Source organism: Methylobacterium sp. AC690, assembly GCF_979256535.1.
In genome coordinates this window covers 1-57,043 of sequence record NZ_CEEDOX010000021.1, presented here as the reverse complement: position 1 = coordinate 57,043, position 57,043 = coordinate 1, and the positions used below count along the sequence as shown (strand labels likewise).

Sequence of the window (57,043 nt, the reverse complement as noted above, 5' to 3'; positions counted from 1 at the left end):
CAGCGCCCCGGCGGCGACGTCCACCGGAAAGTGCGCGCCGCGCAGGACCTGGACCGCCACGACCCCGAGGGCCGCCGCCGTCGCCACGCCCCGGATCTCGGGATAGGCCCGGCCCGCCGCCGTCGCCACCGCGACGCTCAGGGCCGAGTGACCCGAGGGAAACGACTGCCAGGGCCCGACATTCGGCCCGAACCAGCCCTTCTCGTAGAGGCCCTCATCCATCAGCACGTTGGGCCGGGTCCGGTGCACGACGCGCTTCACCGTGGTCTTGGTGACCGCCGCCAGCATGCCGGAGACGAGCATGTGCCGGCCGGCCTCGGCCAGACGGGGGTCCCGCCTCAGCACGCCGAGGGCGAGGGTTCCGCCGGAGAGCGCGAGCAGCCACTTCCAGCCGCCCGCCTCGCTGGCCGCCGCCAGGGCCCGCACCCGGCGGGTGTCCTTGGCGCGCGCGAGCGAAACGCCGAGACGGATGTCCGCCGCTTCGAGGCGCCGCCCCATCCCGACCGATCCATCCGTCATCCGTTCGTCCGCCATCCCCGAGAAGCACGGCCGTAAACGCGGTCCCCGGCGGATCGTTCGCGGCACTGCCGACGATCGCGGCCGCCGGCGGTCCGTGTCCGTGCAGGAGCCGATGGGCTGGTTCGCCCTGGCAGGCCTGGACGATCCATCAAACATCAAGACTTCGGCCTGAGCCGGCTTCGGTCCCGAAGATAACGCCACGTCGTCACGACGAATCTGCAGGATTCGGTGGCTGCCGGCCATGATCCCGTCACCTTCGCGTCGGATGGCGAGGCATCACGTGACAAGCGCTTGCCGTCCTGCGGACGAGGGCGGATCGCCACGGGGCGAGCGCATGAGGGTTGTTGGAAGCATGACGAATCGATCCACCATCGCGGGCGCCGCGCGCCGGCTGGCGCCCCTGGCTGGGCTCGTTGCCGCCGTTCTGCCGGGCCTCGCCCTGGCTGCCGCCCCCAACGACGCCAGCGGCACCTGGCTCACCGAGGACGGGCGCGCCCGTATCCGCACCGAGCGGTGCGGACCGCAGAACTCCAACCTGTGCGGCTACGTCGTCTGGCTGAAGGTGCCCCTGAACGACCAGGGCCAGCCCCGCATCGACTTCAAGAATCCCGATCCGAAGAAGCAGGCCCGTCCCTCCCTGGGGCTTCAGCTGATCATGGGCCTGAAGCCGCAGCCGGACGGCCATTACGGCGGCAAGATCTACAACGCCGACGAGGGCAAGTTCTACGACGTGACGATGTGGTCCGACCAGCCGACGGAACTGTCGGTGCGCGGCTGCCTCCTCGGCTTCCTCTGCGGCTCGCAGACCTGGAACCGGGTCAACGACGTGGTGCCGGGCCAGCTCACCGGCCCGACCAACGGCCCGGGCGGCCCTCGCGCCGATGCGGAATGGGCTCCCAAGGCAGCGCCGACCGCCGGAGCGGGTGCGTCTGCCGCGACCGGTACGGCCAAGACGTCCGCGCCCAAGCCGGCGCCCAAGCCGGGTGCCGCTCCGGCGGCGGCACCTGCCGAGTAGTCCAGCGCCGCATCGCGCCAGGAGTCATCGAACGCCGCCGTCCCGCCTCGGGCCGGCGGCGTTTCGCGTATCCGGGGGCCTCAATCCACCAGGGCGGCGTAGGTCAGCACGCGCAACTCGCGCCGCAGCGGCAGGGCCGAGGAAGGGATCAGCTGCGTCAGCAGCACCACCGCGAGATCCTCGGCCGGGTCGACCCAGAAGGCGGTGCTGGCAAGCCCGCCCCATGCCACCTCGCCCGGGGTACCGACGATCTGGGCGCGCGCTGGATCGAGCATCACCGAGAAGCCGAGGCCGAAGCCGATCCCCGTGTAGGCGGTCTCGGAGAAGCGCGGCTGGCCCATCGACGCCAGGTCCCCGTCGAGGTGATTCATCAGCATGAGGTCGACGGTCTTGCGCCCGAGAAGCCGCGTCCCCTCGAGTTCGCCACGCCCGAGGAGGAAGCGGCAGAAGCGCATGTAGTCAGACGCGGTCGAGACGAGCCCGCCGCCGCCCGAGGCCACCGCCGGCGGGCGGGCGAAGCGACTGCCGACCGCATCGTCGTAGAGCTTCAGCGTCCGGTCCCGGAACAGGCTGTAATTGGCGGCCAGACGCGGCAGCTTGTCGGCCGGCACGGAAAAGTCCGTGTCGATCATGCCGAGGGGGCCGAGCACCCGCTGCCGCAGGAAATCGGCGAAGTCCCGGCCGGAGACGACGGCCACGAGGTGTCCGAGGACATCCGTGGCCACCGAATAGTTCCACTCGGCGCCCGGCTGGGCGAGGAGCGGCTGCCGGGCCAGCCGGCCCACCACCTCGGCGAGGCTCGCCTCCTGGGTCTCGCCGAAATCGACGCCGTTCTGGCGATACAGGGCATCCACGAGGGTCGCCTCCATGAAGCCGTAGGTCAGGCCGGAGGTGTGGGTCAGGAGGTCGCGGATCGTGATGAGGCGACGGGCCGGCTCGCTGTCGAATTTCGCCCGATTGCCGCCGGTCAGAACCCGCAGATCGGAAAATTCCGGCAGGAACCGGGTGATCGGGTCGTCGAGTTGGAAGCGGCCCTCCTCATAGAGCATCATCACCGCCACCGAGGTCAGCGGCTTCGTCATCGAGTAGATGCGCGCGATGGTGAAGGGGGCGAAGGGCACGTCACGCGCGATGTCGGCGCGGCCATGGGCCCGGAAGAAGGCCGTCCGGCCACCGCGGGCCAGCATCACCGACAGGCCCGCAACCTTGCCGTCATCGACGAGACGGCGCATCCAGCCGTCGATCCGCTCGAGGCGGTCCGGGCAGAGCCCCAGGGCCCGCGGCTCGCTTGCGATCTCACCGTGCATCACACCTGCTCCGTCCCTGGCTGCGTCCCCTGCCGACCGGACTTGGCATACCGGCGTGGCCGAGCGGCGCAAACCCCGGCGTGCGCCAGCACGCAGACGCGATCCACCGCATAACCCCATCCCGCTTTACAGGCTTCCTGGCGCCCCCAGGCCGGCGGGTCGCGGCTCCCGAAGCCGCCACGCGCCTGAACGGCAAGCTTTGCGCACGGACCATGCTCCGGTCCATGGAACAGCCATGATCCACCTGATCTTCAGTCTGCCCTGCCTCTACGTCGTTGCCCGGGGCGTCTGGCCGCTCCCCTGGCCACTCCCGCTCAAGCTCGGTCTCGCCGCGATCCTGCTGATCGCCTCACAGTACCACCTGTGGAGCCGCCTCTCCTCGGGATCCGTGTTCTCCCCCGAATTCCCGCGGCCGGTCGTCATGCTGTTCAGCGGGGCATTCGGCGCGATCATCCTGCTGGCCCTGCTGCTGTTCGCGTTCGATGCTGCGGCCCTGGTCTCCCTGGCCCTGCCCGGCGGTGGTTGGGAAGTTCCCACCGCGTGGCGCATCGGAGCCGCCCTGGCGGTCGCGCTGCTGGCGGGGGTCGCGGTGCAGCAGGCCGTGCGCGTGCCGCCCCTGAAGGACGTCGCCGTCAAGGTCAGGGACCTGCCGCCGGGCTTCGAGGGATACACCATCCTCCATCTCACCGACCTGCACATCAGCCGCCTGTTTCCCGCGAGCTGGGCACAGGCGGTCGTCACGCGCGCCAACGAACTCGATACGGACGTGATCCTGGTCACGGGAGATTTCATCGACGGTTCGTTCGCGGCCCGGCAAGCCGACGTGGAGCCGCTGCGCCACCTGACGGCGCGAGACGGCGTCTGGGCCATCCCCGGCAACCACGAGTACTTCTTCGACGTCGAGACCTGGATGCGCCACTTTGCCGGCATGGGAATGCACATCCTCGCCAATGCCCATGCGGTCGTGACCCGCGGCGGTGACGCGCTGGTGCTGGCGGGGGTCACCGATCGCTCGGCGCCCGCCATCGGCCATCCAGGGCCCGACTTGGATGCCGCCCTGGCCGGTGCGCCCGCGAATACGCCGATCGTGCTCCTCGATCACCAGCCGGCGAATGCCCCTCGGGCCGCCGCACGCGGCGTGGCGCTGCAGCTCTCCGGCCACACCCACGGTGGCATGATCGTCGGGCTGGACCGGCTCGTGGCGCGCGGCAACAACGGATTCGTCTCCGGTGCCTACCGGGTGGGTGGCATGACCCTCTACGTCAACAACGGAACGGGCCTGTGGGCCGGCTTCGCGCTCCGCCTCGGCCGCCCCTCCGAGCTGACTCGCATCTCCCTGCGTCGTACCTCCTGAGGGAAAGGGCGCTCATGCCAGGCGTCCCCGACGCAGTCCGGCGAGGCCTGGATGGGCGGCGCTCCCATTCAGCCCAACCCGCGCTTCACCACCCCATGGTGCCGGGGCCGCCCTTGAACGGGCCGACGATGCCGGGTGTGATCCAGCCGCCGTAGAAGCCGCCGGGCTGCGGCGTCACAAGCGCGTCCCCGACGAAGCAGGCCTCCATTAGACCGGCATAGAAGGCGATGTAGCCCGTGATCGCGGTGAAGTCCGGCGTGGGGTCGGGGTACGCCCAGGCCGCGCCCTCGGCGCGGAACCCGCTCGCCGCGACGTCGTACAGGACGGCGCGCCCCTTCCACTCGCAGATGCCGGCCCGGCGGGCGGGCCCGAGCACCCCGGCCACCACATCGCCGGGCGGAAAGTAGTAAGTCGGTGGATGGCTGGTCTCCAGCACCCGGTATCCGGCACCGGTCTCGGCGATGGCCCGGCCGGCGAGTACAACCCGCAGCCGCTCGGGGACCCTCTCCAGGCGGGGCGGGCGTGGGTAGTCCCAGACGCTCTGCTCGTTCGCGCCGGGCGGGATCGGGGTGGGCCACATGCGAGCGGGACCTTGCCTCACAGGGATCGGACGATCGAACAGATAGGGCAGGGTGTTGCGCCCGACCTGTTTTCCGACCTCCCGATTTCCCGATCCCGCGTTTTCCCCTGGCGCAGGGCATGCTAGCGCAGGCCCGGATCAGACGAAGGGACAACCTGCGTGACCGACCCAACCGCCTTCGCCCTCTATCTCGACTTCGACGGCACCCTGGTGGAGATCGCGCCGAAGCCCGACCAGGTCCGGGTCGATCCCGCCCTCGCTCCGGCCCTGGAGAAGCTGCGCACTCGGCTCGGAGGCGCCCTCGCCATCGTCACGGGCCGGCCCATCCGGGTGATCGACGATTTCCTGGTCCCCGCCCGCTTCGATGTCGCTGGCCTGCACGGGGTCGAGCGGCGCGTCGACGGCGTCGTCTCGGGCGGCTCCGCCGAGGATCACCCTGCGCTGCGCGCCCAGGTACCGGCCCTGCATGCGGCCGTAACCGACCTCGAACACGTGCTCATCGAGGACAAGGGCGCCTCCGTGGCGGTGCATTGGCGCCTCGCCACCCCGAGCGATGCCGCCGCGGCGGAAGAGGCCGTGAAGGCGGCCGCCGTCGCCCTCGGATCCGCCTATCGGCTCCAGCTCGGCAAGGCGGTGGGCGAGATCGTGCCCGCCTCCGCCACCAAGGGCCACGCCATCCGGGCGCTTGCCGAGAACCCGCCCTATGCCGACCGCCGGGCAATCTTTCTCGGAGACGACCTCACCGATGAGAAGGCCTTCGCGGTGATCAACGAGACCGGCGGCGTCAGCGTCCGGATCGGCGGGGCCGAGACGATCGCCTCCCGCCGCCTCATCGACCCCGAGGATGTGCGCCGCCTGCTTTATGCCTGGGCCGAAGGAGCACCGATCGACCCCGACGCCCTGCCGGCCGCCTGAGCGGCGTTTCACGACCGATCCCTCAATCCCCGTTCCCCGGGGGACAGACGGAAGCGACGCACATGTTCGAATTTCCCGTCCTCGTCGGCGACATCGGTGGCACCAACGCCCGCTTCGCCCTGGTCCCCGAGGTGGGGGCAAAGCCGGTCCTCCTCTCCCACGAGGAGACGGCGGGACACCCCGATCCCAGTGCCGCCATCCGCGCCTCCCTGGCCAAGGGGAGCGGCGCCGCACCGCGCTCGGCCATCCTGGCTGTGGCGGCCCGGGTCGACGGGCCGGCAGTGCAACTCACCAATGCCCATTGGGTGATTGAGGGCGCCCGGATCGGGCAGGATTTCGGCCTGTCGCGCTCGGTGGTGGTCAACGACTACGTGCCCGTGGCGGCCGGTGCTGCCGGGATCAGCCCCTCCGAGCTGACGCCCATCGGCCCGGACCGCGAGGAGGGCCGGGCCGGCGATCAGGGTGCGCGCCTCGTCCTCGGGCCCGGCACCGGGTTCGGTGCGGCAGCCCTTTTGCCGGTGGGTCGGCGTCTGGTCATCGTCTCGACCGAGAGCGGCCACGTGGATTTCGGGCCGAGTTCGCCGGCCGAGCTCGCCCTGTGGCCGCATCTCGAACGGGTCGAGGGCCGCATCACCGTCGAGGCCCTCCTGTCCGGCCCCGGCCTGACCCGGCTCCATGCGGGCCTGCACCGGCTGCGCACCGGTGCGGACGGCCCGCGCCTCGACCCGGCTGCAGTCACGGAGGCTGGGCTTAACGGCGCCGACCCGGACGCGGCGGCGGCCCTCAACCTATTTTCCAAGTTCCTGGGCCGCGTCTGTGGTGATCTCGCGCTCACCTTCCTGGCCACCGGAGGCGTCTATATCGGCGGCGGCATCGCGCCCCGCATCATCGACGTGCTCCGGCGCGGCGCCTTCCGTGCCGCCTTCGAGTACAAGCCCCCCTTCGTGGCGCAGATGGAGGCGATTCCGACGAGCGTCATCGCCGTGCACGATCCCGCGCTGACGGGCCTCGCCGCCCTCGCGAGCCAGCCAGACCGGTTCGACTATCACGGCCAGGTATGGCAGGCGCCCTGACCGATAGCGCAGCCATGCGCACGGGCCGGTGGCGGCTCGCTCGAATGGCCGCGGGCCTTGCCGCCGTGATCGTCACCCTGTTCGGACTCATCGTCCTCGCCGCACTGCTGACGGCGCAGCGGGGCAACCCGGACCTTTATCCGCCAGCGGACGCGGACAGCATCGAGATCGCGCTGGTGTCGCACGGCTGGCATTCCGGCCTCGTGCTACCGCGGGCCGCCCTGACGGGAGGGGGGAGCGGGCCGGCCCTCGCCAGCATCGCCACGCGGTTCCGCGCCTATCCGCAGATCGAGTTCGGTTGGGGCGAGGCTCGCTTCTACCGGGCGACGCCCACTCTGGCCCAGTTCGACCTCGGCCTCGCCCTGGCGGCCCTGTTTACGCCGGGCGGACGGGAGGGGGTGGTCCAGGTGGTCGGACTCGAGCGGCCGGTGCGTGACAGCTTTCCCTTTTCGGACCTCGTGCGGCTGCGGGTCTCGAAACCCGGTCTGTCGCGCCTTCTCGCCCGTCTGGAATGGAGTTTCCGCGTCATCGACGGACAGCCCGTGGCAGGTGGTCCGGGGCTCTACGGGCCGAGCCTGTTCTACGACGGGACGGGGCGCTTCTCCTACGCCAACGTCTGCAACCACTGGGCGGCACGCCTGTTGCACGCCGCGGGCCTCCCCATCACCCCCGTCCTTGATACCCACCCGTTTGGGCTTCTCCTCGATCTACGCTGGCGGTCCGGACTTACCCCCCAGCCGATCGCTGCGAACCTGTCCAAACCGTAATCTTCACGCCACGCCCGGGTCAGGCTGCGCTCTCTACAAACCGGATCACGGCCTGCCGATGGCGGCCACCCGATCCGGAGACCCCTATGACCGCTCAGCCCAACCGTCTGCGCCGTAACGCTCTCGCCTCCGTCGCCGTGGCTGCCCTCGTGGCGACCGGCGCGGCTGGCGTTGGGCTGACCCAGCCGGCCACCCCGGCCTACGCCCAATCCCTTTCCAAGAACCCGATCGAGACCCCTGACCATCCGCCGGGCTCCTTCGCCAGCGTCGTCGACAAGGTGAAGCCGGGCGTCGTCGCCGTGAAGGTGAAGCTCGACGACAGTGCAGATGCCGACGACGAGGACGGCCCTGGCCAGGGCCAGGGACAGCAGGTCCCGCCGCAGCTGCGTGAGTTCTTCAAGCGCTTCGGCCAGGGCGGACCGGGTCAGGGGGGGCCTGGCCAGGGCTTCGGCATGCCCAAGCGCCAGGGACAACGCGGCGCCATGGGTTCGGGCTTCATCATCTCGGCGGATGGCTACGTTGTCACCAACAACCATGTGGTCGACAAGGCCAAGTCGGTGCAGGTGACCCTGGACGACAACCGCACCCTTGATGCGAAGGTGATCGGCAAGGATCCTAAGACCGACCTCGCCCTGCTCAAGATCACTGAGGGCGGCACCTTCCCCTACGTCTCCCTCAGCAAGTCAGCGCCCCGCGTCGGTGACTGGGTGGTGGCCATCGGCAACCCGTTCGGCCTCGGCGGCACGGTGACGGCGGGCATCGTCTCGGCCCGCGGACGCGATATCGGTGCCGGCCCCTACGATGACTTCTTGCAGATCGATGCGCCGATCAACAAGGGTAATTCCGGCGGCCCGACCTTCAACGTCGGCGGTGAGGTGGTTGGCGTGAACACCGCTATCGCATCGCCCTCCGGCGGCAGCGTCGGCTTGGCCTTCGCCATCCCGGCCGAGACCGTCCAGGCGGTGGTCGACCAGCTCCGAGCCGACGGCAAGGTGGCACGCGGCTACCTCGGCGTGCAGGTCCAACCGGTGACGAAGGACATCGCCGACGGACTCGGCCTCGACAAGGCCAAGGGCGCCCTGGTGGATCATGCCGAGGCGGGGACCCCGGCCGCGAAAGCCGGCCTGAAGTCCGGCGATGTGATCGAATCGGTCAACGGGACTCCGATCAACGATGCCAAGGAGCTGTCCCGGAAGATCGCCGGCATTAAGCCGGGGGCCAAGGTCGAGCTGACCTACCTGCGCGGCGGCAAGTCCGACACCGCGACGGTGGAACTCGGCGTCCTGCCCAACGATACCAAGGTGGCAGGCAACGATCGCGGCTCCTCGACCAACGGCCAGCCCCGCCTGGGCTTGAGCTTGGCTCCCGCATCCGAGGTCGGTGCCGGCTCCGAGGGCGTCGCCGTGATGGAGGTCGATCCCGACGGTCCGGCCGCGGCCAAGGGCATCGAGCAGGGCGACATCATCTTGGATGTGGCAGGCTCCAGCGTCTCGCAGCCTTCGGAGGTGGCCGAGCGCGTCCGCTCCGCCGAGACGAGCGGTCGCAAGGCGGTGCTGATGCGGGTCAAGAACGCCAAGGGTATCACGCGCTTCGTCGCGGTGGCCCTGAACAAGGCGGGCTGATCCGGAACGGGCGGCTCGCCGCTCGGAGCGCTCCAGCAAGGCGCCGAAGCGCCGGTCCTCCACGAGGGCCGGCGCTCTCGTGTTTCCGACGTACGCCCCCCGATTCCGAGGGCTGCGTCCATTTCCAGGCCCGGCAGAAGAGGCGGACGCACATGGCCGCGTCGCTTGGCATGCCACGCAACCCTGGGGCCGCGAGCCCCGCGCGCGCGCGGGGTGACGCAGGCGGCGCAAGGCGTCATGGTGCGCGCGCTTCTTGAACGCCCGCGCGGCCATACCCGGACTTGAGCCTATCATGACGACGATCGCCGACCGCAGCACGGCTGACCTCGCGGACCTGCACGTGCAGGCTCGCAGCGCCTATGACGCCTTCAAGGCCCGCGGCCTCAAGCTCGACATGACGCGCGGCAAGCCGGCCCCCGAGCAGCTCGATCTCTCCAATGGCATGCTCGCGTTGCCGGGCAACGGCGACTACACGACCGCGGCGAAAGAGGATGCGCGCAATTACGGTGGTCAGCAGGGCCTGCCCGAGCTGCGGGCCTTGTTCTCTCACCTCATCGCTGCGCCGGCCGATCAGATCGTGGTCGGCGGCAATTCCAGCTTGGCCCTGATGCACGACACCATCGTGTGGGCTCTCCTGAAGGGCGTGCCCGGCTCCGAGCAGCCATGGTCGCAGGGCGAGACCCCGATCTTCCTTTGCCCGGTGCCGGGCTACGACCGCCACTTCGCTCTCTGCGAGGAGTTCGGGATCCGCATGATCCCGGTGCCGATGACGGGGCAGGGGCCCGACATGGATGTGGTCGAGACGCTGGTCGCCGACCCAGCCGTGAAAGGGATGTGGTGCGTACCGAAATACGCCAACCCGTCCGGCGAGATCTTCTCCGACGAGACCGTTCGGCGCCTCGCCACGATGAAGACCGGCGCTCACGATTTTCGCCTGTTCTGGGACAACGCCTACGCGGTGCACCACCTCACCACCGATCGCCACCCGGTGCGCGATATTCTCGCCGCCTGCGCCGAGGCTGGCCATCCGGACCGGCCCTTCCTCTATGCCTCGACCTCGAAGATCACCCTGGCGGGTGCCGGTCTCGCAGTCTTTGCCGGCTCGCCCGAGAACACGCGCTGGTTCCTGGCTCGCGCCGCCAAGCAGACCATCGGTCCCGACAAGCTGAACCAGCTCCGTCACGTGCGCTTCCTGCGCGACGCCGCTGGTCTCCAAGCGCATATGGACGCCCACCGCGCCCTCATCGCGCCGAAATTCGCGGCCGTGCAGGAGGCTTTGGACCGGCATTTGGCCGGCACCGGGGCCGCTCGTTGGACCCGGCCCGAGGGCGGCTACTTCATCACCGTCGAAGCCCGCGAAGGCACCGCGACCGAGGTGGTTCGGCTCGCCAAGGAGGCTGGCATTGCCCTGACCCCAGCCGGAGCGACGTCGCCCTATGGCCGCGACCCGAAGGACAGCGTCCTGCGCCTTGCGCCAACCTTTCCCAGCCTCGGCGACGTGACGATGGCGGCGGAGGGCATCGCTCTCTGCATCCTTCTTGCATCGCTGGAGGCCGAGCACAGGGCCCGCGCGCGCTCAGCGGCCTGAATCCTCTGTCGCAATCCGGAAACGTGCGCGCCGGATGATGCGGCGCATATCCGGGAGGCAACGCGATGGCAGCCCTGAGGACGGCGACTTCGAGAATGCTGCAGCGCGCCGGCGCATCTGTTTGGTCCGGTCTGACGCTCTGTATGCTCATGACCGAGGCAGCACCGGCCCAGGCGCGCACCGCCTGGGCATCCGGCACCTTAGTCTATGCCGATCTCTGTACCCTGCCGGAGACCGGAGCGCGTAGCGGCCAGCGCATCACCCTGCGACGCTCACCGAACGGGGACGGGCTGACCTACGAGGGGGCCGAGCAGCGCGGCCCCCGCACCGCCGCCGACATCACCCTCGACAACGCCACTCATACGATCCACTTCGCGGTGGAGACCGAGGCCGGGCCGCTTCACTTCGAGGGCGTCGCTGGCGCAGATGCCCTCACCGGCACCTTCGAGGACGAGGCCGGCGCACATCCGGTGTCCTTGCCGCGGGTCTTGCGCTCGCATGCTCATGAGGCCTGCCACGGCGACACCACGGGTTCGCTGACTCCGCGGCGGTAAGTGGTGGGCGTCGTCCGTCCCCCGCGCTAGATCGGACCGATGATGCTCTTCCCTCGGCTCGCCGCGATTCTGCTCGTCCCGACGCTGTACGCTGCGACTCCTGCAGCAGCGGCGGATGGCTGCGACGCCCTCTCCGCGCGGATGATCCGCGCCACCGGGGCATCCCTGGCCGGTCGCGACGGGACACGCGCCGTCTTCCGCTCGTCCGATGCGGAGCGGATGAGCCTCGATTGCCGGGCGCGCCGGATGGTCTTCTCTGCCCTGGAGCGGGAGCCGGCTCGGCGGTACTACGCGCTGATCGGCCTCGCCGCCGGTGCGCTCACCGGCGCGAAGCCCGAGACTATCGAGACCCTCGCCCTTCGCCTGCACCAGAGCGCCCTGGGCACGGGACGCCCGCAGGAGGGCATTGCCGGACGCGCAGCGCTCCGTTGCGAGACGGCACCCGATACCGACCCGTTCGCATCTCCACGGACCCGCTGCGTGCTGATCCCCAGCATCCGGGCCGCGCTTCGCCGACGTGCCGGTCTTCCCGTGGGGACGCGGGCGGGCTAGACCGGCGGCATGCCTGAGATCGCTTCGTCCGAGTCCGTGACCTCCACTGCTCCCATCGTGACGGCCGGTTCGGTCGCCTTCGCGAACCACCTGCCCTTCGCGCTGATCGCCGGCCCGTGCCAGCTCGAGAGTCGCGACCATGCCATTGAGATCGCCGATGCCCTGAAGGCGATGACCGACCGCCTCGAGATCGGTCTCGTGTTCAAGGCCTCGTTCGACAAGGCCAACCGGACCTCCGGCACCACCTCGCGCGGCCTCGGTCTCGCCGAGGCCCTGCCGATCTTCGCTGAGATTAAGGAGCGCTTCGGCCTGCCTGTCCTGACCGACGTGCACGAGTCCGCGCAATGCGCGGCTGCGGCCGAGGTCGTCGACGTGCTCCAGATCCCGGCCTTCCTCTGCCGGCAGACCGACCTCCTCCTCGCGGCGGCCGCCACTGGTCGGGTGGTGAATGTGAAGAAGGGTCAATTCCTTGCACCCTGGGACATGGCTCACGTTGCTGCGAAGGTGACCAGGGCAGGTAATCCCAACGTGCTCGTGACCGAGCGCGGCGCCTCGTTCGGCTACAACACCCTCGTTTCCGACATGCGCAGCCTGCCGATCATGGCGCAGGTCACGCACGGCGCTCCGGTGGTGTTCGATGCAACCCACTCCGTACAGCAACCGGGCGGGCAGGGCGCCACCTCCGGCGGCCAGCGAGAATTCGTTGCCGTGCTTGCCCGCGCGGCCGTAGCGGTTGGCGTCGCCGGCCTGTTCATCGAGACGCATCCGGATCCGGACCAGGCCCCCTCCGATGGACCGAACATGGTGCCCCTGAGGGCGATGCCGGCCCTGCTCGCCGAGTTACAGGCCTTCGATCGCCTCGCCAAAGCGCGGACAGCTGGGCAGAAAGCCTGAGACCGGTCAAAGCATCGATTCAAACCGAGCCAGTCTCAGCAAGGGCTCTTTAGCGCTGGACGGCTGGAGCGATTCACCAAGGTTGATGAACCAAGCCGCGCGTCCCCCCGTCCGAGAATGTTGATGGGAACGATCAGAACATCCTGACGTTGGATTATCCAATTCGTTCTCGAACGCTGAAGGATACCATGCGCAAGCTTGCTCTGATCTCTGCCTTGACCCTCTCCCTTGGCGGTCTTGCCGCGGCAACCTCCGCCGAGGCTGGCCCGCGTGGCTATGGTTACGGTCATGGGGGCTACGGCCATGGCCATGCCTACGGCCATCGCGGATACGGCCGCGGCTACGCGTATGGTGGCCGTCGTCGTGGGATCGGGACCGGCGCTGCCGTCGGCCTCGGCATTGCGGGTCTTGCTGCTGGCGCGATCGCTGCTGGGGCCGCCCGTGACGCCTATTCTCGTGACGGTTATGGCCGTCCCGCCTATGGCTACGGCGCCCCCGCTTACGGTTATGGCTACTGAGCCGTTTCTCATCTAGCGCAGAAGACACTGTGCGAAGGCGATCCGGGGCATCCAACGAGAGTTGGCTGCCCCGTTTGCGTTTGGACCCTGCGCCTGCCCCTCGAACCGCTCTGCGTTACCCGCTCGCGGCCGTATCGATTCTTGCAGCTCGTCCCACAAGCTTCGCAGAGGGGTTCACATCGATCCCCACACCTGCGGGGAATACGGAATGGCCAACCTGACAGACATCAGTGCGAGACAGCGCGACGAAGTCACGTACCTGTCCGGCCTGGATGAGGATGGCCGGATCGCTCAGGATTCTTGGTTCACTTGGAACTACGGGGATTTCAGCAAGACACAAACTTGGATGAACAAGTTCTATAACGACGGCGAGGGCGTTCCTCGCGCATCCACAAGCGAAGCTGGTACACCTGGCGGAACAGTCACCTACTCTTTCAGTGCGGGCCTGTCGGCCGAGGGCCAAGCTGCTTATACTTCTGCTCTGACGCTGTGGTCCGATATCGCAGACATCACGTTTCAGTACATTCCAACGCCCGAGTCAGCAAATGCTGTGCTGGGCAATCAGACCGAGGGGGCCGGCGTTACCTTCTTCCCGAACAACGGCCGCCAGCCGATCGGGGGTGCAGACATCCCTTCGCAGACCTCGCCCAATGCCGCGGGAGGTCAAGCCCAAATCAACATTTCCGGGCTTGCGGACTTACCACCCGGAGACAACTTTCGCCTCGAGAACTCTAACGTCATGGGAACGGCAGCCCATGAGACGGGCCATCTTATAGGCCTTGGACACTCCGGACCGTACAACGGCGATACGGTGGAGGGGGTGCGAGGCCCGTATGATCAGAACCTCTGGACCTTGATGTCCTATTACGGAAACAGCGACCCGGCCTCGCCCTTCACCTCGGAGGGCCCCGTCGTGGCGGACTGGCAGGGAGGATGGGCTCAGACACCCATGCCCATCGACATCCTGGCCATCCAGCGCTTCTACGGCGAATCGAAGACCTCCACCTTCGCTGGCGGTCAGACCTACGGCTTCAACACGAACATCACGGGCGCATCGCGGGATTACTTCGATTTTACCAAAAATAGCACGCCCTTCGTTACCCTCTACAATCGCGGAGTCGGCAACACGCTCGATGTCTCCGGCTTCAGCACGGGCGCCCGAATCAACCTGAACCCAGGTACCTTCAGTACCGCCAGCGCTAACAACGCCGTCACGAACAACATCGGCATCTCTTTCGGCACGCAGATCGACAAGGCCATTACTGGCGCCGGCAACGACGTGATCATCGGCAACGGCAACAGCAACGTGGTCGACGGCGGCGGCGGCTATAACACCTTCATCGTCACGGGATCGAGCACGAACTTCACGATCGACAAGACGAGCACGGTCACCACCGTGACCGACAAGACCACGGGCGCCGCCGATACCCTGACAAACATCGATAGGATCCAGTTCGCCGCGCCGGTCTGCTTCACCACGGGAACACGCATTGCGGTGGTTCGAGATGGCATCGCCGGCGACGTCGCTATCCAGAATCTGCGCGTGGGGGATGTGGCCGTGACCGCGACGGGCGGACACCGCACGATCGGCTGGATCGGCCGGCGCGAGGTCCGGCCCGACGCCTATCCCGTGCCTGCGACGCAGTGGCCGGTGCGTATCCTGGCGGGCGCCTTCGGCACCGATGCCCGCGGCCAGGCCGTCCCGGTACGGAATCTCCGCCTGTCGCCCGGACACCCGGTCCTGGTTGGCGCCGATGCGCAGAACGCGGGCGGGGTGCTGGTGCCCATCATGAACCTCATCGACGGCATCGCCATCTGTCGAGAAGCCGTGGACCAGGTGACTTACTGGCACGTGGAACTCGACCAGCATGACATCCTCTTGGCGGAAGGCCTGCCGGCCGAATCGTACTTCGAAAGCGGCGCGCGCGCCTGGTTCGGCGGCGACGCCATGCAGGGCTGGGGGAGGGACGTCGATGGGATCGCCAGTCCACGGCCCGGCCGCTGCCGCCCGGTGGCGTTCGACGGTCCGATTGTCGAGACCGCGCGCGGCCGGATCGAGAGCGGCTTACGCCTGCGTCTGGCCACACAGGCAGCTTGGCCCAGCATCGAGACGCAGATGATGGCGGCGGCCTGAGCCGAGGCCGCGCTCAAGGGGAGCGGATCTCAGCGAGCCCGGTAGGGTGGCACGCCGGGATCCGGAAGCCACACGGATTTCGGCGGCTCGCCCGTCTGCCAGAACACGTCGATGGGAATGCCTCCGCGTGGGTACCAGAAGCCGCCGATGCGCAGGTAACGGGGCACCAGCAACTCGGTGAGGCGCAGGCCGATACCCACCGTGCAATCCTCATGGAAAGCTCCATGATTGCGGAAGGCCGTGAGATAGAGCTTGAGCGACTTCGATTCGACGAGCCACTGATCCGGCACGTAGTCGATCACCAGGATCGCGAAATCCGGCTGGCCGGTGACTGGGCAGAGTGAGGTGAATTCCGGCACGGTGAAGCGGGCAAGATAGTCGGTGCCCGGATGGGGGTTCGGCACCCGGTCCAGGCGGGCTTCGTCCGGGCTGCCCGGCAGGGGGGTCATCTGTCCAAGTTGCAGGCTCTCGGCGCCTGAAGGCGGTAGCGTCATGGGCAAAATCTTCCGAAGACGGGGAGCGAACCGCGTCGCAGGCATCAGGCTTTATGACGAAATCCAACCATTTCGCCAGCCATGTGCCCCCGGCGAGTGGCAGGCGCGGAGTCCGCGTGCCATATGGGGGGTATGAGCGACGATAACACGGCTACCTACCCCTACACCCTGGAGATCCAGCCGCCCAAGGCGCCGGGCAGTCCATACCAGTGGGCGATTCGCCGGAAGGGAAAGCTGATTCAGCGTTCCGACCGCAATCATCCCACTGAGGCCAAGGCGCGCGAGAACGGGATGGCCCAGATTGAACTGCTGCTGTCGGGCGCTGGAGACCGCTGACGCGATCCGGCCTGGACTAGGTTCAGAGAATCTGTCGGCCTGAAGGCGACCGGTTACTGAGGGCGCTTGCCGGACGCGAGGCGTTGGCGGATAAGCCTCGGCGGGATCACCCCATCCCCGAGGTGGCTTCATGGCTGCCTCCAGGAGGGACCCGGCCTCACACGATTGAGGCCTCGACAAGCCGAAACGTCCGGAAGGCGCCTGCATGACCGCGATCACCAACATCGCCGCCCGTGAGATCCTCGACAGCCGAGGCAACCCGACCATCGAGGTCGACGTGCTGCTCGAGGACGGCTCCTTCGGCCGCGCAGCCGTACCCTCGGGCGCGTCCACCGGTGCGCACGAGGCGATGGAGCTGCGCGACGGCGACAAGGGTCGCTACGGCGGCAAGGGCGTGCGCAAGGCGGTCAATGCCGTGCAATCCGACATCCTCGACGCCATCGGCGGCATGGATGCCGAGGATCAGATCGCCATTGACGAGGCGATGATCGAGCTCGACGGCACCCCGAACAAGAGCCGCCTCGGCGCTAACGCGATTCTTGGCGTCTCGCTCGCGGTCGCCAAGGCCGCTGCCGAGACCGCCGGCCTGCCGCTCTATCGCTACATCGGCGGAACGCAGGGCCGGGTACTCCCCGTGCCGATGATGAACATCATCAACGGCGGGGCGCATGCCGACAACCCGATCGATTTCCAGGAATTCATGATCATGCCGGTGGGCGCGTCCTCGCTTGCCGAGGCCGTGCGCATGGGCGCCGAGGTGTTCCACACCCTGAAGGGCGCCCTGAAGAAGGCCGGCCACAACACCAACGTCGGCGACGAGGGCGGCTTTGCCCCGAACCTGCCCTCAGCCGAGGCCGCCCTCGACTTCGTGATGCAATCGATCCAGGCCGCTGGCTTCAAGCCCGGCACCGACATGGTCCTGGCCCTGGACTGCGCCGCCACGGAGTTCTTCAAGGACGGCGCCTACCATTATGAGGGTGAGGGTCAGACCCGCGATATCGAGGCGCAGGTCGCCTACCTCGCTGGCCTCGTCGATGCCTACCCGATCCTGTCGATCGAGGACGGCATGTCCGAGGACGACTGGGAGGGCTGGAAGCTGCTCACCGACCGGGTCGGCGATCGCTGCCAGTTGGTGGGTGACGACCTGTTCGTGACCAACGTGACGCGCCTGTCGCGGGGCATCGCCGAGCAGACCGGCAATTCGATCCTCGTAAAGGTCAACCAGATCGGGTCGCTGACTGAGACGCTGGCGGCCGTCGATATGGCCCAGCGCGCCGGCTACACCGCCGTGATGTCGCACCGTTCCGGCGAGACCGAGGATTCGACCATCGCCGACCTCGCGGTCGCGACAAACTGCGGACAGATCAAGACCGGCTCGCTCGCCCGCTCGGATCGGTTGGCCAAGTACAACCAGCTGATCCGCATCGAGGAGGGCCTCGGCTCGCAGGCGCTCTATGCTGGCCGCAACGCCCTGAAGGCGCTCGCACGCCGCTGAAGCCTGGCAAGCGCGCCTTTAAGCGCCTCTGAGTGACTCCGACACGGCCGCGAAGCGATTCGCGGCCGTGTTTCGTTACGGGTGCGCCCTATGTCTTGTCTATGTCGACTTTCCAGACCGCGCGCGCCGCGCTGACCGTCTATTACGACGGCGCCTGTCCTCTCTGTGCCGCGGAGATCCGGCTGTACCGGCGCTCCGAGGGGGCCGAGCGCATCGCTTGGGTCAATGTGGGGCCCGAAGGCCCTGCGGAGCTCGGACCGGGCCTCACGCGGGGTGCGGCCCGGGCGCGCTTCCACGTCCGGCGCCCCGATGGCACCCTGGTCTCAGGGGCCGCCGGATTCGCTGCGCTCTGGGCCGTCCTGCCGCGCTGGCGCCTCCTCGCGCGGCTCGCTCGCCTGCCGGGCGTACTCGGCCTCGGCGAAGTCGCCTACCGCCTCTTCCTGCCATTGCGGCCCTGGATCGCCCGGCGCGTTCGGAGCGGTGGACCACGCTGCGACAAGGCTTGCGGATAGGGCACGCGCGGGCGCAGGAGCAGGGACGGAGCTCACTCCTTCGAGGCGGCGCATGCTCAATCCCATCCAGGCTTTCTGGCTTCGGCCGCGCCTCCTCGTCAGCGTCGGGCTCACCCTGGTGCTCGCCCTCATCCTGCCCTTCGCCGACCTGTCGGTCCGGCTTCTCATCGGTTGGTGCCTCGGGGTTCTCGTCTATTGCGGGCTCATCGTCGGCAAGGCCGTGCGTCAGTCGCAGGATTCCCTTCGCGCCGAGGCCTCGCGCCTCGATGACAGTGCCTTCACCGTCACGCTCTTCGCGATCCTGGCGGCGGCGGCAAGCTTCGGTGCCGTAGCCATGCTGGTTCTCGGAGGAAACGGCAGCGAAGCCTATCGCCTGACCCACCTTGCCCTCGCGGCCGCCACGATGATCTGTGCCTGGCTCTTCGTGCAGGTCGTGTTCACGGTGCATTACGCGCACCTCTACTACGGCGCCGATACCGACACCTCCCGCGGTGGACTCGACTTCAACGGCGACGAGAACCCGGATTTCTGGGACTTCTTCTACTTCTCCGCCACCATCGGGGCGACGTCCCAGACCTCGGACACCGACATCACCAGCAAGGCGATGCGCCGCATCGCGACGGTGCAGACAATCTACGCCTACTTCTTCAACACCAGCGTCCTGGCACTTGCGATCAACATGGCGGCGGGCGTCGCCCAGCATTGAGCGCGCCGGCGGCGACGAAACATCAGGGCGCGGCCTCCAGGGCTTCCCGGGCGTCCGCATGATCGTCCACCGTAGCCTCCGGTGCCTCCTGCAGGTGCGGAGCCCGATCGCTGCGGCACAGGCTGATGAGGATCGGGAAATGGTCGGATTGAATATGGCTCAGGCGCTCGATCCGGCCGAGCAGGAAGTCGTCGCTGAAGAAGATGTGATCCAGAGGCCAGCGCAGCAGCGGCCATTTCGCGTTGAAGGTCGGATAGAGACCGCGTCCGATACGCGGATCGAGGAGTCCGCTGATCCGCTGGAAGAGGTCGTTGGTCTTGGACCAGGCGACGTCGTTGAGATCGCCCGCCACCACCGCGGGACGCCCCTCCGCCTTCACCTCGCGGGCCACCAGGACGAGCTCGGCATCGCGCGCGGCGCTGCTCTGGCCGGGGTGGGGCGGGCGCGGATGCACGCCGAAGAACGTGAAGGTCTCGCCGGTGCGCAGGGTCACGCCCGTGCGGACGGAGGGGACGTCGTCCTCCAGGAGGAAGCGCACCTGCGGCTCGGTCAGGGGGAGCTTCGAATAGAACATCAGCCCGTAGGTGTTGGCCTGAGGCTGGGCCAGCACATGGGGATAACGGGCCCTGAGGGGCTCGAGCGCCTGCGCCCAGGCCAGATCTGTCTCGACCAGCAGCAGCAGGTCGGGATCCTGCGCGGCGATGAGATCGAGGATCGGCGCGTAGGCACGATTGGACTCGAGCACGTTGGCGATCATGATCGATACGCCGGACGTGGAGCGGCAGGCGCCGTTCTCCGCGGCCACGGCCTGCGGCGAGACCAGACGCGTGAACGGGTAGATGCAGAACAGCTGGTAGGCTAGGGCTGCCACGAGGCCCGCGGCGAGCGTCAGCCCCGCGGCATCGCGGGCGACGAGCAGCAGGCTCAGGATCACCGGCACGATCAGGGCCGCAATCTGCAGTCGCGGGAAATCGAAGGTGCGGATGAAGCCGGAATTGCTGGGAACGAACGGCAGCAGCGTCGCTGCCACCAGAAGCACGCCGAAGGCCTTCAGGCCGAGTGCCATCCATGTCCCCGCCACACTTCACCTCTCGCGCCGTCGCCGGCACGTCGTGGCCAAGCGTTGCGGAACGTCCCAGGTCCGGAATGGTGCCAGCATGACCCGCCGGGAGGCTGGACATGGAGCCTGACGCAGAGGCGACCGCCGCAGCGCGCGCGCGGGTCGACGTGCTCCTCGCCCGCCTCGACTCCGCAGCCTTCACGGGCTTTTTCGATGGTGAAGCCCGCGACCTCGGCGGCCTGCCCCTGGGGCGGGACGCCCTGGCGGCCCGGCTCGGCGAGGCCCTGGAACCACCGGCTTGGTGGGACCCGAAGCAGGCGGGTTTTGCCCTCGCGGGAGCGGACCTCACCGACGCGCACCTGGAGGACACGGATCTCACCGGCGCCAACCTTGCGGGAGCCAATCTCGCCGGAGCCCTCGGACGCTCCGCGCGCTTCGCCGGTGCCACGGTGGAGGAAGCGAACTTCGCCGGCGCCGATCTCAGCGGTGCCCGCTTCACGGGCATTGCCGGCGGCGAGGCCAACTTCGACGACGCCATGTTGGAGGATGCCCATTTCGGGGGGGCTGCGATGCGCTTCGCCAAGCTCCGCCGGGCTCTTCTCGACGGCGCCAATTTCGATGGTGCAGACCTCTGGGGCGCCGACTTCACCGATGCGGATGCCGACTACACGCATTTCCGCGGCGCTCGCCTGGACGAGGTCAAGCTCGTGGGCGTCAACCTCACCTACGCGGATTTCGAGGGCGCCAGCCTGAAGAAGACCCAGCTGAGCGGGTCACGCCTGCGAGGCGCCAATCTCACCGGGGTAAAGCTCGATGGAGCTGATCTGTCCGGGGCTGACCTGTCCGAGACCAGCCTGGTGCGGCTCAATCTTTCCACCTGCGACTTGCGCCATGCGCGCTTCGCCGGAGCTTGGCTCAACGGCACCCGGATGCGGGTGGACCAACTCGGCGGCGCGGTGGGCGAGGAGATCGCCCGGGACTACGTCGCCGCGCAGGCGAGCTACCTCGCCCTGGAACAGAACTTCAAGAGCATCGGCAGCCAGGATGCGGCGAGCTGGGCCTATAAGCGCGGCCGCCGGATGGGCCGGTTCCACGCGGGGGCCCAGGCCCGGGCGGCCTGGGAGAAACGCGTGGGGCCGGACCTTGCCCGCCACGGCTATCAATGGGTTGCGGATCGCTTCGTGGAGTGGCTCTGCGACTATGGCGAGAGCCTGTCGCGCATCGCCCGCGCCTTCGTCATTCTGATCTTCGTCTTCGCGGTTCTCTATGGCTTGACCGGCGGCCTGATCCCGGAAGGGGGCGACGGACGGGCGACCTACAACCCCCTCGATCTGGTGAGCTACAGCGCCCTCAACATGATGACCGCCAATCCTCCCGAGATCGGCGTGAAGCCGGTCGGCCGCGTCACCAATCTCTTGGTGGGCATCGAAGGCGCGGCCGGCATCATCCTGATGGGCCTGTTCGGCTTCGTTCTCGGCAATCGGCTGCGGCGCTGATCGACCAACCCCGATCGACCGTTCTCCCGCCATGACCTCGCTCGCCGCACGCCTCGCCGGACTCTACGAAGGAGATACCGACGGGGCGCATCGCTTCCGCTACGGCCTCCTCGTCTTCGACGTAGCCACCGTCGCCTACGTCGTGGTGACCTCGTTCCTGCCGCGGTACCCCTGGATCGAGGGAATCGACGTCGTCCTCGGCCTCGTCGTCCTCCTCGACTTCCTGGCGCGCCTCGCCATCAGCCGGAACCGGGCGCAGGAATTCCTGCACCTCTCCACCTGGGCCGACATCGCCGCGGTGGTGTCGTTCCTCGCGCCGGTCGTGGGGGAGGGGGTCGGCTTTCTGCGCATTCTCCGGACCCTACGCCTCCTGCGCACCTATCAGCTCCTCGATCGGCTCCGCGCCGACAGCACGGTGTTTCGCGCCAACGAGGATGCGATCCTGGCCGCCACCAACCTCGCGGTCTTCGTCTTCGTGATGACCGGGATCGTCTACGCGACGCAGCACGGCAGCAATCCGGCGATCGGCAACGCCATCGATGCGCTTTATTTCACGGTGACGTCGCTCACGACCACCGGTTACGGCGACATCACCCTCCCGGGGCCGACCGGGCGCCTGATCTCGGTCGCCGTCATGATCTTCGGCGTGACGCTGTTTCTGCGTCTCGCACAGGTGCTCTTCCGCCCCCCCAAGGTGCGATTTCCCTGCCCGGCCTGCGGCCTGCAGCGCCACGACAGCGACGCAGTCCACTGCAAGGCCTGCGGCACGCGTCTCGCCATCCCGGACGAAGGTGCCGATTGAGCGCACATCGCACGCGGCGCGGCGAGCTCCAGTATGAACGGAAATGGTGCCGGCGCGTTTGCGAGCGTCGGAGCCGTGATCATGCTCCTCCGATCCCGTCGCACTGGAGCCGGTGCGGAACCCCTTCACCGCCGTGCCCACGTCGGCCCCTCCTCCCGCCCGCCCGGGCGTCAACCCCGTGAACCGCATCGCATGACCAGCGACTACCCGAAGCGTCCCGATCGTGGTTGGCGCAAGCCCCGCGTCCTCGCGGGCCTGCCAAGTTCTCCTCTCGCCCTGGTGCTCATCGGCATCGCGATAGCGGCCGGCATCGGAAACTACCTGGCCGGCGAGGCCAGCCGCAGCGAAGCGGCGCGCCAGCACGCGATCCTCAGCGAGAGCGAACGCCTGCTGTCGAACATGGTCGAGCTCGAGACCGGCATGCGCGGCTTCGTGCTGTTCGGTGAGGACCCCTACCTCGAGCCTTATCAGGCGGCCCAGAACACCATCGACGGGCAGCTCGACACCATCGAGGCCCTGACGAAGCAGACCGATGCCCAGGCGCCCGAGCACATGCGCAACCTGCGCCGATTCGTGGAGGCGAAGCGGAGCTACGCCGCCCACGTCATCGACCTGCGCCGGAACCAGGGCTACGACGCGGCCGTCTCGCTTGCGCGCATGGGCGAGGGCAAGCGCACCATGGACGGGGTGCGGGCGGCCGCCAAAGGTGTCCAAAACCACGCCAACGCCGTCCTTGCCACCAGCGAGGAGCGGGACCGGGTGCTCTCGCTCGTGCTGCTGCTGGTGTCGATCGCCGCGGCCCTGGGTGCGGTTGGCTTGCTCGGGCGCCTTGCCCTGGTGCGCCGTCGCGACGAGCAGCGCACGGCCGCTCTCCTCGACGGCGTCTTCGCCAACGCACCCGTCGGCCTCGGCTTCCTCGACCGTGACCTGACGATCCAGCACATGAACCGGGCGCTCGCCACCATGAACGAGCGCGGCTTCGGCGCCGATCTCGGTGCGCCCATCTGGGCGAACGTGCCGACGCTGCAGGAGCAGCTCATTCCGAAGCTCAAGGCCGCCCGCGACGAGGGCCTGGTGACCACCAACGTCGACGTGGCGGTGCCGACCCCGAGCGCACCACGCGGGGTGCGTCACTTCCAGATGAGCTTCTATCCCCTGCGCGGACGGACCGGCTCGGCGCGCGCCGGCGGCGTCCAAGCCGACGGCGTCGGCCTCGTGGTCTCGGACGAGACCCTGCGCAAGCTCTCCGAGGAGCGCATGCGCCACAGCGAGGAGCGCTTCCGCTCCCTCACCGAAGCCACCACCGCCATTGTCTGGACGACCAACCCCGAGGGCGGCTTCGAGGTTACCCCCTCCGAATGGACCCGCTTCACGGGTCAGACGCCCCAGGAGGCCTCTGGAGCCGGCTGGTTGGGCTCGATTCATCCCGACGACCGTGAACGCACCAACGCGGCCTGGCTCCAGGCCCTGGAAACCCTTTCGCCCTACGAGATCGAGCACCGCGTCCGCCGCCAGGATGGGGTGTGGCGGATCATGTCGGCCCGCGCCGTCCCGATCCTGGAAGAGAACGGCAGCATCCGCGAATGGGTCGGCACCCATTCCGACGTCACCGCCCGCAAGGAAGCGGAACTCGCTCTGGAGGCCGCCAAGGAGGCGGCTGAGGAAGCCAACCGCGCCAAGAGCCAGTTCCTGGCCAACATGAGCCACGAGTTGCGGACCCCGCTCTCGGCGGTGATCGGCTATTCCGAGATGCTGCAGGAGGAGATCGAGGATCTCGGCGAGGAGGGGCTCCTCGCCGACATGCGCAAGATCGAGGCGAACGCCCGCCACCTGCTGGGCCTCATCAACGATGTCCTCGACCTCTCGAAGATCGAGGCCGAGCGCATGGAGATCTATGCCGAGGCCTTCCCGGTGGCCGAGACCGTGCGCGACGTCGCCGCCACCGTGGAATCGCTGGTCGACAAGAAGGGCAACAGCCTCGCCCTCGAGATCGCGGACCACCTCGGCGAGGCGCAGACCGACCAGACCAAACTGCGCCAGTGCCTCATCAATCTCCTGAGCAATGCGGCGAAGTTCACGGAAGCCGGGCGCATCACCCTGGCGGTCAACCGCACGGCACGCGAGGGGGCCGACTGGCTCGTCTTCCGCGTGACGGACACCGGTATCGGCATGAATCCGGAGCAGCAGGCCAAGCTGTTCCAGCGCTTCACCCAAGCCGACGCCTCGACCACCCGCCGGTTCGGCGGCACCGGCCTCGGCCTAGCCATCACCCGCGCCTTCGCCGAGATGCTGGGTGGCCGCATCGAGGTGGAGAGCGAGGAGGGGGCTGGCACGACCTTCACCCTGGCGGTGCCCGCGACCTACGTGCCCCCGAACCCGGTCGACGCGGCTCATCACGACCATGATGCCCTGCACCGGACCGGGGAAGCACGACCGATCGCAGGCGGCCATGTCCTGATCATCGACGACGACTCGGCAACGCGCGACCTCCTCGCGCGCTTCCTGGAACGCGACGGCTTCGCCGTGGCCACGGCGCGTGACGGGCGCGAGGGTCTCGAGCGGGCGCGCGAGCTCAAGCCCCGGGTCATCCTCCTCGACGTCACCATGCCGCGTATGGATGGCTGGTCGGTGCTTCGCACCTTGCGGGCCGACCCGGATCTTGGAGCGACGCCGATCATCATGGTGACGGTGCTCGACGAGCAGAACCTCGCCTTCTCGCTGGGCGCCACCGACTACCTGCAGAAGCCGATCGAGTGGGGCCAGCTCAAGTCGGCCATGGAGCGGTTCAAGCCCTCAGAACACAAGGGCCCGGTGCTGATCATCGACGATGATCCGGATGCCCGCGAGCGACTGTCCGCGATGCTGACGCGCGAGGGTTGGCGTGTCGCCTCCGCCGAGAACGGCGTGGCCGGCCTGGAGGCGACGGCCGCCAAGAAGCCCTGCCTCATCCTCCTCGACCTGATGATGCCGGAGATGGACGGTTTCGGCTTCCTGAGAGCCCTGCGCGAGCGAGCCGAGTGGCGTGATATCCCTGTCGTCGTCCTCACCGCCAAGGACATCACGGCCGATGACCGCAGGCGGCTCGCGGGGCGTGCCGATCGGGTCCTGCAGAAGGGCGGACTGAGCCTCACGGATCTGGCAGAATCCCTGCGGCCGCTGGTGGCCCCCGGGGTCTGACGGCGCCGGGCCGGCCGGCGCGCCGCGCGCGCTTGCCGGCCCCTGCAGGGCAGCCTATAGCCCTGGACCCAGCATGACAGCCGCGCCTCCCAGTTTCCCCCACCGGCACCTGCTCGGGATCGAGGGGCTCTCCCGACCCGACATCGAAATCCTGCTTGACCGAGCGGAGGATGCCGTCGCGCTCTCGCGTCAGGTCGAGAAGAAGCGCACAACCCTGCGCGGTCGCACCCAGATCAACCTGTTCTTCGAGCCCTCGACGCGGACGCAGAGCTCCTTCGAGCTCGCCGGTAAGCGCCTCGGAGCCGATGTGATGAACATGTCGGTCGCCTCGTCCTCGGTGAAGAAGGGCGAGACCCTCATCGACACCGCTGCCACCCTCAACGCCATGCGCCCCGACATCATCGTGGTGCGCCACCACGCGGCAGGCGCCGTACACCTCCTGGCCCGCAAGGTCGATTGCGCCGTCGTCAATGCCGGCGATGGCGCCCACGAGCACCCCACGCAGGCGCTCCTCGACGCGCTGACCATCCGGCGCAACAAGGGCCGGATCGAAGGCCTGCGGGTCGCGATCTGCGGTGACGTCCTGCACAGCCGCGTGGCCCGTTCGAACCTCATCCTGCTCCAGGCTCTCGGTGCCCGGGTCCGGGTGATCGGCCCCTCGACCCTGCTGCCCACCGGCATCGAGCGCTTCGGGGTCGAGGTCTTCACCGACATGCGCAAGGGTCTGGAGGGCTGCGACATCGTCATGATGCTGCGCCTGCAGCGTGAGCGCATGAACGGCTCCTTCGTGCCCTCCGTGAAGGAGTACTTCCGCTATTTCGGGCTCGATGCCGACAAGCTGCGGCTGGCGGCCTCCGATGCCCTGGTGATGCATCCGGGCCCGATGAACCGCGGCGTCGAGATCTCCTCGGAGATCGCCGACGGAGCGCAGTCGCTCATCCGCGAGCAGGTCGAGATGGGCGTGGCCGTGCGCATGGCGGTGCTGGAAGCCCTGGCGACGCATCTGCCGAACGCGTGAGACGACTGTAGCGTCTGGCCGCCTAGAGGCTGAGCAGCGCCCCCTCCGCTCCCAGCACCCCCTCAGAGAAGACCACCCGCGCGCCATCGAGGCGGGCTTGGCCGCCCGCGACGAGGGCCAGGGCCTGCGGATAAAGCCGGTGCTCCTGCACCAGGATGCGGGCGGCGAGGGCGTCGGCATCGTCGCCAGGCCGGACGGGCACGGCACCCTGCGCGATGATCGGGCCGGCATCGAGTTCGGGCACGACGTAGTGCACGGTGCAACCATGCAGCCGCACCCCGGCGGCGAGCGCCTGTTCGTGGGTGTGCACACCCTTGAACAGCGGCAGCAGGGAGGGATGGATGTTGATCATCCGGCCGGCCCAGGTCTCGACGAACCCGGCGGTGAAGATCCGCATGAAGCCGGCGAGACACACGAGGTTGATGCCGGCCGCCTCCAATTCGGCGTGCAGCGCGGCATCGAAGGCCTCTCGGCTCGGGTAGGCCTTGTGATCGACGGCACGAGTCGGAATTCCACGCTCGGACGCGTAGGTCAGGCCAGGCGCTTCGGGGCGATTGGATGCCACCAGCACGATCTCGGCGGGGTAATCCGGCGCCTCGGCCGCAGCGATCAGCGACGCCATGTTCGAGCCGCGCCCCGAGATGAGAATCGCGACGCGGACCTTGCGGCCAACCGAAGACGACGATGTTGGTAGGGCCGCCATCAGAAGGCGAGCCGGCCTTCGAAGGTCACGGGCTCGGTCCCGCGCGGGGTGATGCGGCCGAGGCGGACCGGGGATGCGCCCCCGAGGTCGAGGGCCTTCGACACCGCGCTCACGCTCTCGGGCGCCACCACCACGACCATGCCGATGCCGCAGTTGAAGGTGCGCAGCATCTCGGATTCGGCGACCGCGCCGACATCCGACAGCCAGCCGAAGACCGGTGGCGGGATGATCGCGTCGAGGTCGATGCGGATGCCGACGCCGTCGGGCAGCACCCGAGGCAGGTTGTCCGGGAAACCGCCGCCGGTGATGTGGGCGAGCGCCTTGATCCCATCGGTGGTACGCAGGGCTGCCAGCAACGGCTTGACGTAGATCTGGGTCGGCTCCAGCAGGGCTTCGCCGAGGGTCCGGGCAGGCTCGAAGGGCGCAGGATCGTCGTAGGACAGGCCGCTCTTCTCGACGATGCGGCGCACCAGCGAGAAGCCGTTGGAGTGGACCCCCGAGGACGGCAGGCCAAGGACGACGTCGCCGGGCACGATGTTGCCGCGGGGCAGCAGGGTCCCACGCTCGGCCGCCCCGACGCTGAAACCGGCGAGATCGTAGTCGGATCCGTCGTAGAGGCCCGGCATCTCGGCAGTCTCGCCACCGATGAGCGCACAGCCGGCGAGCCGACACCCGGCCGCGATGCCCCGCACGATGTCAGCGCCCACGCCTGGCACCAGCTTGGCGGTGGCGAAATAGTCGAGGAAGAACAACGGCTCGGCGCCCTGCACGATGATGTCGTTGACGCACATGGCCACGAGATCGATGCCGATGGTGTCGTGCCGGTTCGTCTCAATGGCGATCTTGACCTTGGTGCCGACGCCGTCATTGGCCGCCACCAGGATCGGATCCTTGAAACCCGCGGCCTTCAGATCGAACAGGCCGCCGAACCCACCGATCTCGGCATCGGCCCCCGGTCGGCGGGTGGCGCGCACCAGCGGCTTGATCGTCTCGACCATGGCGTTGCCGGCATCGATGTCGACGCCCGCTTCCGCGTAGGTCATTCCGTGTCTGGGCTCGCCGGTCATCCGCGCCGCTCTCCGAAGGTCCGTGTTCCGCGACCTCTAACCGCTCCCGCGCGCCTTCGCGAGTCCGTCCTTGCAGGTCGCCCCTCGTGGGTTAGCGGGTATTCGCAGCGAGGTCCCCGGCCTGGGCTCCGCCAGCGGGGCGCGCGAAACGTCGGCATGCGCCCCGCAGCCTTGACCGCGGTCCCTCGCGTTCCCACTGTTGATCCGTGAACGGCGACGTCGCGCACACGACGATTGGGGCGGGGAACGGCCGATGCGCGGCAGGGCGATGATCGGGCTGATGGCCCTCGTGGGCTTTGCCCTCCTGCTCTATCTGCTCGCCGACGTCATGCTGCCCTTCGTGGCGGGCCTCGCGCTGGCCTATCTCCTCGACCCGATCGCGGACCGGCTCGAGCGCCTCGGGCTCGGGCGGCTCTCGGCCTCGCTGTTGATTCTCGCGGTCTTCGTGGTTGGGCTCGTGGTGGTCCTGCTGCTCGTGGTGCCGCTCGCCGCCAACCAGGTCTCCGCCCTCGTGGCGACCCTGCCCGGCATGGTCTCGCGACTGCAGGGGATCCTCGCCGAGCGGGCGGGCCCGCTGCTGCAGCGGGTGGGTGGCGCCGACGTGCTCACCGACCTGCAGTCGCAGGTCGGCACCCTGGTGGGGCAGGGCGGCACCTGGTTCCTGACTTTCCTGAAGTCCTTGTGGTCGGGCAGCCAGGCGCTGATCTCCATTGCGTCGCTCCTCGTCGTCACGCCCGTGGTGGCATTCTACCTTCTCGTCGACTGGGACCGGATGATCGGGACCCTCGATGGCTGGGTACCGCCCCGGCATCGGCCGGTCGTACGGCGCCTCGGGCGTGAGATCGACGGGGCAGTGACGGGGTTCGTCCGCGGGCAGACCCTGGTCTGCCTCATTCTCGGCACCTTCTACGCCGTCGGATTGTTCCTCGTCGGATTGAATTTCGGTGTCCTCATCGGTCTCATCGCGGGCTTCCTCACCTTCATCCCCTATGTTGGGACGCTGACCGGCTTCCTGCTCTCGGTCGGCGTTGCCCTTGCCCAGTTCTGGCCGGGTTCCGACTGGCTGCATATCGGCCTCACCATCGGGGTGTTCGTGGTCGGACAATTTCTCGAAGGCAACATCATCTCACCCAAGCTCGTGGGCGAATCGGTCGGCCTTCACCCGGTCTGGCTCATGTTTGCGCTCCTCGCCTTCGGCTCTCTGTTCGGCTTCCTCGGGCTGTTGCTGGCCGTTCCGGTAGCGGCGTCCATCGGCGTGCTGGTCCGCTTCGTCCTGGAGCGCTACCTCCGAAGTCCGCTCTACTACGCGGACGCACCCGCGCTCCTGTCAAAGCCCGAACCCTGAATGGCAATCCGCGACACCGTTCCCCCGAAGCAGCTGGCCTTCGACCTGCCGGCCGACCCGCGCTATGGCCGCGAGGACTTCCTCGTGGGACCGGCCAACGAGGCCGCTTACACGCTGATCGAGGCGTGGCCGCATTGGCCCGACACGGTGTGCCTGCTCACCGGACCACCGGGCAGCGGCAAGAGTCACCTCGCCTCGATCTGGGCGACTCGCTCCCATGCCTGGACGGCCCGGGCTTCCGAGATTACCGCAGCAACGGTGCCGCACTTCCTCTCCAACGGCGCCCTGGTGATCGAGGACATCGACCGGATCGGCGCAGACGGGGGCGCCCCCCGCGACGAGGCGGCCCTGTTCCACCTCCTCAACCTTGCGCGCGAGCGCGCCTGCCCAGTCCTCGTCACCTCCGCCACCTCAGTGGATGGGCTTGGCCTGACAACGGCGGACCTACGTTCCCGCCTGCGCCTCGCCCCCGGCGCCACCATCCTGCCCCCGGACGACGCCCTGTTGCGCGCGGTCCTCGTCAAGCTGTTCGTCGACCGACAACTCGTGGTGGATCTCGCGATCGTTGAGGCTCTGGCGCTGCGAATCGACCGCTCCCTCGGGCGCGCCCGAGAGGTGGTCACCGCCCTGGACCGGGATGCCTTGAGCCGGGGCCGACGTATCACCAAACCCCTGGCACTGGCGGTGCTGGAGCGCCTCGGTTTCGGAGCCGGGGAACCGGAAGACGAGGACGAGGCGGATCCCGAGGATCATGCCCCGCGCTGAGGACGGCATGCCGACACGACGGACGACCGACGATCGTGCCAAAGATCGTCATGCAACCGTCACAAACGCCGGCCCGCCCCGTGCTACGACGCCGACCCTCGAAGACCTGTAGGAGACGAACTCTTGGCGGACATGGACTCGGACGCGACGGCAGCGGATGTCGGAACCCCGCGTGCCACCGAGGGCCGTACGCGGGCCGCCCGGCCCGCCGCCCGGCGAGTCGGGCAGCCCGCAGCGGTGGCTTCGAAACCCCAGCCGGGGAAGACGGTGCGGGATGTGCTTCCGGATACCAGGGAACCCGTCTCCGATGCCCTGCCTGATGCCGATCTCGACCTGCCGCCCCCGGGAGAGCTGCCGCCTCCTCCCGCCGAGGCCCCCCTCGGCGCGGAGGCGCGTGATTCCGTGCGGGAGGCGGGGCTCGCCCTGCGCCACTCCCCCGAGCGCTTCGTCAACCGCGAGCTGTCCTGGCTTCAGTTCAACCGTCGGGTGCTGGAGGAGGCCTCGAACGCCAACCACCCTCTCCTGGAGCAGGTCCGTTTCCTCTCGATCTCGGCGAACAACCTCGACGAATTCTTCATGGTGCGCGTCGCTGGCCTGCACGATCAGGTCCGTGCCGGTCTCGTTCTACCCTCGCAGGACGGCCTGACCCCGGCCGAACAGCTGACGCGCGTAGGCACCGAGGTCTCGCGGCTCGCCCTCGATCAGCAGGCGCGCTGGCGCGAATTGCGCGGTGAACTCCTCGGCGTCGGCATCGAACTCATGGAGCCCGCCGGCCTGACCCAGGATCACAAGGCGTGGCTGGAAGACTACTTCCTCAACCATGTCTTCCCGGTCCTGACGCCGCTCGCCATCGATCCGGCGCACCCGTTCCCGTTCATTCCGAATCTCGGCTCGACCATCGCGCTGATGCTGGTGCGCCCCCGTGACGGCCGCACCCTGCGCGCGCTGATCCGTCTGCCGGCGGTGCTCGACCGCTTCGTGCGCCTGCCGGATGCCGAGAACGATTCGACCGCCCGCTTCATCGCCATCGAGCAGGTCATCGTGCTGTTCACCGGGCGGCTCTTCCCGGGATACGCCTTGCGCGGACAGGGCGCGTTTCGCGTCATCCGCGACTCGGATCTCGAAATCGAGGAGGAGGCCGAGGATCTCGTCCTGCATTTCGAGACGGCCCTCAAGCAGCGCCGCCGCGGCGTCGTCATCCGGCTGGAGGTCGAGGCCGGAATGCCCGAGGACCTGCGTGCCTTCGTGGCCGACGAACTCGAGATCGGCAGCGACGCGGTGATCTTCGTGGAGGGGATGCTGGCCCTGAACGAGCTGTCGCAGATCGTGGGCATCGACCGGCCGGACCTGAAATTCAAGTCCTACAACCCCCGCTTCCCCGAGCGCATCCGCGAGAGCGGCGGCGATGTCTTTGCGGCCATTCGACAGAAGGACTTCATCGTCCACCACCCCTACGAATCCTTCGACGCGGTGGTACAGTTCCTCGCTCAGGCTGCCCGCGACCCCAACGTGGTGGCGATCAAGCAAACGCTTTATCGCACCTCCTCGAACTCCCCGATTGTCGCGGCGCTGGCGGAAGCCGCCGAGCTCGGCAAGTCAGTGACGGCGCTGGTCGAGCTGAAGGCCCGCTTCGACGAGGAAGCCAACATCCGCTGGGCGCGCAACCTGGAGAAGGCCGGCGCGCAGGTGGTGTTCGGCTTCATCGAGCTGAAGACCCATGCCAAGCTGTCCATGGTGGTCCGGCGCGAGGGCGACCGCCTCGTCACCTACTGCCACGTGGGCACCGGCAACTATCACCCGATCACCGCGCGCATTTACACCGACCTCTCCTTCTTCACGGCCGATCCCGCCGTGGCGCGGGATGTCAGCCGGATCTTCAACTTCATCACCGGCTACGCGGAGCCCGCCGAGCTGGAGCGGATGTCGGTCTCGCCGCTGACTCTGAAACCGCGCCTCTTGGAGAACATCGAGGCGGAAGTGGCCCACGCCAAGGCCGGACGGCCGGCCGCGATCTGGATCAAGTGCAACTCGCTGGTCGACCAGCAGATCATCGACGCGCTCTACGACGCCTCCCAGGCCGGCGTGCAGATCGACTGCGTGGTCCGCGGCATCTGCTGCCTCCGACCCGGGATCCCGGGGCTGTCGGAGACGATCCGCGTCAAGTCGATCGTCGGGCGCTTCCTGGAGCACGGGCGCATCTACTGCTTCGGAAACGGCGTTGGGCTGCCCCACCCCAAGGCTGTCGTCTACATCTCGTCAGCGGACCTGATGAGCCGGAATCTTGATCGCCGGGTCGAGGCGCTCCTGCCGATCACCAATCCAACGGTGCATCAGCAGGTGCTGGATCAGATCATGCTGGCCAATCTCCTCGACAACCGCCAAAGCTGGCGTGTACTGGCGTCTGGTGCCAGCGAACGGATCCAACCTGCCGAAGGGGAGGAGCCCTTCAATGCGCACAAGTATTTCATGACGAATCCAAGCCTGTCCGGGCGTGGCAAGTCGTCGAAGAAGTCGAGCCCGCGCGCCCTGAGCCGACGCGCGCAGCGTGGCTGACGGACCGTCCAGAGGAGCCCGCATGGGCCTCGACCCAGCCCGCCCCGCGCCCATCCAGGGCCCCCCCTTGTCTGGGGCCGGGGACCACATCGAGCCGGTGGCGATCATCGACATCGGTTCGAACTCGGTGCGGCTCGTCGCCTATGACGGCCTGACCCGGGCGCCCACCCCGCTCTATAACGAGAAGGTGCTGTGCGGCCTCGGTCGCAACGTGCTGTCCACGGGCCGCCTCAACGAGGAGGCGGTGCGCCGGGCGCTCGTAGCGCTCGCGCGTTTCCGCGTGCTTTGCGAGACCATGCGCGTGTCGCGCACCTTCGTGCTGGCCACCGCTGCCGCACGCGACGCCGAGAACGGCCAGGAATTTCTGGCTGCGGCGGAAGCCGCCTGCGGCCAGCGCATCGAACTGCTCTCCGGCCGGCGCGAGGCCGAACTCTCGGCGCTGGGCGTCATCTCGGGCTTCCACGCACCCGACGGCGTCGTGGGCGACCTCGGCGGGGGGGTCCCTGGAACTGGTGGATGTACGTGGGGCCACGGTCGGGATGGGCGTAACGATGCCGCTCGGCGGCCTCGCTCTCCAGGATCTCTCGGGCGGCTCGGTCAAGAAGGCCCTCAAGATCGTCCGCGAGAACCTGAAGAAGGCCGCGCCGCAGCTGGAGACCCTGCGCGGGCGCAGCTTTTACGCGGTGGGCGGCACCTGGCGAGCCCTGGCGCGGCTGCATCAGTCGGCCCGGGGCTATCCGCTTCACGTCATGCACGGTTACAGCGTCGAGCCCTCGGACGAGTTGAACTTCCTCGAGGTGGTGGAGCGCACCGACGCGGCCCTGCTGCAGGATGTCGAGAGCGTGTCCGAGGCGCGCCGTCCGCTCCTCGCCTACGGCGCGGTGGTGCTGGAGGAAATCATCCGGATCGGACGCCCGCGCGAGCTTGCGATCTCGGCCAGCGGCGTGCGCGAGGGCCTGCTCTACGAGCAACTCGACCGTCATGCTCGCCTTGCCGACCCGCTGCTGGCGGCGGCGGCCGAATTGAACACTCTGCGTGCTCGCTCGCCGGGCCATGCAGAGGATCTCATCACCTGGAGCGACCGCTTCATCGCCAGCCTCGATCAGCCCGAGACCGCCGACGAACGTCGCCTGCGCCACGCAGCCTGCTTCCTGTCCGATATCGGCTGGCGGGCGCACCCGGATTACCGCGGCGAGCAGAGCGTCAACGTCATCACGCATGCAGCCTTCGTCGGGATCGACCATCCGGGCCGGGCCTATCTGGCGCTGGCCATCTACTTCCGCCACGAGGGAATCGCCCCCGAAAAGGCGAGCCCGATGCTGCGCAACCTCGCGGGCCCCCGCCTGTTCGAGCGCGCCCGTCTCCTCGGCGCCCTGCTGCGCCTCGCCTTTCCGCTCTCGGCCGGCATGGCGGGGGCACTGGGACGGATTCCCGTCACCATCGAGGGGGGTCGAGTGACACTGAGCCTTCCGGCGGACCAGGGCTCACTCCCCGGCGATCGGATCCTCAACCGGGTGCGCGGGCTCGGTCGCCTGTTCGGACTCGAAGGCCGGATCGTCGAGGCGGATTGAACCAAAACGCAAGCGGAACCGTTTTCCGCGTCCGGCAAGGAGATTTACGGACATGAAGTCACTCTGTGCAGCAGCGGTTCTGGGGCTGACGGTCCTCGGCTCGATAAGCCCTGTTCTGGCCCAGCCCTACCGTGGATACGAGGACGGCTATCGCGGCCGCGACGAGGGGTATCGGGGCCGGGACGACGGCTATCGCGACCGCGACGGCGATTTCCGGGATCGCGGCCGCGGTTATGGCCGGCGGGACTACGGCTTCGATGAGGGCGAATACCTGCGCTGCAATCCCGATGTCCGGCGAGCCGTCAATCGCGGCCAGATGGAATCCGGCGCCGCGCATTATCGCGTGTTCGGTCGCCGCGAAGGTCGTCGTCTGAGCTGCTGACGTGCGCGACCGAGGCCGGCAACTCGGGGCGACCTCTCCGAGACGCCGGTCCCGGTGTCGAGTCCAGGCTTGGGATTGGGGCGCCTGAAGAGCATCAATGCGGGGCCGCAGCGATAGCCGTGGTGCCGCTTCGCACGATGTGTCCGGTTGGGTCTTCCCTGGCGAAGGCGAGCAGCCGCGGGCGTTCATGGGTCGCAGGCTGAGGATTCTCGGCTTCGAAACGCGGCGCTCGCGACTCGGACCTGCGCCCGGGCGGATCGGGGCAGCCCCTCAAGCAGGAAGGGCCTGGCAGCGCCGATGCGTTTCAAGGATCATTTTTCGACCCAGGCGGCCGGGTATGCGGCGCACCGGCCGACCTACCCGGGGGCCCTGGTCGATGCGCTCGCGGATGCCGCGCCGGCGCGCGCTTTGGCCCTTGATTGCGCCTGCGGCACTGGACAACTCTCGGTCCTGCTCGCCGATCGGTTCGAGCACGTCGTCGCCACCGACGCGAGTGCCGCGCAGATTGCCCATGCGAGGCCTCATGCCCGCGTCGTATACAGCGTAGCGCCTGCCGAGCAGAGCAATCTGCCGGCGGCGAGCGTCGACCTCGTCACGGTTGCCCAGGCAGCCCACTGGCTCGAACTCCCTGCCCTCTACGCTGACGTCCGGCGGGTCGCGCGTCCCGGGGCAATCCTGGCCCTCATCACCTACGGGGTGCTGCACATCGATGATGCGGCCCTCGATGCCGTGATGCAGCGCTTCTACGGAGAAACCCTCGGCCCCTACTGGCCGCCCGAGCGCCGCCATGTGGAGGATGGGTATCGCACGCTCCTGTTCCCCTTCCCGGCCGTCGCGATGCCGGAACTCGCCATCACGCAGTCCTGGGGACTTTCCGACCTGATTGGCTACACGGAGACCTGGTCGGCGGCCCGGGCGCTGGAGACCGCGCTGGGCCGGGGGCCGATCCTGGCCTTTCAGGAGACCCTGGCCGCGACCTGGGGCGCCCCCGACGCGCGGAGGACCATCCGCTGGCCCTTATCGCTGCGCGCCGGCCGCGTCTGACCCGGGTGCCAACCGCGGATCAGGTCGCGCGCACTGGGAAGATCGATTTCTTCACGATGGCGTGGACGCCCCAATTCCCATCCACCACCTGGGTGATGCCGAAATCCACCGCGACGGACATGAGGGAGATCGCTTCGTCCTCGGTCAGTCCGTGTCCGTGCATCAGGAACTGACGCATCTTGCGGAATGCATCCCGCATGGCGAGGTCGATGGAAGATCTGGCGAAAATCGCGTTCTGTGCGTCGGGCCCGAGATCGGCCAGATAGTTTGGATAGCTGAAGCCTGAGAGCACCCAATCGTCGGCCGTCTCGATCATCGGAAAATCGAGGGTCTCGAGAGCCGTACCGGGAAGATCCGCCTTCTTGTGCAGGATGAACTGGAAGGTGCCGGTGAGCGAGCACTCGATGGCAGTGCCGCAGAGTTCGGAATCGCCCTGGCTCGCATGGGGGTCGCCCACCGAGAAAAGGGCACCCGGCACTGCGACAGGATAGTAGAGGGTCGCGCCCTTGCCGATGCGCCAGTTGTCGATGTTGCCACCGGTGTAGCTCGGCGGAATCGAGTTCACCATCTCGGCTTCCTTGGGTGCCAAGCCCATCGTGCCGAAATGCGGTCGGATCGGCACGCGGAAGCCCTTGAGCACATCGAAGTTGCGCTTCGTGCGGGTGTGATCCACCGGCAGGCCTGGATAATCGATGGTCGGGTGGTCGACACCGGACGGGTCCGTCACGCCCGGCCAGCGAAAGCTGTAGACCGCCTGTGCCCAGTCGCGCGCGCCGGTGGCATCGACCTCGTAGATCGTCACGACCTCGCGGGGTCGATCTCCGGTGATCATGTCCTTGTAGTGGTAACCCCAGTTCGCGGCGGCATTGCTGCCGAAGGTGCGGCCCTTGAAGGTGGGGTTGGCCGAGGGGCGGGGCATCACGTCCAGGATGCGGACCTCGAGGACATCGCCGGGCTCGGCTCCGCGGATCGCCACCGGGCCGGTACAGATATGCACGCCGAGGCCGCCCCCGGGTCCGAATTTGGTGTCCTCCGGCCCGGCCCCGCGTCGAGCGACGCCCTTCTTCTCCCTGGTCCACAGAAAGACGCTCTCCGCGCCGGGATCGCCGGTCACCATGCGCTCGGCATCGTCGTTGGCGTGGTGCGTCAGGGTCTCGATGGTGACGTAGTCGCCGGAATCAATCTCGACCTGCGGTTTCAGGCTGCGGCTGAAATAGCCCCAATGCACAGTCTCGGCCGTGGCCGGCAGGTGGTAATGCGCCGTCCGCTTCGGACCATGCTGTGCGCTCGTCTGGGCCAGGGCCGCACCAGGCAACGTGAGGCCACCGGCCATCAGAGCCGCAGCACCACCCGAGGCAACGAACCCGCTCTTCAGGAAGGCGCGCCGCTCCGGTTCGAGGTCGCCGAGCAGGCGCCGCCGATGCTCCGTAAAGTGGCTACAACCCGGATCGTCACCTTGGCACATCGCGATCTCCCGCCTAACCCATTCAGCAGGAATATTGCATGCAAAGCCGCGGCCACGCTTCCGGGGCCGGGACATTTCGGCAACGAGTCGGACGCTCCTGCGTTTGTTCCTCGAGCGAACGGCTTCGTTTGCGTGAGGAGCGCCGACGCACCCGGGCGTTCTCTCCGGTGCCGGCGCTGCTTCTGTACACAGGATGCCAAAACCCTTGACGACGGGCGTCGACCGTTCCCAGCTGCACCAAATCATCGCCGGGCTTTCCGAGGGCGTAATTCTCATCGAGCCCGATCAGCATATCACCTGGGCCAACGCGGCGGCCCTCGCGATGCACGGAGCGGCCGATCTCGCCGAACTGGGCGGAACGGTCTCGGCCTTTCGCGAGACCTTCGTCCTGCGCTACCGCAACAACCACGTCATCACGCGCACCCCGATCGAGCGCGTTCTGGCCGGCGAGACCTTCGATGAGGTCATCGTCAATGTCCGACGAACGGACAGGCCGGACTTCGATGTGATGCAGCGCATCCGCAGCCTCATCATCCGGGATGCGGCGGGCCAGCCCGATTGCCTCGTGCTGATCCTTGCGGACGTCACGTCGCAATTCCAGGCCGAGGAACGCTTCGAAAAGACGTTCAGCGCCAACCCCGCACCGGCCGTGATCTGCCGGCTGTCGGACCTGCGCCATGTGAAGGTCAATCTCGGCTTCCTGGAAATGACGGGCTATCGCAGCGCGGACATCATCGGGCGCAGCGTCTACGAGGTCGACGTGCTCAACGACGCTCGCAGCCGGGACTTGGCCATCGCACGCCTCAACGCGGGCGAGACGATTCCGCAGATGGAGGCCTGCCTGCGTCTGCCCAACGGTGGGACCCGCTTCGTCATCGTGGCAGGCCAGCCCATCGACATGGGCGACGAGCCCTGCATGCTCTTCACCTTCGCCGATCTCGAATTGCGCAAGAAGGCCGAGACGGCCCTGCGCCACAGCGAGGAGCGCTTCGCCACCGCATTCCGCCTCACGCCCGTGCCGACTCTGCTGTGTCGGGCCGATGGCCTCGCCGTGATCGGGATCAACCATGCCTTTACACGGACCTTCGGTCATGCGGAGGACGCCGTGCTGGGGCACGAACTCGACGCGATCGGCCTTTGGGCCAACGCCGCTCAGCGCGAGCGCTTCGGACATGACCTTGCCGCGCAAGGCAGCGTTCTCGGCTTCGAGGCCTGCCTGCGGAGCCGGGAGGGGGTCGATCTAGACTGCCTGGTCTCGGCCGAGAGCGTCACCATCGGCGACGAACCCTGTCTGCTCGCGGTGCTGCAGGACATCAGCGATCGCAAGCGCTCCGAGCGCGACTTGTTCGACGCGATCGAGACCGTGATGGCCGACACCTCATGGTTCAGCCGCGGCCTGATCGACAAGCTCGGCAGCCTGCGTCATCCGAGTTCGTCGGAGCCCGCACCGATCAGGCCCGATCTCACCCGCCGCGAGGGCGAGGTGCTCCGCCTGATCTGCCAGGGCCTCGGCGACGGCGCCATCGCCACGCGCTTAGGGTTGACCCCCAACACGGTGCGCAACCACGCGGCCGCGCTCTATCGCAAGCTCGGCATTCATCGCCGCGGCGAGGCGATCATCTGGGGACGGGACAACGGCTTCGCGTCGTAGCCCGGTGCTGCGGCCGCTCCGGATCAGCTCCCTTGGCAAAGAGCCGCCCGCTCCCAGTCGGAAGCGGGCGGTTCCTTAGGTTTCTCGCCGGGGTCCCCGAGAGCCGAGGCTAGAGCGCAGCGCGTATCGCCGCGGCGATACGCTTCAGGCCGGCCTCGACCTGACCGCCCTTGATATGGACGCGCAGGGCCCGGCGCCGGCGCTCGGCCAGGACCGCGAAATCCCCCCGGGCCTGGGCCGCCACCACCGTGCCGAACCCGAGGCTGCGCCCGGGAATGGCGAGATCCGCCGACGGATCGGCAGTGATCTGCAGGAACACGCCGGTATCGGGCCCGCCCTTGTAGGCCTGGCCGGTGGAGTGCAGGAAGCGCGGCCCGAATTCGAGACAGGTTGCGAGGCGGCGCTTATCGCGCAGCGCCACCCGGGCCTCCTGCAGGATCGCATGGTGACCGGCATTGCGCGCCACATAGGCGAGGAGCGCGACGTAGTCGCCGTCCTTCGCCCGCGCAAGATGGGCGGCGATGGCGCCCTCGAGCCCTTGCGTGGCCTGGGGTAGGGCGCCGGCATTGGCCGCATCTGCGTAGAGGGCGATCGTCTCGTCGGCGAATAGGGGCGTCTCGCCCGGCAGGGCGCCGCTCTTCTCGGCCGCGTCGAACAGCTTCTTCGTCTCGATCTTGCTCGCCTCGACATCGGGCTGGTCGAAGGGATTGATACCGAGCATCGCGCCCGCCACTGCCGTGGCGATCTCGAAGCGGAAGAATTCCTGCGGCAGCTGTTCCGCGTTGGCCAGGGTGATATGCGCCACCGGGTGGCCCTCACGCTCGAGATTGCGCACCGCCTCATCCTGGTGGGGATCGGCACGGCCATCAAGGCGCAGATAGACGAAGAAACGATCACGGCCGTAGACCGCGGGCACGTCGACGGGCTCGCCGTCGATGGGGATGAGGCCCTTGCCCTCCTTCCCGGTGGATTCGGCGATGAGCTGCTCGGCCCAGGCGCCGAAGGTGTCGATGCCCGGGGAGGCGATGATCGTGACCTTGTCGCGCCCAGCGCTCAGCGCCGCCGCTCCCATGGCGGTGCCGAGGAGCACGCCCGGGTTCTGGGCAGGCGGCACGGCAGGGCCGCAGGAGCGGACCATGATCCGGGCGGTGTCGAGGAAGGCCTTCACGTCGATGCCCGAGGCTGCCGCCGGCACGAGGCCGAACGCCGAGAGTACGGAGTAGCGCCCGCCGATCTGCGGCACACCGTAGAAAATCTTCCGGAAGTTATCGGCCTGGGCGGCTTTTTCCATGGCCGAGCCCGGATCGGTGACGGCGACGAAGTGGGCTCCAGCCTTGTCGGCACCCACCGTCTCCTTCATCCGGCCGAGGAAGTAGTCGCGGAAGACGTTGGGCTCGAGGGTCGAGCCCGACTTGCTCGCGACGATGAACAGCGTGGTCGGCAGGCTGATCGCGGCCTCCGTCTCGCGGACCTGATCCGGATCGGTGGAGTCGAGGATCCGCAGCTGGGGGAAGCCCTCGTGGCTGCCGTAGGTCTCGGCGAGCACTTCCGGGCCAAGGCTCGAGCCGCCCATTCCGAGTACGACGACGTCACTGAAGCCACCCGCCCGCACGTCCTCGGCGAAGGCCTCGTAGTCGGCGACATGCTCGAGCTCGTCCTCGACGATGCGCAGCCAGCCGAGCCAGCGGTCCTCGTCGGCCCCGCTCCACACCGTCTTGTCGTGCGCCCAGAGTCGACGGATCTTGCCGGACGCGCGCCATTCCTCGACCGCCTTCTTGGCAACGGCACCCAGAGAGTCGCCGAGCACCAGGGTCTGGGCGTCGAGCTTCGGCCCCAGGAAGTCGATGCGCTTGGTGGCCACCGCGCCGAGGAGCTTGTCGGCGGCATCGATGAAGAGCTGCACGCCCTCGTCGACCAGGGTGTCGGAGACCGTCTCGATGTTGATCCCGGCCTCGGCGAGGCGCGCCATCACGGCTTGCGCGCCCGCAACGTCGCTCTCGATGCCAGCCTTGACGGTGCCGTGATCGCGGAACGCGTCCATGGTGGCCGGCGGCATGGTGTTGACGGTGTCGGGACCGATCAGTTCCTCGACGTAGAGCACGTCGGAATAGGCCTTGTTCTTCACGCCCGTGGAGGCCCAGAGCAGGCGCTGCGCCTTGGCACCCTTTCGCGCGAGGGCCTGCCATTGCGGCTCGGCGTGGATGGCCCTGTAGCGCTGATAGGCGAGCTTGGCATTGGCGATGGCGACCTTGCCCTTGAGGTCGTCGAAGCCACCGGCCTCGTCCAGGGCTTTGTCCACCGCGACATCGATCCGGCTGATGAAGAAGCTCGCGACGCTGGCGACCTTCGACACATCACCGCCTTTGGCCGCGAAGGCCTCCAAGCCCGCGATGAAGGCGCGGGCCACCGCCTCGTAGGTGCCGACCGAGAACAGCAGCGTGACGTTGATGCTGATGCCGTCCGCGGTCAGGGCCTGGATCGCCGGGATACCCTCGCGCGTCGCCGGCACCTTCACCATCAGGTTGTCTCGGGCCACCATCTTGTGGAGGCGGCGAGCCTCAGCGAGGGTCTCCTCGGTATCGAGGGCGAGATAGGGCGAGACCTCCAGGCTGACGTAACCGTCGGCTCCGTCGGATCCGTCGTAGACCGGACGCAGCACGTCGGCGGCAGCCTGGATGTCGGCCACTGCGCAGCCTTCGTAGAGGTCGATGACGCGGGCATCGCCTTGGTCCATCACGGATTTTAAGGCGTCATCGTATTCCGACGAGCCGCCGATGGCCTTTTCGAAGATCGAGGGGTTCGAGGTGACGCCGCGCAGGCCGTCCTCGTCCACCAACGCCTTCAGCTTGCCCTGCGCAACGAAGCCGCGGGCGACGAAATCGAGCCACACGGCCTGACCCTGTTCGGGGAAGAGAGCCTTGAGCGGGTTCATGGGAAACTCCTCGTCGTCCGGGCGCCGGGCGGGGAGCCACGTCGCCGACATCCATCACCGGTTATGCACATCTCCCCCCGACGAAAGGGAGGAGAGGAGGGTAGGGTGGCCGGGCACGCTCCGGCTGCTGCGGCTGGCGGCACCGGCCCAGCCGGTGGCCCTCCCCCAGAGGAGGAGGGAGAGCGGTCGCGCAGCCTATTTCCTGTGCCGGGCGATCTGATCGCGCGCTGCTTGAAGAACCTTCTCGGGGGTGAAGCCGAACTTCGTCTGCAGGTCCTTGAGCGGCGCCGAGGAGCCGAAGGTGTGCATGCCGATGATCGTGCCCGCCGAACCCGCGTAGCGGTCCCAGCCGATCACCGAGCCCTGCTCGACGGCGACGCGGGCCAGCACCTCGGGAATGAGTACACTGTTGCGATAGCCTTCATCCTGCCGCTCGAAGAGGTCCCAGGACGGCATCGAGACGACGCGGGCCTTGACGCCCTCGGCCGTCAGGGCCTCGTAGGCCGAGACGCAGAGCTGCACCTCCGAGCCCGTACCGATGAAGATGACCTCCGGGGTTCCCGCGCAATCGGCGAGCACGTAGGCACCCTTGGCGGTGCCGGAGGCGGCAGCATACTTCGACCGATCCAGGGTCGGGAGCGGCTGGCGGCTGAGCGCCAGCACCGCCGGCTGGTCCTTCAGACTCATGATGACCCGATAGGCCTCCGCAACCTCGTTGGCATCCGCCGGGCGCAGGGTCACGAGGCCCGGGATCGCCCGCAGCGTCAGCAGCTGCTCGACCGGCTGGTGGGTGGGGCCATCCTCGCCGACACCGATCGAATCGTGCGTGAAGACGTGGAAGACCGGCACCTCCATCAATGCTGCAAGGCGGATCGGCGGACGCATGTAGTCGGCGAAGACCAGGAAGGTGGCGCCGTAAGCGCGCAGGCCCACGAGGCCGAGGCCGTTCACGATCGAGCCCATCGCGTGCTCGCGCACGCCGAAGTGGATGTTGCGACCACCGGGCTCGAAGGGTGTCAGAGAGCCGGCCCCCTCGAAGGTGAGATTGGTCTTGTTGGACGGCGCGAGGTCGGCCGAGCCGCCGAGCATGAACGGCACGTGCTGCGCGATGGCATTCAGCACTTTCCCGGAGGACTCGCGGGTGGCGAGACCCTTGGCATCCGCGTCGAAGACCGGGATGTCCTTGTCCCAGCCGGCCGGCAACCGGCCCTCGAGATAGGCATCGAGTTCCTCGGCGTGCACCGGGTCCGCGGCCTTGGCTTCGTGGAAGAAGCCCTCCCAAGTGGCGTAGAGCTCGGCACCCCGCTTGCCGATGCCGTTGCGGAAGGTGTCGTAGACCCCGTCGGGCACCAGGAACTGCGCGTCCTCCGGCCAGCCATAGGCGCGCTTGGCGCCCTTGACCTCGTCCTCGCCGAGCGGGTCCGAGTGGGCCTTGGCGGTGTTCTGCTTCTTGGGCGCGCCGTAACCGATGATCGAGTTGACGACGATCAGCGTCGGTCGGTCGCTGGACTGCAGGAAGGTCTCCAGGGCGGACGAGACCGCATGGACGTCGTTGGCGTCGGCCACGCGCAGGACCTGCCAGCCATAGGCGAGGAAGCGGGCCGCGACCTCCTCGGAGAAGGCGAGTTCGGTGTGGCCCTCGATCGTGATGGTGTTGTTGTCGTAGATCCAGCACAGGTTCGACAGGCGCAGGTGCCCGGCGATGGAAGCGGCCTCTGCGGCGACCCCCTCCATCAGGTCTCCGTCCGAGCAGATGGCGTAGACGTTGTAGTCGAACAGCGGCAGATCGGGCCGATTCAGGCGCTCGCCGAGGAACCGCCCCCCCATCGCCATGCCGACGGAGTTCGCCACACCCTGGCCAAGGGGGCCGGTGGTGGTCTCGGCGCCGGTGGTGAAGTGATATTCGGGGTGGCCGGGGGTCCGGCTGTCGAGCTGGCGGAAGTTCTTGAGGTCGTCGATGGTGAGGGCCGGGGCATTCCCGCCGTCCTTCTCGGTCACGCCCGCGAGATGGATCAGGCCGTAGAGCAGCATCGAGGCGTGGCCGGCCGAGAGGACGAAGCGGTCGCGGTTGGGCCAGTGCGGGTGCGCCGGGTCATAGCGCAGGTAGTGGTTCCAGAGGGTGTAGGCCACCGGTGCCAGCGCCATCGGGGCGCCGGCATGACCGGAATTGGCCTTCTGCACCGCGTCGATCGCGAGCGTCCGAAGCGTGTCGATGCTGAGCTTGTCGAGCTCGCTCGGGGCCGCGTTCGGCTTGGTCTCTGCTCCGCTCATCTCTCGTCGTCCTTCATCTGTGGGCTTGTTCGCCTTGAGCGTCCGAAACGCTCAGGCGTCGCACCGTTGGGGTGCGGGCGGGGTCGCACCCGGGGATTTGGCTTGCGCGGAACCGCTGCTCCGCTCCCTGGCCGGCCCCTTGGCCCGGCTGTAGTTGAGAATGGTGTTCACCAGCGTGACGTGGCTGAAAGCCTGCGGGAAGTTCCCTACGAGGCGCCGGGCCTTCACATCATACTCCTCCGCCACCAATCCGACATCGTTGCAGACGCCGATCAGCCTCTCGATCAGCGCACGCGCCTCTCCGCAGCGCCCGAGGCCGATGAGGTTGTCGGCGTACCAGAACGAGCAGGGCAAGAACGCGCCCTCGTCGCCGGGCAGCCCGTCGGTCGTCTGGTTCTCGGTGTCGTAGCGCAGCACGAAGCCGTCACGCATCAAGGTACGCCCGATGGCCTCCACGGTGCCGACCACCCGCGGGTCGTCCTGGGGCAGGAAGCCCATATGGGCGATGAGAAGAAGGCTCGCGTCGAGGCGCTTCGAGCCGTAGGACTGCACGAAGCTGTTCAACTCCGGATCGAAACCCTTGGCACAGACCTCGGCGTGGATCTGGTCGCGGATCTCGCGCCAGCGCGCCACCGGGACCTCGCGGGCCTGCTTGGGCCGATGACTGATGCCGGTGGTGCGGATCTCGTCCTGTTCGCGGGTCTCGGCCTCCTCGAAGGAACGGATAGCCCGGTCGAAGGCGACCCAGGCCATCACCTTCGAATGCACGAAATGGCGACGCCCGCCGCGCACCTCCCAGATGCCTTCGTCGGGTGTGCACCAGACCTTCTCCAGGTGGCGCAGCAGCGCCTCGCCGACCCGCCAGCCATCCGCGTCACCCTGAAGGCCGCGCTGGCGCGCCTGGTAGAGCGCGTCGAAGATCTCGCCGTAGACGTCGAGCTGGAACTGCTCCACCGCCGCGTTGCCGATGCGCACAGGCTTCGAGTTCTCGTAGCCCGGGAGCCAGTCGAGTTCGATCTCGGGCAGCATACGCTCCCCGGCGATGCCGTAGAGGATGTGGGCCTGCTCCGGATTGCCGGCCACGGCGCGCACCAGCCAATCGCGCCAGGCGCGCGCCTCGTCGAGATAGCCGCCATCCATCAGGGCGATCAGGGTGAAGGTGGAGTCGCGCAGCCAGCAGAACCGGTAATCCCAGTTGCGCACGCCGCCGAGATCCTCCGGCAGGGACGTCGTGGGTGCGGCCACAATGCCGCCGGTGGGCTGGTAGATCAGCGCCTTCAGGGTCAGCAGCGACCGCTTCAGGATTGCGTCCCAGGGAGTACCGGCGGCCGCGCGGCTGGACCAGTCGCGCCAGTAGCGATCGGTCTCGAATAGCACCTTGCGCGGCTGAATCGGCGCCGGGTCGTCCTCGTGGGATGCCCCGTAGCTCAGGGTGAAGGCCACGCTCTGCCCGGCTTCCACCGTGAATTCCGAGACGGTGGTCTGGTCCTGGCCGAACGTCGGCACGAGGGTGCGCAGCACCACCTTGTGCGGGCCCGAGATCGCGCGGAGATCGCCGAGCTCGTTGTGCGAGACCCAGGGCACCGCCAATCCGTAATCGAAGCGAACGCGAAGGCACATCCGCATGGGCACGGCCCCCTCGAGCCCCTCGACGATCCTGACGAGGTGCGCGCCATCGTTGGCGGGCATGTAGTCGGTCACCCGCACGACCCCGGCGCCGGTCTCGTGCCGGGTCTCCAGGACGAGGCTGCCCTCGCGATACTGGCGCGTCGTGGTGGCCGCGTCCGCAGGACCGAGCTTCCAGTAGCCGTGATCCTCGGTACCAAGCAGCGCGGCGAAGCAGGCGGCAGAATCAAAGCGGGGCCAGCAGAGCCAGTCGACGCTGCCGTCGCGGGCGATCAGCGCAGCGGTGCGGCCATCGCCGACGAGCGCGTAATCCTCGATCCGTCCGGCCATCAGGTCCTCGTCCTCGCGACGTCGACCGTCACGGGGCCGCGCAGCATCGCTGAGCGACCACGTAGTCTTCGAACGCGGCAGGGTCCAGGGTCAGGGGTGCTTTTGGTGGTCGGCCAACACTGCGAATGGGTTTAACGCAGGCGCCCGACCCAGCCGGAGACGGCGGCACCGAGGGTTGCGGTCCCCGCGCCGAGGGCCGCCCCCTGGGCGCTCACGAAGGTACCGGCGGCGGCGGTCTTGGCGCCCATGAAGGCGCCGGCAGCGGCGCCCGCCTGGGTCACCGCGCGGATCGTCGGCGCGAAGGGCAGGGCGATGTCGGGCAAAGTCACGTCGGGCAGGCCGATCCCGGGCAGCACGCCCTCGTCCCCCTCGGCCGCCGCATGCGAGACCTCGGCCTCGGCCACGAAGGGGAGTGCCTTCTCTCGTCCCTGCGGCGGCCTCGCAAAGGCCTGCGGCACCTTCTCGGAGCCTTGCGACGCCTTGTCGGAGCCTTGCGACGCCTTGTCGGCGGTCGCCGCAACCTTGGCGACTGCAAGGCGCGGATTCTCGAACCGGCGGGGAGCGGCGAGGCGGGCGGGCCGAGGCCCAGTCCTATGAGCCTGGGCGGTGGGCTCGGCTTGAGCGACGATGACCAGGGGGAACTGGGCCTGGAAGGCAAGCGGTGCCGGGATGAAGGGCGTCTCTGCCGTGGCCTCCGGTGCGGCCGCCACGGCGGTCGCCGGAACCGAGGCCGGTGCCACGATGGCTGGCTCCTGGCAGAGATAGGAGGCCGCCCCGAGGATCGCCGCCATCGCCAGCGTCGGCAGGAGGGGCGGCGTCACGCCACGCGCGGAACCCGATTCGAACGCCGCTTGATCGGGGGGCGTGCAGCCTGACATCCGGAGCACCTCGCTGTGCAATTCAGCAACCGGTCCGATCGCCGGCGCCATTAGCCGGGCCGTTTGCGGCGGAACCTGGGCTGTTTCCTCTCCAAACGGTAATGTTTCGTCGGGCATGCGGCTTGCCTTCCCGGTGACACCCTCCTGTTTGGCGACGTCCGCACGCCCACGCCCACGCCCACCGCATCATGTGCCTTGTCATTCCCTCGACCGGCATGCGACCTGCCGGGACCGCCCCAACCCCGATTCGCGTCCCCGGACACCGATGACCGAGCCGACCCTGACCGTCGCCGTGATCGACCCGAGCCGTGCCCGCGCCGCGATCCTCGAGGAGGGACTCATGGCATCGGGCTTCACCCGCGTCGTGGTTCTGCCGGACACCGCCGACCTGCCGGCCCGGGTGGCGGCCCTGAATCCGGACGTGGTCGTGATCCACCTGGAGAGCCCGAGCCGGGACATCCTCGAGCAGATGTCGGGCCTGTCCCGGCACGTGGAGCGACCGGTGGCGATGTTCGTCGACCGCTCCGACGTCCCGATGATGCAGGCGGCGATGGATGCGGGCATCTCCGCCTACGTGGTGGACGGCCTGCAGCCCCAGCGCATCCGCTCGATCCTCGACGTGGCGATCCTGCGCTTCAACGCCTTCGCGCGACTGCAGCGCGAGCTGACGGAGGCGCGGGGCGAGCTCGCCGACCGCAAGCTGATCGAGCGGGCCAAGGGCATCCTGATGACGGCCAAGGGCCTCTCGGAGGAGGAGGCCTACCGGACGATGCGACGCAAGGCCATGAACGAGAAGCGGAAAATCGCCGACATCGCCCGCGCCATCGTGACCGCGGCGGATCTCCTGGGATGAGGGGCCTGCCCGGATGAGACTCGCCCTCGGATACGTGCCGCTCATCGACGCGGCGCCCCTGATCGCTGCCGTGGAAGGGGGCTTCACCGCCGCCGAGGGCTTGGCGGTGGACCTCGTCAGCGAACCCTCCTGGGCGACGCTCCGGGACAAGCTGGCGCTCGGACACCTCGACGGTGCCCACATGCTGGCGCCCCTGGCCGTCGCCAGCGCCCTCGGCATCAGCGGGCCGGAGACCGATTTGGTGGTGCCCCTCGGGCTCAGCCTCAACGGCAATGCGGTGACGGTCTCACGCCCGCTCTGGGCCGAGATGGCGCCGGAGGGCCCTGATCTCGACACGATTGCACGCGCGTTTTCCCGTGTCGCACGCGTGCGGGTCACAGAGGGTCGGCCCCTGACGCTGGGTACCGTGCACCCCTTCTCGTGCCACACCTATCAACTCCGGATGTTCGCCGCCCGCGGGGGGCTCGACCTCGACGCCGCCACCCGGCTGGTGGTGATCCCGCCGCCCTGGATCGCCCAGGCCCTGCGTTCCGGTCAGATCGACGGGTTCTGCGCCGGCAGTCCCTGGAACAGCGTCGCGGTGGCCGAGGGCTACGGCCGCATCGTCGCCCTCGGCTGCGACCTGGCGCCGGACTGCCCGGAAAAGGTGCTGGCCCTGCCGGCCTATGCGGCGGAGACGAGCGCCGCCCTGGTCCGGGCGGTGCGGCGGGCCGGGCGCTGGTGCGCGGCCCCCGAGAACCGGGGCGAGTTGGCGAGCCTGCTCGCCCATCCGAGCCATCTCGGGATCGATCCGGGCCTCATCCGCCGGGCCCTGGCCGGCACCGTGGTGCGCGATGCGGACGGGACCGAGTCGCGCGCGGCGCGCTTCGTCGTGTTCGGCGCCGAGGCCGAGCCGCCGCGGCCCGACCAGGCCGACTGGATCCTCGAGCAGATGGGGGCCGCCGGGCAGATCGTGCCCAACCCGGCCCTGGCCGAGCGCGCGCGGGCGATCCTCCGGCCCGACCTCTACGCGGCGGCGCTGGTGGACTGAGCGACGGGGCTGCTGTCCGCACCGGCAGACTGCCCGCGGATTGTGCAGTGCGGTCGGCGGCGCGCGATGCGGCAGGCATACCCCCGGACCGGCCGGTCTGCGACGCGTCCGTGGGCGTGGCGCGCGCCGCCGCGCGGTGAGGCATCCACGCGAAAAGCCTGCCCGACGAACAGCTTGGAACGATTCCGAAGGGAACCGCAGCGCGTTGATCCGGCAGGCCGGCCGGACTTGGCACGCCCCGTGCAGGGCATCGCGGGCTCGCCAACGATGACGAGCCTTATCCGTCGGCAGAGCCGCTGACCCGAGTCCCCCACGGAACGCAGATCTTGCGTTCGATGGATGTGCTTGGTCGGCGGTTTTTTCTTTGGCGGATGCTCATTGCTTTCGAGGATGTCGGGTTCGATGACTGACGGTTTCCGCAACAACCGCCGTGATCTGCTGAAGGGCGCTGCCGCGAGCCTGTCCCTGGCAGCGCTCGCCCGCACAGCCCTGCCGGGCGGCGCCTTCGCGCAGGGCGCCGGCCCCGAGGTGAAGGGGGCCAAGCTCGGCTTCATCGCCCTCACCGATGCGAGCCCGCTCTTCGTGGCCAAGGAGAAGGGCTTCTTCGCCAAGCACGGCATGCCCGACGTCGAGGTGCTCAAGCAGGCCTCCTGGGGCACCACCCGCGACAACCTCGTGCTCGGCTCGGAGGGCAACGGCATCGACGGCGCCCACATCCTGACGCCGATGCCCTACCTGATCTCGGCCGGACGGGTGACGCAGAACAACGTTCCGGTGCCGATGCACATCCTGGCTCGGCTCAACAGCAACGGCCAGTGCATCTCGGTGGCCAAGGAGTACCTCGACCAGAAGGTCGCCCTGGACGCGAAGGTGTTCAAGGCGGCGGTCGAGAAGAAGAAGGCCGCCGGCAAATCGGTGAAGGCGGCCATGACCTTCCCGGGCGGCACCCACGACCTCTGGCTCCGCTACTGGATGGCCGCCGGCGGCATCGACCCGGACAAGGATATCGAGACCATCGTCGTGCCGCCCCCGCAGATGGTGGCGAACATGAAGGTCGGCACGATGGACTGCTTCTGCGTCGGCGAGCCGTGGAACGCCCAGCTGGTGCAGCAGGGCCTCGGCTACACCGCGCTCACCACGGGCGAGCTCTGGAAGGACCACCCGGAGAAGGCCTTCGCCATGCGGGCCTCCTTCACGGAGAAGTACCCCAACGCCACCCGGGCGCTGCTGATGGCCGTGCTCGAAGCGCAGCAATGGTGCGACAAGCCGGAGAACAAGGACGAGGTCGCCGCCATCGCGGCCAAGCGCCAGTGGATGAACGTCCCGGTGGCGGACGTCGCCGGGCGCATCAAGGGCACGATCGATTACGGCGACGGCCGCGTGGTCGAGAACAGCCCCTTCGTGATGAAGTTCTGGAACGACAACGCCTCGTATCCCTACCAGTCGCACGACCTCTGGTTCCTCACCGAGGACATCCGCTGGGGCAAGTTCGACGCGCAGACCGACACCAAGGCGCTGATCGCCAAGGTGAACCGCGAGGACCTCTGGCGCGAGGCCGCCAAGGCCCTCGGCGTCACCGCGATCCCGGCCTCCACCTCCCGCGGCAAGGAGACCTTCTTCGACGGCAAGGTCTTCGATCCGGCCGATCCCGCCGCCTACCTGTCCAGCCTCGGCATCAAGAGGATCGCGTGATGGCCAACACCCCCACCATCGCCGCCGGCCCGGGCGTCGCCGCGCCGGCCAAGCCGAAGCGGGCGCCCCTGGTCACGATGGCCACCCTGAACAGCGTCGGGAAGAACCTGGCCAAAAACCTGATCCCGCCCGTCGTGGTGCTGATCGCGTTCCTGGTGATCTGGGAGATGCTGTGCTCGCGTCCCGGCGCCGGCCTGCCGCCGCCCTCGCGCGTCGTCACCGAGGCCTGGGACATCATCGCCCACCCGTTCTACGACAACGGCGGCACCGACAAGGGCCTGTTCTGGCACATCGCCGCCAGCATCCAGCGCGTGGCCCTCGGCTTCGCCCTGGCGACCGTCGCGGGCATCCTCACCGGCACCCTGATCGGGCAGTCGGAATGGGCCATGCGCGGCCTCGACCCGATCTTCCAGGTGCTGCGCACGATCCCGCCGCTGGCCTGGCTGCCGCTCTCGCTGGCCGCCTTCCGGGACGGCCAGCCGAGCGCGATCTTCGTGATCTTCATCACCTCGATCTGGCCGATCATCATCAACACGGCGGTGGGCATCCGGAACATCCCGCAGGACTACCGCAACGTGGCGGCGGTGCTGCGCCTGAACCCGCTGGAGTTCTTCGCCAAGATCATGCTGCCCTCGGCGGCCCCCTACATCTTCACCGGCCTGCGCATCGGCGTCGGCCTGTCCTGGCTCGCCATCGTGGCGGCCGAGATGCTCATCGGCGGCGTCGGCATCGGCTTCTTCATCTGGGACGCGTGGAACTCCTCCCACATCTCCGAGATCATCGTCGCCCTCGTCTATGTCGGGGTCATCGGCTTCATCCTCGACCGCTTCGTCGCCTTCGTCGGCACCCTGGTCACCCGCGGCACCGCGACCGCCTGAGGAGGGATTCCCATGAGCTATCTCAGCATCGAGAACGTCGGCATCAGCTTCACCCGCGCGGGCCGCACCAACGAGGTCCTGCGCGACGTCAGCGTGAAGATCGACAAGGGCGAGTTCGTCTCGCTGATCGGGCATTCGGGCTGCGGCAAGTCGACGGTGCTCAACATCGTGGCCGGCCTGCTCAAGGCCTCCACCGGCGGCGTCCTCCTCGAAGGCAAGGAGGTGAACAGCCCCGGCCCCGACCGGGCCGTGGTGTTCCAGAACCACTCGCTGCTGCCCTGGCTCACCGTGCGCGAGAACGTGGCGCTCGCCGTCGACAAGGTCTTCAAGGGCAAGAAGTCGAAGGCCGAGCGCAACGCCTGGATCGACCACAACCTGTCGCTCGTGAACATGACCCACGCCGCCGACCGGCGCCCGAGCGAGATCTCGGGCGGCATGAAGCAGCGCGTCGGCATCGCGCGCGCCCTGGCGATGGAGCCGAAGGTGCTGCTCCTCGACGAGCCCTTCGGGGCCCTGGACGCGCTCACCCGCGCCCATCTCCAGGACTCGCTGATGGACATCCATGCCCGGCTGAAGAACGCCGTGATCATGATCACCCACGACGTCGACGAGGCGGTGCTCCTCTCCGACCGCATCGTGATGATGACCAACGGCCCCTCGGCCACCGTGGGCGAGATCCTGGAGGTCGACCTGGAGCGGCCGCGCCGCCGCCTCGATCTGGTGGAGGACGCGACCTACACGCATGCCCGCGCCGAGGTGCTCGAATTCCTCTACGCGCGCCACGCCAAGCCCGCCATCGCGGCCTGAGGAACGGGCTCTGGCGATGAAGGAGCGTTTGGTGGTCATCGGCAACGGCATGGCGTCGTTGCGCTTCCTGGAGCGCCTGACCGAGCGGGCGCCGGGCCTGTACGACGTCAGCGTCGTCGGGGCCGAGCCGCGGGCGGCCTACAACCGCGTGCTGCTGTCCTCCCTGCTGGGAGGCGAGGTCGACGAGGCGGGCTGCGCCTTCCGCGGCCTCGACTGGTACGAGGCCCACGGCATCCGCCTCATCACCGGCGCGCCGGTCACCGAGATCGACCGCGAGAACGGCCTCGTGATGGTGGGCGAGACCCACGTCCTGCCCTTCGACAAGCTCGTCCTCGCGGTGGGCTCCCTGCCGATCCGGCTGCCGAAGCCCGGCATGGAGCTGCCCGGCGTCCTCACCTTCCGCGACCTCGCGGACGTCGCCGCCATCCGCCAGGCGGCGGTGGAGCACGCGCGCGCCATCGTGATCGGCGGCGGGCTCCTCGGCCTGGAGGCCGCCGTCGGCCTCGCGCGGCTCGGCGTCGACACCACGCTCCTGCACGTCATGGACCGCCTGATGGAGCGCCAGCTCGACCACGCCGCCGCCGGCCTGGTGAAGCGGGCCATGGAGGCGCGCGGGGTCAAGGTGCTGCTCAAGGCCGACACCGCGTCGGTCGAGGGGGAGGGCCGGGTCGAGCGCCTGATCCTGTCCGACGGCACCGTGCTGCCGGCCGACCTCGTGGTGATGTCGGTGGGCGTGCGGCCCAACGTGGCGCTGGCCCAGAATGCCGGGATCGAGACCGCGCGCGGCATCCTGGTCGACGACCGGATGCAGGCGTCGGATGCCCGCATCTACGCGCTGGGCGAATGCGCCGAGCACCGGGGCCAGGTCTACGGCCTCGTCGAGCCCGCCTACGAGCAGGCCGAGGCCCTGAGCCGCCACCTCGTCGGCGAGGCGGCGAGCTACCTCGGCACGGCCCTCTCCACCAGCCTCAAGGTCTCGGGCCTGCCGGTGTTCTCCGCCGGCCAGATCGAGGCGCCCGAGGGAGCCGAGACCGTGCTGATGTCGGATCCCGGCCTCGGCCTCTACCGCAAGCTCGTCGTCGCCGAGGACCGGCTCCTCGGGGCAGTCTTCGTCGGCGACATCGCCGAGCAGGGCTGGTGCAAGGAGCTGATCCGCACCGGCGCCTCGATCGCCGAGCACCGCGACGACCTCCTGTTCGGGCGCCCCGCGCCCGCATCCCAACCCCTCGCAGCGTGAGGAGGCTACCCATGGCTGACGCATTCAACGCCGAGCAGAAGCGCTACCTCGAAGGCTTCGCCTCCGGGATCAGTGCCGCCCGCATGACCGGCGGCCTCGCCGCCGCACCAGGCGCCGCCCCGCCGGCCGAGCCCATCGGCCCGGACGCGATCCACGTCAAGGCGCAGGACGCCACCATCAAGGCCGGGGGCAAGCTCTGCGAGCAGGAGAAGTGGAAGCGCGCGGAGAACCCCTTCGACGGCCACAACCGCCTCATCGCGGAGGCCGCCACCGGCAAGGCGCCGAAGCCGGAAGACAATTTCCGCTGGCGCTACCACGGCCTGTTCTGGGTGGCGCCGGCCCAGAATTCCTACATGTGCCGCCTGCGCATCCCCAACGGCATCCTGCACCACTGGCAGTTCGTCGGCATCGCGGACCTGGCCGACGCCCACGGGGGCGGCTACGCCCACGTGACCACGCGCGCCAACCTGCAGGTCCGCGAAATCACGCCCGAGCACGGCCAGCCCTTCCTCGACGGGCTCATCGACCTCGGCCTCACGGCGCGGGGCGCGGGGGCGGACAACATCCGCAACGTCACGGGCTCGCCGGTGGCCGGCATCGACGCGCAGGAGCTGCTCGACACCCGCCCGCTGGCCAAGTCGTGGCACAACCACATCCTCAACGATCGCTCGCTGTTCGGCCTGCCGCGCAAGTTCAACGTCGCCTTCGACGGCGGCGGCGTGATGCCGGTGCTGGAGGAGACCAACGACATCGGCTTCCAGGCCGTGCGGGTGCTGGAGGGGGCGAGCGTCGCCCCGGGCGTGTGGATGCGACTCGTGCTGGGCGGCATCTCGGGCCACCGGGATCTGGCCCGCGACACCGGCGTGGTCCTCAGGCCGGAGGATTGCAACCGGGTCGCCGACGCCATCCTGCGGGTCTTCATCAAGAACGGTGACCGGACCAACCGCAACAAGAGCCGGATGAAGTACGTCCTCGACGCCTGGGGCTTCGACAAGTACCTCGCCGCCGTCGAGGAGGTGCTCGGCCGCACCCTCGACCGGGTCGATCCCGCCCACGTCGCCCCGCGCGGGGCGATGGACCGCTTCGCCCATGTGGGCGTGCACGCACAGGTGCAGCCCGGTCTCAACTGGATCGGCGTGGTCCTGCCCGTGGGCAAGCTCACCACCGACCAGATGCGGGATCTGGCCAAGATCGCGGTGGAATGCGGCGACGGCGCCATCCGCATGACCGTGTGGCAGAACTTCCTGTTCTCCGGTGTCCCGGATGCCAAGGTCGCCGAGGTCCGGGCACGGGTCGCCGCCCTCGGGCTCACCACGGAGGCCTCCAGCATCCGCGCCGGCCTCGTCGCCTGCACGGGCAGCCGCGGCTGCAAGTTCGCCGCCTCCGACACCAAGGGCCACGCCCTGATCATCGCCGACACCATCGAGGCGAACCTCAAGGAGCTCGACGTGCCGGTGAACGTCCACCTCACCGGCTGCCATCACTCCTGTGCCCAGCACTACATCGGCGACATCGGGCTCATCGGCGCCAAGGTCGTGGTCTCCGAGGAGGGCGACACCGTCGAGGGCTACGACATCGTCGTCGGTGGCGGCTTCGGCGACGCGCCGAAGATCGGCACCGAGATCTGGAAGGCCGTGAAGGCCGAGGATTGCCCGGCCCGCATCGAGGCGCTGCTGCGCAGCTACCTCGCCCGGCGGACGAGCCCCGCCGAGAGCTTCCAGGCCTTCACCAGCCGCACCGGCCCCGAGTCGCTGCGCAACATCGCCGAAGAGCAACCCGTCCTGAAGGCCGCCGCATGAGCGAGCACGTCACGCCCCCCCTGGTCCTCATCCCCGAGACCGCCCCCTTCGACCCGGACCAGCGTGCCTGGCTCTCGGGCTACTTCGCCGCTCTCCTCGGCCCCGCGGTCGAGGGCGCCACGGCCCTGGCGCCGGGCGACGCGCCGGCCGGCGGGCCGGCGCTCGCCGACAACGACGATGCCCCCTGGCACGACCCCTCCCTGCCGCTGCCCGAGCGGATGGAGATGGCCAAGGAACGGCCGGAGGCGCAGAAGCTGATGGCCGCCATGGCGCAGCAGGATTGCGGCCAGTGCGGCTACAACTGCGCCGACTACGCCAACGCGATCTTCCTCAGGAACGAGGAGCGCCTGAACCTCTGCCAGCCCGGCGGCAAGGACACGCTCCGGATGCTGAAGAAGCTCGAGGAGGAGTTCGGTGCCGCCGGCGGCGCCGCGCCGAAGAAGGCCGAGGACGCCGCGCCTAAGGCCGCCCCCGCGCTCGGCCCCCTCGGCTTCTGCCGGGAGAACCCCGTGGAGGCGACCTTCGTCTCGCGCACGCGCCTCAACGCGCCGGGCGGCGAGAAGGAGACCTGGCACGTCGAGATCGATCTCACCGGCACGCCGATCGACTACGTGGTCGGCGATTCCCTCGGGCTGTTTCCCGCCAACGCCCCGGCCCTGGTGGACGCGGTGATCGCCGAGCTCGGCGCCCGGCCCGAGCGCAGGATCGGCGGCAGGACCCTGCGCGACCGGCTGCTGACCGACTACGCCCTGGGCGGCGCGCCGGACGGGCTCTACCAGCTCCTCTCGCTGCTCACCTCGGGCGAGGCCCGCCGGAAGGCGCAGGCGCTCGCCGCGGGCGAGGACCCGGACGGCGACGCCGCCCATCTCGACGTGCTGGGCGCGCTCCACAAGTTCCCCGGGGCGCGCCCCGACGCGGAGGTGTTCCTGGAGGCGCTCGACGAGCTGCAGCCGCGGCTCTACTCGATCTCGTCCTCGCCGAAGGCCGATCCGGGCCGGGTCTCGCTCACCGTCGACGCGGTGCGCTACAGCCACCGCTCGCGCCTGCGCCTCGGCGTCGCCTCGACCCATCTCGGCGAGCGCATCCCCGAGGGCATGACGGTGAAGGTCTACCTGCAGAAGGCGCACGGCTTCGCCCTGCCGGAGGACCTGTCGAAGGACGTCGTCATGGTCGGGCCCGGCACCGGCATCGCACCGTTCCGCGCCTTCCTGCGCGAGCGCGACGCCACGCAGGCGCCCGGCCGCAACTGGCTGTTCTACGGCCACCAGAAGCAGGCCTCCGACTTCTTCTACAAGGACGAGCTCAACGCCCTGAAGGACCGCAAGGTGCTCACCCGCCTGTCGCTGGCCTGGTCCCGCGACGGCACCGAGAAGACCTACGTCCAGGACCGCATGCGCGAGAACGGCGCGGAACTCTGGAAGTGGCTCGAGGGCGGCGCGCATTTCTACGTCTGCGGCGACGCCAAGCGCATGGCCAAGGACGTGGAGCGGGCGATCATCGACGTCGCCGGCCAGTTCGGGGGCAAGAACCCCGACGAGGCCGTGGCCTACCTCGCCCACCTCAAGAAGACCGGCCGCTACCAGGCCGACGTGTACTGAGGCGCGCGTCCTGAGGCGCGCGTCCCCCGCGCAGGAGACGGGGCGCGGAGCGGGTGGACCCGGTCCCGCCCCGTCTCC

General features: G+C 68.5%; 46 protein-coding genes and 1 pseudogene (1 of these 47 cut by a window edge). 35 read left to right on the top strand and 12 right to left on the bottom strand.

All coding sequences use genetic code 11. The annotated features are described in order from the left end of the window. Nucleotides 1–519 carry the 5' portion of a phosphatase PAP2 family protein gene (locus tag AC0IY1_RS21410; protein WP_471772243.1) on the bottom strand. 90 nt of this gene lie to the left of the window's left edge, so only the first 519 of its 609 coding nucleotides appear in the window; it begins with the start codon at nt 517–519; its stop codon lies beyond the left edge, outside the window. 352 nt (nt 520–871) lie between these two features. Here AC0IY1_RS21410 and AC0IY1_RS21405 point away from each other — a divergent pair, with 352 nt between their 5' ends. Next, a complete protein-coding gene (locus tag AC0IY1_RS21405; RefSeq protein ID WP_055951124.1) occupies nt 872–1,534 on the top strand; it encodes a DUF2147 domain-containing protein in 663 nt (220 codons plus the stop codon). Between the two features lie 80 nt (nt 1,535–1,614). Here AC0IY1_RS21405 and AC0IY1_RS21400 read toward each other — a convergent pair whose 3' ends face one another. After that, nucleotides 1,615–2,841, bottom strand: coding sequence for a serine hydrolase domain-containing protein (locus AC0IY1_RS21400; RefSeq protein WP_471772241.1), 1,227 nt, complete (start codon nt 2,839–2,841; stop codon nt 1,615–1,617). A gap of 235 nt (nt 2,842–3,076) precedes the next feature. Between AC0IY1_RS21400 and AC0IY1_RS21395 the strand changes: the two genes are divergently transcribed. Continuing rightward, complete coding sequence (locus AC0IY1_RS21395) at nt 3,077–4,195, top strand: metallophosphoesterase (protein ID WP_471772239.1); 1,119 nt, start codon at nt 3,077–3,079, stop codon at nt 4,193–4,195. An 85-nt stretch (nt 4,196–4,280) separates the two neighbouring features. Here the strand turns inward: AC0IY1_RS21395 and AC0IY1_RS21390 are convergent, their stop codons facing one another. Next, the gene (locus AC0IY1_RS21390) at nt 4,281–4,775 is read right to left on the bottom strand and encodes a DUF427 domain-containing protein (protein WP_471772237.1); all 495 of its coding nucleotides are present in this window, start codon (nt 4,773–4,775) and stop codon (nt 4,281–4,283) included. 159 nt (nt 4,776–4,934) lie between these two features. Here AC0IY1_RS21390 and otsB point away from each other — a divergent pair, with 159 nt between their 5' ends. The 10 genes from otsB to AC0IY1_RS21340 all read left to right on the top strand — a co-directional run bounded on the left by otsB (nt 4,935) and on the right by AC0IY1_RS21340 (nt 15,392). Continuing rightward, complete coding sequence (gene otsB / locus AC0IY1_RS21385; protein WP_471772235.1) at nt 4,935–5,690, top strand: trehalose-phosphatase; 756 nt, start codon at nt 4,935–4,937, stop codon at nt 5,688–5,690. A gap of 62 nt (nt 5,691–5,752) precedes the next feature. Continuing rightward, nucleotides 5,753–6,763: a glucokinase gene (locus tag AC0IY1_RS21380; RefSeq protein WP_471772234.1), complete on the top strand. Its 1,011-nt coding sequence runs from the start codon at nt 5,753–5,755 to the stop codon at nt 6,761–6,763. 44 nt (nt 6,764–6,807) lie between these two features. Then, nucleotides 6,808–7,530, top strand: a complete 723-nt coding sequence (locus tag AC0IY1_RS21375; protein WP_471772232.1) for a DUF2459 domain-containing protein — start codon at nt 6,808–6,810, stop codon at nt 7,528–7,530. A gap of 86 nt (nt 7,531–7,616) precedes the next feature. After that, the gene (locus AC0IY1_RS21370; RefSeq protein WP_471772230.1) at nt 7,617–9,152 is read left to right on the top strand and encodes a Do family serine endopeptidase; all 1,536 of its coding nucleotides are present in this window, start codon (nt 7,617–7,619) and stop codon (nt 9,150–9,152) included. A gap of 292 nt (nt 9,153–9,444) precedes the next feature. After that, the gene (locus AC0IY1_RS21365; protein WP_471772228.1) at nt 9,445–10,740 is read left to right on the top strand and encodes an aspartate aminotransferase type Ic; all 1,296 of its coding nucleotides are present in this window, start codon (nt 9,445–9,447) and stop codon (nt 10,738–10,740) included. A gap of 149 nt (nt 10,741–10,889) precedes the next feature. Continuing rightward, nucleotides 10,890–11,294: a hypothetical protein gene (locus AC0IY1_RS21360; protein WP_471772227.1), complete on the top strand. Its 405-nt coding sequence runs from the start codon at nt 10,890–10,892 to the stop codon at nt 11,292–11,294. Nucleotides 11,295–11,333: 39 nt separating this feature from the next. Then, nucleotides 11,334–11,846, top strand: coding sequence for a hypothetical protein (locus tag AC0IY1_RS21355; protein WP_471772225.1), 513 nt, complete (start codon nt 11,334–11,336; stop codon nt 11,844–11,846). A 9-nt stretch (nt 11,847–11,855) separates the two neighbouring features. Further along, nucleotides 11,856–12,740, top strand: coding sequence for a 3-deoxy-8-phosphooctulonate synthase (gene kdsA / locus AC0IY1_RS21350; RefSeq protein ID WP_471772222.1), 885 nt, complete (start codon nt 11,856–11,858; stop codon nt 12,738–12,740). A 188-nt stretch (nt 12,741–12,928) separates the two neighbouring features. Continuing rightward, nucleotides 12,929–13,258, top strand: a complete 330-nt coding sequence (locus AC0IY1_RS21345; RefSeq protein ID WP_082512974.1) for a hypothetical protein — start codon at nt 12,929–12,931, stop codon at nt 13,256–13,258. A 208-nt stretch (nt 13,259–13,466) separates the two neighbouring features. Further along, the gene (locus AC0IY1_RS21340; protein ID WP_471772220.1) at nt 13,467–15,392 is read left to right on the top strand and encodes a Hint domain-containing protein; all 1,926 of its coding nucleotides are present in this window, start codon (nt 13,467–13,469) and stop codon (nt 15,390–15,392) included. A 29-nt stretch (nt 15,393–15,421) separates the two neighbouring features. Here AC0IY1_RS21340 and queF read toward each other — a convergent pair whose 3' ends face one another. Next, a complete protein-coding gene (gene queF / locus AC0IY1_RS21335; RefSeq protein ID WP_471772217.1) occupies nt 15,422–15,886 on the bottom strand; it encodes a preQ(1) synthase in 465 nt (154 codons plus the stop codon). A gap of 132 nt (nt 15,887–16,018) precedes the next feature. On the opposite strand from queF, the gene AC0IY1_RS21330 reads away from it, so the two are divergent. The 4 genes from AC0IY1_RS21330 (at nt 16,019) to AC0IY1_RS21315 (ending at nt 18,935) form a co-directional block, all read left to right on the top strand. Continuing rightward, entirely contained in the window at nt 16,019–16,222 is a 204-nt protein-coding gene (locus tag AC0IY1_RS21330; RefSeq protein ID WP_055951167.1) for a hypothetical protein, read from the top strand. A 205-nt stretch (nt 16,223–16,427) separates the two neighbouring features. Next, nucleotides 16,428–17,717: a phosphopyruvate hydratase gene (gene eno, locus AC0IY1_RS21325; RefSeq protein WP_055951092.1), complete on the top strand. Its 1,290-nt coding sequence runs from the start codon at nt 16,428–16,430 to the stop codon at nt 17,715–17,717. A gap of 101 nt (nt 17,718–17,818) precedes the next feature. Continuing rightward, entirely contained in the window at nt 17,819–18,229 is a 411-nt protein-coding gene (locus tag AC0IY1_RS21320) for a thiol-disulfide oxidoreductase DCC family protein (protein ID WP_471772279.1), read from the top strand. A gap of 52 nt (nt 18,230–18,281) precedes the next feature. Continuing rightward, nucleotides 18,282–18,935, top strand: a complete 654-nt coding sequence (locus AC0IY1_RS21315) for a DUF1345 domain-containing protein (protein ID WP_471772215.1) — start codon at nt 18,282–18,284, stop codon at nt 18,933–18,935. A 22-nt stretch (nt 18,936–18,957) separates the two neighbouring features. Here the strand turns inward: AC0IY1_RS21315 and AC0IY1_RS21310 are convergent, their stop codons facing one another. After that, nucleotides 18,958–20,001, bottom strand: coding sequence for an endonuclease/exonuclease/phosphatase family protein (locus AC0IY1_RS21310; protein ID WP_471772214.1), 1,044 nt, complete (start codon nt 19,999–20,001; stop codon nt 18,958–18,960). A gap of 113 nt (nt 20,002–20,114) precedes the next feature. On the opposite strand from AC0IY1_RS21310, the gene AC0IY1_RS21305 reads away from it, so the two are divergent. The 4 genes from AC0IY1_RS21305 to AC0IY1_RS21290 all read left to right on the top strand — a co-directional run bounded on the left by AC0IY1_RS21305 (nt 20,115) and on the right by AC0IY1_RS21290 (nt 26,488). After that, nucleotides 20,115–21,491, top strand: coding sequence for a pentapeptide repeat-containing protein (locus tag AC0IY1_RS21305; protein ID WP_471772213.1), 1,377 nt, complete (start codon nt 20,115–20,117; stop codon nt 21,489–21,491). A 31-nt stretch (nt 21,492–21,522) separates the two neighbouring features. Further along, complete coding sequence (locus AC0IY1_RS21300) at nt 21,523–22,293, top strand: potassium channel family protein (protein WP_471772211.1); 771 nt, start codon at nt 21,523–21,525, stop codon at nt 22,291–22,293. 192 nt (nt 22,294–22,485) lie between these two features. Next, nucleotides 22,486–25,470, top strand: coding sequence for a response regulator (locus AC0IY1_RS21295; protein WP_471772208.1), 2,985 nt, complete (start codon nt 22,486–22,488; stop codon nt 25,468–25,470). Between the two features lie 73 nt (nt 25,471–25,543). After that, nucleotides 25,544–26,488, top strand: a complete 945-nt coding sequence (locus AC0IY1_RS21290) for an aspartate carbamoyltransferase catalytic subunit (RefSeq protein WP_055951076.1) — start codon at nt 25,544–25,546, stop codon at nt 26,486–26,488. Between the two features lie 22 nt (nt 26,489–26,510). On the opposite strand, the gene purN is transcribed toward AC0IY1_RS21290, so the two are convergent. Next, nucleotides 26,511–27,191 carry a phosphoribosylglycinamide formyltransferase gene (gene purN / locus AC0IY1_RS21285; RefSeq protein WP_471772207.1) on the bottom strand — a complete coding sequence of 227 codons (681 nt, stop codon included), beginning with the start codon at nt 27,189–27,191 and terminating at the stop codon, nt 26,511–26,513. Next, complete coding sequence (gene purM / locus AC0IY1_RS21280) at nt 27,191–28,258, bottom strand: phosphoribosylformylglycinamidine cyclo-ligase (protein ID WP_055951073.1); 1,068 nt, start codon at nt 28,256–28,258, stop codon at nt 27,191–27,193. Before purM ends, purN begins: the two co-directional genes overlap by 1 nt. A 253-nt stretch (nt 28,259–28,511) precedes the next feature. Here purM and AC0IY1_RS21275 point away from each other — a divergent pair, with 253 nt between their 5' ends. The 6 genes and pseudogenes from AC0IY1_RS21275 to AC0IY1_RS21250 all read left to right on the top strand — a co-directional run bounded on the left by AC0IY1_RS21275 (nt 28,512) and on the right by AC0IY1_RS21250 (nt 35,918). Then, nucleotides 28,512–29,603, top strand: coding sequence for an AI-2E family transporter (locus tag AC0IY1_RS21275; RefSeq protein ID WP_055951071.1), 1,092 nt, complete (start codon nt 28,512–28,514; stop codon nt 29,601–29,603). 6 nt (nt 29,604–29,609) lie between these two features. After that, complete coding sequence (locus AC0IY1_RS21270; RefSeq protein ID WP_471772277.1) at nt 29,610–30,368, top strand: P-loop NTPase family protein; 759 nt, start codon at nt 29,610–29,612, stop codon at nt 30,366–30,368. A gap of 132 nt (nt 30,369–30,500) precedes the next feature. Next, nucleotides 30,501–32,921, top strand: coding sequence for an RNA degradosome polyphosphate kinase (locus tag AC0IY1_RS21265; RefSeq protein WP_471772275.1), 2,421 nt, complete (start codon nt 30,501–30,503; stop codon nt 32,919–32,921). 22 nt (nt 32,922–32,943) lie between these two features. Further along, nucleotides 32,944–34,492, top strand: a pseudogene (ppx, locus tag AC0IY1_RS21260) (exopolyphosphatase). 52 nt (nt 34,493–34,544) lie between these two features. Next, nucleotides 34,545–34,874, top strand: a complete 330-nt coding sequence (locus AC0IY1_RS21255; protein WP_055951067.1) for a hypothetical protein — start codon at nt 34,545–34,547, stop codon at nt 34,872–34,874. 297 nt (nt 34,875–35,171) lie between these two features. Next, nucleotides 35,172–35,918: a class I SAM-dependent methyltransferase gene (locus tag AC0IY1_RS21250; protein ID WP_471772205.1), complete on the top strand. Its 747-nt coding sequence runs from the start codon at nt 35,172–35,174 to the stop codon at nt 35,916–35,918. Between the two features lie 19 nt (nt 35,919–35,937). Here the strand turns inward: AC0IY1_RS21250 and AC0IY1_RS21245 are convergent, their stop codons facing one another. Next, on the bottom strand, nt 35,938–37,383 hold the full coding sequence (locus tag AC0IY1_RS21245; protein ID WP_471772204.1) for an acetamidase/formamidase family protein: 1,446 nt from the start codon (nt 37,381–37,383) through the stop codon (nt 35,938–35,940). 205 nt (nt 37,384–37,588) lie between these two features. Between AC0IY1_RS21245 and AC0IY1_RS21240 the strand changes: the two genes are divergently transcribed. After that, nucleotides 37,589–39,034 carry a helix-turn-helix transcriptional regulator gene (locus AC0IY1_RS21240; RefSeq protein ID WP_471772201.1) on the top strand — a complete coding sequence of 482 codons (1,446 nt, stop codon included), beginning with the start codon at nt 37,589–37,591 and terminating at the stop codon, nt 39,032–39,034. 109 nt (nt 39,035–39,143) lie between these two features. On the opposite strand, the gene AC0IY1_RS21235 is transcribed toward AC0IY1_RS21240, so the two are convergent. The 4 genes from AC0IY1_RS21235 to AC0IY1_RS21220 all read right to left on the bottom strand — a co-directional run bounded on the left by AC0IY1_RS21235 (nt 39,144) and on the right by AC0IY1_RS21220 (nt 47,014). After that, on the bottom strand, nt 39,144–41,966 hold the full coding sequence (locus tag AC0IY1_RS21235; RefSeq protein ID WP_471772199.1) for a bifunctional transaldolase/phosoglucose isomerase: 2,823 nt from the start codon (nt 41,964–41,966) through the stop codon (nt 39,144–39,146). A 195-nt stretch (nt 41,967–42,161) separates the two neighbouring features. After that, nucleotides 42,162–44,237, bottom strand: a complete 2,076-nt coding sequence (gene tkt, locus AC0IY1_RS21230) for a transketolase (protein ID WP_471772196.1) — start codon at nt 44,235–44,237, stop codon at nt 42,162–42,164. Between the two features lie 51 nt (nt 44,238–44,288). Further along, nucleotides 44,289–46,193 (bottom strand): glycoside hydrolase family 15 protein, encoded by a 1,905-nt coding sequence (locus AC0IY1_RS21225; RefSeq protein WP_103711078.1) that lies wholly within the window; start codon nt 46,191–46,193, stop codon nt 44,289–44,291. A gap of 131 nt (nt 46,194–46,324) precedes the next feature. Then, nucleotides 46,325–47,014, bottom strand: coding sequence for a hypothetical protein (locus AC0IY1_RS21220; protein WP_471772194.1), 690 nt, complete (start codon nt 47,012–47,014; stop codon nt 46,325–46,327). Between the two features lie 322 nt (nt 47,015–47,336). On the opposite strand from AC0IY1_RS21220, the gene AC0IY1_RS21215 reads away from it, so the two are divergent. The 8 genes from AC0IY1_RS21215 to AC0IY1_RS21180 all read left to right on the top strand — a co-directional run bounded on the left by AC0IY1_RS21215 (nt 47,337) and on the right by AC0IY1_RS21180 (nt 56,965). Beyond that, entirely contained in the window at nt 47,337–47,924 is a 588-nt protein-coding gene (locus tag AC0IY1_RS21215; protein ID WP_055951053.1) for an ANTAR domain-containing response regulator, read from the top strand. Nucleotides 47,925–47,937: 13 nt separating this feature from the next. Beyond that, nucleotides 47,938–48,954, top strand: a complete 1,017-nt coding sequence (locus AC0IY1_RS21210) for a CmpA/NrtA family ABC transporter substrate-binding protein (RefSeq protein ID WP_471772192.1) — start codon at nt 47,938–47,940, stop codon at nt 48,952–48,954. Between the two features lie 402 nt (nt 48,955–49,356). After that, nucleotides 49,357–50,646: a CmpA/NrtA family ABC transporter substrate-binding protein gene (locus AC0IY1_RS21205; RefSeq protein WP_055951049.1), complete on the top strand. Its 1,290-nt coding sequence runs from the start codon at nt 49,357–49,359 to the stop codon at nt 50,644–50,646. Beyond that, nucleotides 50,646–51,524, top strand: coding sequence for a nitrate ABC transporter permease (gene ntrB / locus AC0IY1_RS21200; protein WP_103711084.1), 879 nt, complete (start codon nt 50,646–50,648; stop codon nt 51,522–51,524). The genes AC0IY1_RS21205 and ntrB overlap by 1 nt, the downstream gene beginning before the upstream one ends. A 12-nt stretch (nt 51,525–51,536) precedes the next feature. After that, the gene (locus AC0IY1_RS21195; protein WP_471772189.1) at nt 51,537–52,331 is read left to right on the top strand and encodes an ABC transporter ATP-binding protein; all 795 of its coding nucleotides are present in this window, start codon (nt 51,537–51,539) and stop codon (nt 52,329–52,331) included. 16 nt (nt 52,332–52,347) lie between these two features. Then, a complete protein-coding gene (locus AC0IY1_RS21190; protein ID WP_471772187.1) occupies nt 52,348–53,568 on the top strand; it encodes an NAD(P)/FAD-dependent oxidoreductase in 1,221 nt (406 codons plus the stop codon). 11 nt (nt 53,569–53,579) lie between these two features. Then, nucleotides 53,580–55,367: a NirA family protein gene (locus AC0IY1_RS21185; protein WP_471772185.1), complete on the top strand. Its 1,788-nt coding sequence runs from the start codon at nt 53,580–53,582 to the stop codon at nt 55,365–55,367. After that, complete coding sequence (locus AC0IY1_RS21180) at nt 55,364–56,965, top strand: sulfite reductase subunit alpha (RefSeq protein ID WP_471772183.1); 1,602 nt, start codon at nt 55,364–55,366, stop codon at nt 56,963–56,965. Before AC0IY1_RS21185 ends, AC0IY1_RS21180 begins: the two co-directional genes overlap by 4 nt. Nucleotides 56,966–57,043: the final 78 nt, after the last annotated feature.

What these genes read in the sequence shown, in the direction of transcription:
- AC0IY1_RS21315 (WP_471772215.1), top strand. Translation starts at nt 18,282, where the DNA reads ATGCTCAATCCCATCCAGGCTTTCTGGCTTCGGCCGCGCCTCCTCGTC.
- ntrB (WP_103711084.1), top strand. Translation starts at nt 50,646, where the DNA reads ATGGCCAACACCCCCACCATCGCCGCCGGCCCGGGCGTCGCCGCGCCG.
- AC0IY1_RS21185 (WP_471772185.1), top strand. Translation starts at nt 53,580, where the DNA reads ATGGCTGACGCATTCAACGCCGAGCAGAAGCGCTACCTCGAAGGCTTC.
- AC0IY1_RS21295 (WP_471772208.1), top strand. Translation starts at nt 22,486, where the DNA reads ATGACCAGCGACTACCCGAAGCGTCCCGATCGTGGTTGGCGCAAGCCC.
- eno (WP_055951092.1), top strand. Translation starts at nt 16,428, where the DNA reads ATGACCGCGATCACCAACATCGCCGCCCGTGAGATCCTCGACAGCCGA.
- tkt (WP_471772196.1), bottom strand. Translation starts at nt 44,237, where the DNA reads ATGAGCGGAGCAGAGACCAAGCCGAACGCGGCCCCGAGCGAGCTCGAC.
- AC0IY1_RS21395 (WP_471772239.1), top strand. Translation starts at nt 3,077, where the DNA reads ATGATCCACCTGATCTTCAGTCTGCCCTGCCTCTACGTCGTTGCCCGG.
- AC0IY1_RS21400 (WP_471772241.1), bottom strand. Translation starts at nt 2,841, where the DNA reads ATGCACGGTGAGATCGCAAGCGAGCCGCGGGCCCTGGGGCTCTGCCCG.
- AC0IY1_RS21245 (WP_471772204.1), bottom strand. Translation starts at nt 37,383, where the DNA reads ATGTGCCAAGGTGACGATCCGGGTTGTAGCCACTTTACGGAGCATCGG.
- AC0IY1_RS21215 (WP_055951053.1), top strand. Translation starts at nt 47,337, where the DNA reads ATGACCGAGCCGACCCTGACCGTCGCCGTGATCGACCCGAGCCGTGCC.
- purM (WP_055951073.1), bottom strand. Translation starts at nt 28,258, where the DNA reads ATGACCGGCGAGCCCAGACACGGAATGACCTACGCGGAAGCGGGCGTC.
- AC0IY1_RS21250 (WP_471772205.1), top strand. Translation starts at nt 35,172, where the DNA reads ATGCGTTTCAAGGATCATTTTTCGACCCAGGCGGCCGGGTATGCGGCG.
- AC0IY1_RS21205 (WP_055951049.1), top strand. Translation starts at nt 49,357, where the DNA reads ATGACTGACGGTTTCCGCAACAACCGCCGTGATCTGCTGAAGGGCGCT.
- AC0IY1_RS21300 (WP_471772211.1), top strand. Translation starts at nt 21,523, where the DNA reads ATGACCTCGCTCGCCGCACGCCTCGCCGGACTCTACGAAGGAGATACC.
- AC0IY1_RS21370 (WP_471772230.1), top strand. Translation starts at nt 7,617, where the DNA reads ATGACCGCTCAGCCCAACCGTCTGCGCCGTAACGCTCTCGCCTCCGTC.
- purN (WP_471772207.1), bottom strand. Translation starts at nt 27,191, where the DNA reads ATGGCGGCCCTACCAACATCGTCGTCTTCGGTTGGCCGCAAGGTCCGC.
- AC0IY1_RS21265 (WP_471772275.1), top strand. Translation starts at nt 30,501, where the DNA reads ATGGACTCGGACGCGACGGCAGCGGATGTCGGAACCCCGCGTGCCACC.
- kdsA (WP_471772222.1), top strand. Translation starts at nt 11,856, where the DNA reads ATGCCTGAGATCGCTTCGTCCGAGTCCGTGACCTCCACTGCTCCCATC.
- AC0IY1_RS21225 (WP_103711078.1), bottom strand. Translation starts at nt 46,193, where the DNA reads ATGGCCGGACGGATCGAGGATTACGCGCTCGTCGGCGATGGCCGCACC.
- AC0IY1_RS21235 (WP_471772199.1), bottom strand. Translation starts at nt 41,966, where the DNA reads ATGAACCCGCTCAAGGCTCTCTTCCCCGAACAGGGTCAGGCCGTGTGG.
- AC0IY1_RS21360 (WP_471772227.1), top strand. Translation starts at nt 10,890, where the DNA reads ATGACCGAGGCAGCACCGGCCCAGGCGCGCACCGCCTGGGCATCCGGC.
- AC0IY1_RS21190 (WP_471772187.1), top strand. Translation starts at nt 52,348, where the DNA reads ATGAAGGAGCGTTTGGTGGTCATCGGCAACGGCATGGCGTCGTTGCGC.
- AC0IY1_RS21310 (WP_471772214.1), bottom strand. Translation starts at nt 20,001, where the DNA reads ATGGCACTCGGCCTGAAGGCCTTCGGCGTGCTTCTGGTGGCAGCGACG.
- AC0IY1_RS21375 (WP_471772232.1), top strand. Translation starts at nt 6,808, where the DNA reads ATGGCCGCGGGCCTTGCCGCCGTGATCGTCACCCTGTTCGGACTCATC.
- AC0IY1_RS21330 (WP_055951167.1), top strand. Translation starts at nt 16,019, where the DNA reads ATGAGCGACGATAACACGGCTACCTACCCCTACACCCTGGAGATCCAG.
- AC0IY1_RS21355 (WP_471772225.1), top strand. Translation starts at nt 11,334, where the DNA reads ATGATGCTCTTCCCTCGGCTCGCCGCGATTCTGCTCGTCCCGACGCTG.
- queF (WP_471772217.1), bottom strand. Translation starts at nt 15,886, where the DNA reads ATGACGCTACCGCCTTCAGGCGCCGAGAGCCTGCAACTTGGACAGATG.
- AC0IY1_RS21210 (WP_471772192.1), top strand. Translation starts at nt 47,938, where the DNA reads ATGAGACTCGCCCTCGGATACGTGCCGCTCATCGACGCGGCGCCCCTG.
- AC0IY1_RS21365 (WP_471772228.1), top strand. Translation starts at nt 9,445, where the DNA reads ATGACGACGATCGCCGACCGCAGCACGGCTGACCTCGCGGACCTGCAC.
- AC0IY1_RS21345 (WP_082512974.1), top strand. Translation starts at nt 12,929, where the DNA reads ATGCGCAAGCTTGCTCTGATCTCTGCCTTGACCCTCTCCCTTGGCGGT.
- AC0IY1_RS21405 (WP_055951124.1), top strand. Translation starts at nt 872, where the DNA reads ATGACGAATCGATCCACCATCGCGGGCGCCGCGCGCCGGCTGGCGCCC.
- AC0IY1_RS21305 (WP_471772213.1), top strand. Translation starts at nt 20,115, where the DNA reads ATGGAGCCTGACGCAGAGGCGACCGCCGCAGCGCGCGCGCGGGTCGAC.
- AC0IY1_RS21390 (WP_471772237.1), bottom strand. Translation starts at nt 4,775, where the DNA reads ATGTGGCCCACCCCGATCCCGCCCGGCGCGAACGAGCAGAGCGTCTGG.
- AC0IY1_RS21275 (WP_055951071.1), top strand. Translation starts at nt 28,512, where the DNA reads ATGCGCGGCAGGGCGATGATCGGGCTGATGGCCCTCGTGGGCTTTGCC.
- AC0IY1_RS21340 (WP_471772220.1), top strand. Translation starts at nt 13,467, where the DNA reads ATGGCCAACCTGACAGACATCAGTGCGAGACAGCGCGACGAAGTCACG.
- AC0IY1_RS21320 (WP_471772279.1), top strand. Translation starts at nt 17,819, where the DNA reads ATGTCGACTTTCCAGACCGCGCGCGCCGCGCTGACCGTCTATTACGAC.
- AC0IY1_RS21380 (WP_471772234.1), top strand. Translation starts at nt 5,753, where the DNA reads ATGTTCGAATTTCCCGTCCTCGTCGGCGACATCGGTGGCACCAACGCC.
- AC0IY1_RS21255 (WP_055951067.1), top strand. Translation starts at nt 34,545, where the DNA reads ATGAAGTCACTCTGTGCAGCAGCGGTTCTGGGGCTGACGGTCCTCGGC.
- AC0IY1_RS21290 (WP_055951076.1), top strand. Translation starts at nt 25,544, where the DNA reads ATGACAGCCGCGCCTCCCAGTTTCCCCCACCGGCACCTGCTCGGGATC.
- AC0IY1_RS21180 (WP_471772183.1), top strand. Translation starts at nt 55,364, where the DNA reads ATGAGCGAGCACGTCACGCCCCCCCTGGTCCTCATCCCCGAGACCGCC.
- AC0IY1_RS21195 (WP_471772189.1), top strand. Translation starts at nt 51,537, where the DNA reads ATGAGCTATCTCAGCATCGAGAACGTCGGCATCAGCTTCACCCGCGCG.